27 protein-coding genes and 5 pseudogenes (1 of these 32 only partly in view) are annotated in these 57,671 nt (G+C 50.0%); 15 read left to right on the top strand and 17 right to left on the bottom strand.

What is annotated here, in order from left to right:
• Nucleotides 1–206: 206 nt before the first annotated feature.
• Nucleotides 207–1,160: a hypothetical protein gene (locus EV202_RS03760; RefSeq protein WP_131925549.1), complete on the bottom strand. Its 954-nt coding sequence runs from the start codon at nt 1,158–1,160 to the stop codon at nt 207–209.
• 155 nt (nt 1,161–1,315) lie between these two features.
• Between EV202_RS03760 and lpdA the strand changes: the two genes are divergently transcribed.
• From lpdA to EV202_RS03730, 6 genes and pseudogenes are all read left to right on the top strand, one after another.
• A complete protein-coding gene (gene lpdA / locus EV202_RS03755; RefSeq protein ID WP_131925547.1) occupies nt 1,316–2,674 on the top strand; it encodes a dihydrolipoyl dehydrogenase in 1,359 nt (452 codons plus the stop codon).
• A gap of 25 nt (nt 2,675–2,699) precedes the next feature.
• The gene (locus tag EV202_RS03750) at nt 2,700–3,905 is read left to right on the top strand and encodes a TlpA disulfide reductase family protein (protein WP_131925545.1); all 1,206 of its coding nucleotides are present in this window, start codon (nt 2,700–2,702) and stop codon (nt 3,903–3,905) included.
• Nucleotides 3,906–3,922: 17 nt separating this feature from the next.
• Nucleotides 3,923–4,060, top strand: a pseudogene (locus tag EV202_RS03745) (DUF2007 domain-containing protein); the annotation flags it as partial.
• Between the two features lie 56 nt (nt 4,061–4,116).
• Nucleotides 4,117–5,595: a D-alanyl-D-alanine carboxypeptidase/D-alanyl-D-alanine endopeptidase gene (gene dacB, locus EV202_RS03740; protein ID WP_131925541.1), complete on the top strand. Its 1,479-nt coding sequence runs from the start codon at nt 4,117–4,119 to the stop codon at nt 5,593–5,595.
• A gap of 175 nt (nt 5,596–5,770) precedes the next feature.
• The gene (locus EV202_RS03735; protein WP_131925539.1) at nt 5,771–6,460 is read left to right on the top strand and encodes a hypothetical protein; all 690 of its coding nucleotides are present in this window, start codon (nt 5,771–5,773) and stop codon (nt 6,458–6,460) included.
• Between the two features lie 60 nt (nt 6,461–6,520).
• Nucleotides 6,521–6,964 carry a hypothetical protein gene (locus EV202_RS03730; protein ID WP_106069502.1) on the top strand — a complete coding sequence of 148 codons (444 nt, stop codon included), beginning with the start codon at nt 6,521–6,523 and terminating at the stop codon, nt 6,962–6,964.
• Between the two features lie 52 nt (nt 6,965–7,016).
• Here the strand turns inward: EV202_RS03730 and EV202_RS03725 are convergent, their stop codons facing one another.
• The gene (locus EV202_RS03725; RefSeq protein WP_131925537.1) at nt 7,017–7,925 is read right to left on the bottom strand and encodes a helix-turn-helix domain-containing protein; all 909 of its coding nucleotides are present in this window, start codon (nt 7,923–7,925) and stop codon (nt 7,017–7,019) included.
• A 223-nt stretch (nt 7,926–8,148) separates the two neighbouring features.
• Between EV202_RS03725 and EV202_RS03720 the strand changes: the two genes are divergently transcribed.
• The 3 genes from EV202_RS03720 to EV202_RS03710 all read left to right on the top strand — a co-directional run bounded on the left by EV202_RS03720 (nt 8,149) and on the right by EV202_RS03710 (nt 13,974).
• Complete coding sequence (locus tag EV202_RS03720; protein ID WP_131925535.1) at nt 8,149–9,252, top strand: efflux RND transporter periplasmic adaptor subunit; 1,104 nt, start codon at nt 8,149–8,151, stop codon at nt 9,250–9,252.
• A gap of 15 nt (nt 9,253–9,267) precedes the next feature.
• Complete coding sequence (locus tag EV202_RS03715; protein WP_131925533.1) at nt 9,268–12,447, top strand: efflux RND transporter permease subunit; 3,180 nt, start codon at nt 9,268–9,270, stop codon at nt 12,445–12,447.
• A 156-nt stretch (nt 12,448–12,603) separates the two neighbouring features.
• Nucleotides 12,604–13,974 carry a TolC family protein gene (locus EV202_RS03710; protein ID WP_106069506.1) on the top strand — a complete coding sequence of 457 codons (1,371 nt, stop codon included), beginning with the start codon at nt 12,604–12,606 and terminating at the stop codon, nt 13,972–13,974.
• Between the two features lie 781 nt (nt 13,975–14,755).
• Here the strand turns inward: EV202_RS03710 and EV202_RS03705 are convergent.
• Complete coding sequence (locus EV202_RS03705) at nt 14,756–18,835, bottom strand: hybrid sensor histidine kinase/response regulator transcription factor (RefSeq protein ID WP_131925531.1); 4,080 nt, start codon at nt 18,833–18,835, stop codon at nt 14,756–14,758.
• Nucleotides 18,836–19,200: 365 nt separating this feature from the next.
• Between EV202_RS03705 and EV202_RS03700 the strand changes: the two genes are divergently transcribed.
• From EV202_RS03700 to EV202_RS03685, 4 genes are all read left to right on the top strand, one after another.
• Nucleotides 19,201–20,928, top strand: coding sequence for a sialate O-acetylesterase (locus tag EV202_RS03700; RefSeq protein WP_131925529.1), 1,728 nt, complete (start codon nt 19,201–19,203; stop codon nt 20,926–20,928).
• Nucleotides 20,929–20,949: 21 nt separating this feature from the next.
• A complete protein-coding gene (locus EV202_RS03695) occupies nt 20,950–22,446 on the top strand; it encodes an MFS transporter (RefSeq protein ID WP_131925527.1) in 1,497 nt (498 codons plus the stop codon).
• Nucleotides 22,447–22,512: 66 nt separating this feature from the next.
• Nucleotides 22,513–23,490, top strand: coding sequence for a glycoside hydrolase family 43 protein (locus EV202_RS03690; protein WP_106069510.1), 978 nt, complete (start codon nt 22,513–22,515; stop codon nt 23,488–23,490).
• Nucleotides 23,491–23,565: 75 nt separating this feature from the next.
• On the top strand, nt 23,566–25,518 hold the full coding sequence (locus EV202_RS03685) for an alpha-glucuronidase (RefSeq protein ID WP_394336171.1): 1,953 nt from the start codon (nt 23,566–23,568) through the stop codon (nt 25,516–25,518).
• 636 nt (nt 25,519–26,154) lie between these two features.
• Here the strand turns inward: EV202_RS03685 and EV202_RS03680 are convergent.
• Together EV202_RS03680 and EV202_RS03675 are read right to left on the bottom strand one after the other, a co-directional pair.
• Nucleotides 26,155–28,152, bottom strand: coding sequence for a RagB/SusD family nutrient uptake outer membrane protein (locus EV202_RS03680; RefSeq protein ID WP_131925525.1), 1,998 nt, complete (start codon nt 28,150–28,152; stop codon nt 26,155–26,157).
• A 33-nt stretch (nt 28,153–28,185) separates the two neighbouring features.
• Nucleotides 28,186–31,383 carry a SusC/RagA family TonB-linked outer membrane protein gene (locus EV202_RS03675; RefSeq protein ID WP_131925523.1) on the bottom strand — a complete coding sequence of 1,066 codons (3,198 nt, stop codon included), beginning with the start codon at nt 31,381–31,383 and terminating at the stop codon, nt 28,186–28,188.
• Nucleotides 31,384–32,421: 1,038 nt separating this feature from the next.
• On the opposite strand from EV202_RS03675, the pseudogene rhuM reads away from it, so the two are divergent.
• A pseudogene (gene rhuM / locus EV202_RS15240) lies at nt 32,422–32,721 on the top strand (RhuM family protein); the annotation flags it as partial.
• 154 nt (nt 32,722–32,875) lie between these two features.
• Complete coding sequence (locus tag EV202_RS03660; protein WP_131925520.1) at nt 32,876–36,949, top strand: hybrid sensor histidine kinase/response regulator transcription factor; 4,074 nt, start codon at nt 32,876–32,878, stop codon at nt 36,947–36,949.
• A 6-nt stretch (nt 36,950–36,955) separates the two neighbouring features.
• Here the strand turns inward: EV202_RS03660 and EV202_RS03655 are convergent, their stop codons facing one another.
• The 12 genes and pseudogenes from EV202_RS03655 to EV202_RS03600 all read right to left on the bottom strand — a co-directional run.
• Nucleotides 36,956–38,521, bottom strand: coding sequence for a glycoside hydrolase family 43 protein (locus EV202_RS03655; RefSeq protein WP_131925518.1), 1,566 nt, complete (start codon nt 38,519–38,521; stop codon nt 36,956–36,958).
• 18 nt (nt 38,522–38,539) lie between these two features.
• Nucleotides 38,540–40,474, bottom strand: coding sequence for a sialate O-acetylesterase (locus tag EV202_RS03650; protein ID WP_131925516.1), 1,935 nt, complete (start codon nt 40,472–40,474; stop codon nt 38,540–38,542).
• A gap of 256 nt (nt 40,475–40,730) precedes the next feature.
• Nucleotides 40,731–43,253 (bottom strand): glycosyl hydrolase family 8, encoded by a 2,523-nt coding sequence (locus EV202_RS03645; RefSeq protein WP_131925514.1) that lies wholly within the window; start codon nt 43,251–43,253, stop codon nt 40,731–40,733.
• Between the two features lie 30 nt (nt 43,254–43,283).
• Nucleotides 43,284–45,854 (bottom strand): xylan 1,4-beta-xylosidase, encoded by a 2,571-nt coding sequence (xyl3A, locus tag EV202_RS03640; protein WP_131925512.1) that lies wholly within the window; start codon nt 45,852–45,854, stop codon nt 43,284–43,286.
• A gap of 72 nt (nt 45,855–45,926) precedes the next feature.
• Nucleotides 45,927–46,700, bottom strand: a pseudogene (locus tag EV202_RS03635) (glycosyl hydrolase 115 family protein); the annotation flags it as partial.
• 256 nt (nt 46,701–46,956) lie between these two features.
• A pseudogene (locus EV202_RS03630) lies at nt 46,957–48,765 on the bottom strand (glycosyl hydrolase 115 family protein); the annotation flags it as partial.
• A gap of 544 nt (nt 48,766–49,309) precedes the next feature.
• Nucleotides 49,310–50,434, bottom strand: coding sequence for an endo-1,4-beta-xylanase (locus tag EV202_RS03625; RefSeq protein WP_131925506.1), 1,125 nt, complete (start codon nt 50,432–50,434; stop codon nt 49,310–49,312).
• 121 nt (nt 50,435–50,555) lie between these two features.
• Nucleotides 50,556–51,839, bottom strand: a pseudogene (locus EV202_RS03620) (cellulase family glycosylhydrolase); the annotation flags it as partial.
• 100 nt (nt 51,840–51,939) lie between these two features.
• Nucleotides 51,940–54,189, bottom strand: a complete 2,250-nt coding sequence (locus tag EV202_RS03615) for an endo-1,4-beta-xylanase (RefSeq protein WP_131925502.1) — start codon at nt 54,187–54,189, stop codon at nt 51,940–51,942.
• A 20-nt stretch (nt 54,190–54,209) separates the two neighbouring features.
• On the bottom strand, nt 54,210–55,235 hold the full coding sequence (locus EV202_RS03610; RefSeq protein WP_106041008.1) for a DUF5627 domain-containing protein: 1,026 nt from the start codon (nt 55,233–55,235) through the stop codon (nt 54,210–54,212).
• A 32-nt stretch (nt 55,236–55,267) separates the two neighbouring features.
• Entirely contained in the window at nt 55,268–57,061 is a 1,794-nt protein-coding gene (locus tag EV202_RS03605; RefSeq protein ID WP_131925500.1) for a RagB/SusD family nutrient uptake outer membrane protein, read from the bottom strand.
• A 20-nt stretch (nt 57,062–57,081) separates the two neighbouring features.
• Nucleotides 57,082–57,671 carry the 3' end of a SusC/RagA family TonB-linked outer membrane protein gene (locus EV202_RS03600; RefSeq protein WP_131925498.1) on the bottom strand. Its footprint extends 2,263 nt past the window's final position, so 590 of the gene's 2,853 nt are visible here — the last part of the coding sequence; its start codon lies beyond the right edge, outside the window; its stop codon occupies nt 57,082–57,084.

Genomic DNA, 57,671 nt, shown 5'->3' with positions numbered 1-57,671 from the left:
AAGCCTCGTTCCTCGGTGAGGAAGAGGGTGTTCCTCGGTGAGAAACGACCCGTTTCTCGGTGTCGGAAGAATACCCCCATCCAGAGCACCTTCTCGGCGGGGTACGACAATCCTCAAGGAGCTTCGGATAAATATTGACATTTGCACCATCCGCCTCTCATGCCGCGAAGGAACGGGCATGGAGCTTTGGCTGATTCTTCGTGCCGCTATTCCCCTTTATAATCTTGGGTAGTGTGCCTCACCGGTGAGCAGTCGTAAGAATATCTATACATCATCTTTCCTCTGAGCACCAGCTCCCCGTCTCTACCGGGACGGGCAAGGGTCAGGCGGAAAGTAAGCTGCAACCGCTTGCAATAGATGTCGGCCGTATACACGTTCCATTTAGAAGGTATCATCTCCACCTTAAAGCCTTTCTCTTTCAATGCTTTGTCCTTGATGTATCTGAATTCCTTATGGAGGAAAAAAGACTCTTCGTCTATGATGACCTTCCCGTCTTCTATGCGGACGGGCAGCTTTACAAAGCGCTTTTGAGGTTCTATCCAAGATAAATAGTCCTCGGTGCTATCATCAAAAACAAATTGGTAGGTGGCCAATTCGTTGAAGAAAGGATAAACGGTGAACGGCTCCACCTCATCGCCTCCTCCTTCTACCCGATACTTCAGACCGTAGGGCACGATTTCGCGTTCCGACATCCCGTCACCCTCTTCCAGACTGTACTTAAGGGATTCTATTTCGTAGAGGTTGCGGCAGTAGTTTTGTTTGATAACGACTTGCTCCTTGTAAAGGCCTTCTTTCATCTCGAGGTTGAGGATGAGACTACGCTGTGCCGCCACGTCGAAATTATCTTTCAACCGCAGGGTGATGCGAGTGTCGGTGTTCCGCTGCAAGTCCCACCAACGATGGTGCAGGCTTCCCATGCCCTCCAGTTGCAGGGGTCTGCCATACCCGTCTTTCATGGCCTCTCCCTCCGGAGTGGTGACGGAAGCGATGCGCCATCCGCCGCGTGTCATGTCTATTTGCAGGGTGCCGGCTTCACCTTCTACGGTGATTTCCCTAAAAGGGGCAAGGGCGGCTTCCTCATCCTTGTCGCAAGCAACCAACAAACAGGATAAAAAAACTAACTTCAAAGCAAACAACCGGAACAAACCATCTGTCTTCATCTGTATCTTCAGTTTTATCTTCGTCCGGACGGACGGAGCAGGTTAATGAATGTATCGGCAAAGGTATGCGTTTTCTGCAAAAAGAGTGCCGCAGAGCGAGTTTTTCTGAAATAGATGTCGTATCTTGCAGGCAGAAATCTATAATACGGAAAACCATGAAATATCAACTTGCCATTATCGGCGGAGGCCCTGCGGGATATACGGCCGCCGAAGCTGCCGGAAAAGCCGGCCTGAGTGTAGTCCTGTTCGAGAAACAAAACCTTGGCGGAGTATGCCTGAACGAGGGCTGCATCCCCACCAAAACCCTGCTCTACTCGGCAAAGACCTACGACGGGGCGCGCCATGCCTCCAAATATGCGGTCAACGTGGCGGAAGCGTCGTTCGACCTGCCCAAGATAATAGCCCGCAAACAGAAGGTGGTGCGCAAACTGGTATTGGGCGTAAAAGGCAAACTCACCGCCCACGGGGTGAACATCGTAAGCGGCGAGGCCGTGATTGTGGATAACCACCACGTGCAGTGCGGCGAAGAGACCTACGAATGCGACAACCTGCTGCTGTGCACCGGCTCGGAGACATTCATCCCTCCCATTCCCGGCGTAGACCGAGTGCCTTACTGGACACACCGCGACGCGCTGGACAACAAAGAGCTTCTCGACTCGCTCGTCGTCATCGGCGGCGGCGTCATCGGCATGGAGTTCGCCTCTTTCTTCAACAGCTTGGGCGTGCAGGTCACGGTCGTCGAGATGCTCGACGAAATCCTCGGCGGCATGGACAAGGAACTCTCCACCCTGCTCCGTGCGGAATATGCCAAGCGGGGCATCCGCTTCCTGACGAGCACGAAAGTGACCGCCCTGTCCGAAGCCTCATCGGCAGAAGGCCTCCCGCAAGTGCAGGTGAACTATGAGGACGCCCAAGGTGCAGGTTCCGTGGTGGCCCACAAGCTGCTGATGAGCGTAGGCCGCCGCCCCGTGACGAAAGGCTTCGGACTGGAGAACCTGAATCTTGAAAAGACCGAGCGCGGCAGCATCCGTGTGGACGGGCACATGCAGACCTCCATCCCCGGCGTCTACGTCTGCGGCGACCTCACCGGTTTCTCGCTGCTGGCACACACCGCCGTGCGCGAAGCCGAAGTAGCCGTACATCATATCATAGGCAAGGAAGACGTCATGAGCTATCGCGCCATCCCCGGCGTGGTATATACCAACCCCGAAATAGCCGGTGTGGGAGAAACCGAAGAATCCCTGCAAAAGAAAGGCATCGCCTATCGTGCCCTCAAACTCCCGATGGCTTATAGCGGCCGCTTCGTAGCCGAAAACGAGGGAGTGAACGGCGTATGCAAGCTACTGCTTGCCGACGACGACACCGTGCTGGGAGCACACGTGCTGGGCAACCCCGCCTCCGAAATCATCACGCTGGCAGGCATGGCCATCGAACTAAGACTCACCATCGGCCAATGGAAGAAGATTGTTTTCCCGCATCCCACGGTGGGGGAGATATTCAGGGAGATGGTGTAAAAGGCAATAATTCCAATCAGAAATAATGAAAAAGTTTTTATTCTTTTTTATTTTATTTGTGTGCCACACATACGATAGCCGGTCGCAAGATACCGCACCTGTTACCGCTAACCGTTTTTCCATTACCGGAAAAGTCCCCTCTCTTCCTGATGGAATAGTTATCGGCTTGTACCAATCGGATGGACAACTCCTTATACCGATGACTCTCGACACTGTTGCGGATGGAAAATTTGCTTTCAGCGACACCGTCTCTTGTACAAAGTCGCTGATGCTTATCTCTTCGGATGAGGGATTTCCCTCGCAGTGGCTGGACGTGTGGGTGGCTCCGGGCAAACAGATAACCGTCACCGGAGAAGACAGGCTGCTTCCCCTTTGGCGGGCAGAAAGCGATATTGCTGAACAGCATGAGCAAAATCTTTTTCAAGATGCTTCGCGTGAGTTGAACAGGAAGCATCTGATTTATAATGCGGCCGAGTGCGGTTGGCTTCGGAAAATGCAATTGGAGCATGCAGGTGATAAGGAATTTGCCCGGCTGGCATGGGCAAAGGTGGACTCTCTGCGCCAGTATTCGTTCCCCCTGATGCGTGCAGTCTACAAAAAAGAGCTGGATTATATGGCGACGTCTCCAATAGGCAAAGTCTTTATGACAAAGTTGCTGACTTATGCACAGATGAGTTCTTCAAAAGAGTTCATGCCCTACTCCGACGAGCTGAAAGCCCTGTACGCCCGGCTGCCCGATTCCGTGAAACATACGCCCGAAGCGGAGTTGGCGTATCAATACCTCTATCCTGCCGCTACGGTCGGGGTGGGCGATGAAATGGTTGATGGCGAATTGTACGATGTTCAGGGGGGAAGTCATCATCTTTCCCAATTTAAAGGACGCTACATTCTATTCGATTTTTGGAGCTCCGGGTGCGGCCCTTGCATCGAGTCTCTTCCCGAACTGGAAGAAATTGCAGAACTGTATAGGGATACATTGGCTATTGTCAGTATCAGCATCGACCCCCAAAAGAGCTGGAAAGCTTTTGTAGAGAAAAGACAGATGAAGGGTAATCAATGGAACGAACTTCGCAAAGCAGGCACAGGCCTTGCCATGTCTTATGGAGTGAAAGGATATCCTCACTATGTCTTGATTGCTCCCGATGGGAAGATACAGAGTATATGGGGAGGTTATGGCAAAGGCTCCTTGCTCAAAAAGTTGAAAGAAGAAATCAACATCGGGATAAATTAAAAAAACAATAACGACACATGAAAACCATCAAACTCATCACATGCAAAGATGCCTTTCAGGCATATGTCATTCAGGGGGCTTTGCAGAACGAAGGGATTGCTTCCATCCTGCATAATGAAAGCATGTCCGGCATAATGCAAAGGTATACGTGCGACACCCGTTTTGAAAATCCCGTAGCAAGGAAAGAGGAGGACAAGCAATAATCATGTGTATGGAGGTCAGTCAAAACAGAAAGGATATATTTACGAGGAGAAAGTGGCTGCCGGTGCTGCTCTGCTTCTATTTATTGCCTATTGCCGCTCAAAAGGGTATAGATAGGCCGAACAGCCTCTCTTCCCGCCTTGACACGCTCATCAAACAGATGCTTCCTGCCGGTTCCAACGTGGGCATCTCGGTGTATGACCTGACGGACGGCAGGCCGTTGTACGAGTATCAGGCCGATATGCTTTCCCGTCCCGCCTCTACCATGAAGCTGCTTACCACCATCACCGCCCTTGCCCGCCCCGAAGCCGACGAACCGTTTCGCACCGAAGTGTGGTACAAGGGAACGGTTGCACGCGACACCCTGCAAGGCGACCTATATATAATAGGTGGATATGACCCGGAATTTGACGACTCCGCATTGGACTCATTGGTAAACGCCGTGGCACGGTTGCCGTTCAGCGTGATTCACGGAAGAGTGTACGGCGACATCTCCATGAAAGACTCCTTGTATTGGGGAAACGGATGGGCATGGGACGACACCCCCGAAGCCTACCAACCCTACCTTTCGCCGTTGATGCTGAACAAAGGCACGGTCACGGTCACCGCCACGCCCGGCGGACGGGGAGAGGCCGCACGACTATCGTGCATCCCCGCCTCTTCATACTACACTCTGACCAACCAAACAAAGTCTCAAACCCCTTCTGCCAGCCGTTTCCATGTGTCGCGCAACTGGCTGGAAAACGGAAACCGCATCATCGTGACCGGAAACGTGGACAGGCGCCGGGAGGCAACCGTGAATATCTACTCTTCGCAAGACTTCTTCATGCACACCTTTATGGAACGCCTGCAAGCACGGGGCATCCGGTGCATTATGCCCGAAGAGCACATCCCCTCTTCCGGCTATGTCTTCGGCGAATTATCGAGAGACAGCCTTTCCGTGCAGGTAACAGTATATGAGACGCCCGTGCAGCATGTGGTGAATGAGATTATGAAAGAGAGCGACAACCTCAATGCCGAAGCCCTGCTTTGCCGCCTCGGAGCGCAATATACCGGCAAAAAGCATGTTTCGGCGGACGACGGACTTTCCGCCATCCGCATGCTGATAAAACAGCTGGGACACAACCCCGACGGCTACAAGCTGGCAGACGGTTGCGGATTGTCCAACTACAATTACATCTCTCCGGCATTGCTGGTAGGTTTCTTGAAGTACGCCTATTCACAAACCGACATCTTCGCGAAACTGTATAAGGCATTGCCCATTAGCGGAGTGGACGGCACATTGAAAAACCGGATGAAGAAGGGCACGCCGGCCTACAAGAAAGTCCATGCCAAGACCGGCTCTTTTACAGCCATCAATTGCCTTGCCGGATATGCGAAAGCGGCAAACGGACACGAAACAGCTTTCGCCATCATGAACCAGAATGTGCTTTCGGGCAGAGCAGCACGGGCATTTCAGGATGCCGTGTGCGAGGAAATAATTAAATAACAGAAGATATAGGCTCTGAAACAGACAAATTCAAAGATTTATACGATTTGTTAGTGTTTTCGTATGATTTGTTAGTCCCGCCAACGCATATATTCCATTAATTTGTAAGAAAGAAACAGCCCCGGCGGCTTGACGTTCAAAGAGAATATCATTTCTTATAAATAATCAGACGAATATGAAAAAAAGAAAATTCAAAATCAAGTGGTTGCTTCTTCTGCTATGTGGCATGTTGGCAATGGTTGCTTGCGAGAAAGAAGAAGAAGGCGGAAGCATTACCTTAAAAGGCGACACCAACCTTGAAGAAAACAAGGTGGGCACGGTGTTGAACAGTATGGTCAGGCTGATTATCGGTGACAAGCGTTTGATAGGGTCCGGTAAATCGAAAGTTACCGCCAATGACGACGGCGTTATCGAAGTAGAGCTTTCGATGCAGACAGAATCCGAACCGTTGAAGAACGTGCTAAGCCGCCTTGCCGGTTATGCGGAAGAGTTCAATATCGATGATTCTTTCAGCACTTCCGGCGGGAACATCAAAGCAAAAGGCAAACTGTTTAATTCCACGGATGGAGTGGCAATCGTCAACTCGTCCGGCAGGCAGGCGGTTGTCATGAAATACGATGTCAATGTGGGAGATACTTGGACGTATAAGACCAAAAAGGGAACCGTGGAGACTTTCAAAGTCACGAAGAAATCGACAGACAATGATTACAACATGGGGTTCACAAAGATTAAGGTGGTACAAGTGGAGCAGATTCCTGCCGAACCGGGAGTAACGAAAGTGGTCTACACCGGAAACCATAAATTCGGATTGGTGGAAGTGGCCGTTCATCTTGAGGACGGTTCTGTCATAAGCCTCTTTAAATAAACGGAAGGAGTATCCATTTCTCTCTCTTGTCGTGCCTTTGACGATGTTTGCAGCAGAAAGATGAGAAAAGACAATGAAACTACAAGAAACGGAGATATGCTCCTGACAGCCGGTGGAATAGTTTTTATCCTCTTGGGACTGTCGGGGGTATATTTCTTTGTGATGCAAGGCATAAAACCCGCTTGGCTGCAATGGAACGTATTTACGCTTTGTTCCTGCTACATAGATACGAAGACGTTTGCTTTTATTCCGAATAATCAGGGAGACGAGTTGGCCGTTGCGTTCTACTGCTTGGGATGGCTGTTGCTCATATACAGGTCGAAACGCTCGCTGCTAAACAAGCAAGCGTTGGTGGTCGGCATGTTCATGCTAGGCTATTTGCTACTGCATGGCTTGGCCGTGGTCTATTTCATAGGAGCATGCCTGATATCGACACCGCCTATTTTAGCCTTCGGAGATACATTCAAGAAACAATACATCAAGAACTGGCTGAGATTGAAATAAATTCGGTATCATTATCCTCGTTTGTGCCATTCTTTCTACCACCCTATACGCCTTATCCCTCCGGTTCTCTCCTGTACTGCGCAGGCGACATGCCCAAATGTGCCTTCACATACTTGCCGAAGAATGACTGGTTGGAGAAATTGAACTCATCGGCAATCTCTTTGATGGATTTGTCCGAGTGCTTCAGTCGCAGCTTTATCTGCTCGATGGCATATTCGTTGATCCATTCCATGGCGGTGCGTCCGCTCACCTGCTTGATGACGGCCGACACGTATTTGGGCGAGTAGCACAAGCGATCGGCAAAGTAATTCACCGTACGGTGCATACCGTTGGCTTTGGAAAGTTCCATCAGGAATTGCTTGAACACATAGCTTCCACGCTTGATGCCACCTCCCTGCTGTTGCTCCTCTTTACCCGCCTGCTCATAAAGTACCGACATCACCTCGCAGAAAAAGGCAGAGAAAAGATGTTGCAAGATATCCTTATGGAAACGCCCGGGCACACTGTTTATCTTCCCTTTGATGAGCTGTTCATAGTAATGAGCCAAAGGCGGCTTTCCGCTTTCGCAAGGACGCTGTATGGGGTGTTTGTTGAGGTAAAAGAACATGTTATCCATCCCCTCTTCTTTTTTGACTGCACGGTTCAGGAACTGAATAGAAAAGCCTGTCATTCTTATCCGGGTGCCGGGCGAGAACATGATGCGGCTCAACACCATGGTGGGCAGACAAATGAGAACGTCATACGCGTTCAATTGATAATTCTTCCAATTGACGTCCAGCTGTACATACCCTTCCTGGCACAGTACGATGAGGAGAAACTGCATCCTTACGGCTTCTTCGGGATGAAGAGAAGGTATCTGGAACTGATCGGTCATCATCACATAATCATCCATATACATGAACTGACTGCTGTAGGGCTTGAGGTCTTCAAAAGAGAGTTCTTTGATTGTTCTATTTTCCATTGTTCTATTATTCCTTATTGAATAGTGCAAAGATGGCCAATAATCCCTTAATTAAAATGTCCTATTTACTCTCAGCATTGTTCTATATTACTTATTTCCTGTACCATAGATTGAAAAAAGAAAAAGAATAGGAAAAAAAGAACATTACTGTGGAATAATATGTTACGTCAATGATATTCTATAATCCTATTTTTGCCGCAGTTTTTAATATAATATTAGGAATATGATAAAGGTAAATGGAAAATGGATACGGCTGATGATGTTCATCAGTGGTACAATGTGGTTGACATCGTGCAAACAAGCACCGGACGCTCAGGTAAAATCTTCGTATGCCACCATGAAGGTGACTACTACCGACAAGGAATTTTCAACTTCTTACTCTGCCACCATCCGCGGACGACAGGACATCGACATCTATCCGCAGGTATCGGGAACGATAGAACGGCTCTGTGTGACGGAAGGACAGAAAGTACGTCGCGGGCAATTGTTGTTCGTTATAGACCAAGTGCCCTATAGGGCGGCCCTCAAGACAGCGGCGGCCAATGTGGAGGCGGCACGCGCTTCGCTGGCCACCGCACAACTGGCTTATGACAGTAATAAGGAGTTGCATACACAAAAGGTGGTTTCACAATACACACTGCAAATGTCGGAGAACTCCTATCTTTCTGCCAAAGCACAACTCTCGCAGGCAGAGGCTCAGGAGGTAATTGCCCGCAACAACCTCTCTTACACCGAAGTGAAGAGTCCTTCCGACGGAGTGGTGGGAGCATTACCCTACCGGGTGGGCGCTTTGGTGAGTGCCGCCATACCGCAGCCGCTCACCACGGTAAGCGACAACAGCGACATGTACGTCTACTTCTCCATGACGGAGAATCAACTGCTGGCTCTCACTCGCGAACACGGCACGATGGATGAGGCGCTGAAAGCCATGCCCAAAGTTCAGCTTCAACTGAACGACGGCTCCATGTATGAGCAAAAGGGAAAGATAGAATCTATCAGCGGCGTGATAGACCGCAAGACGGGAACCGTGTCGGTGCGCGCCATATTTCCCAATGCCTCGCGTCTGTTGCATAGCGGTGCGTCGGGCAATGTAGTGATACCAAGTACATATAAACAATGTATCGTTATTCCGCAAGGTGCCACAGTGCAGCTTCAGGACAAGATCATAGTATATAAGGTAGTAGATGGCAAAGCTGCCTCCACCTTGATCAGTGTGGCATCGGTAAGCGACGGACGCGAGTATGTGGTGCTGGACGGATTGAAGCAGGATGATGAGATTATCTCCGATGGTGCCGGACTGGTGAGAGAAGGAACGCAAGTGAAGTAAGGAGGAAAAGATTTTATGAAAGGAAATATATTCATTAAGCGGCCGGTGATGGCTATTTCCATCTCGCTGCTGATATTGATAGTCGGGTTCATCTCGCTCCTCACCCTCCCGGTGGAGCAGTATCCTGACATAGCACCGCCTACGGTGCAGGTCAACGCCACCTATATAGGCGCCGATGCGGAAGCAGTGATGAACAGTGTCATCATGCCCCTGGAAGAGAGTATCAATGGTGTGGAGAACATGATGTATATCACTTCTACCGCCACCAACGCCGGTACGGCTACGATAAACGTTTACTTCAAACAAGGCACTGATCCCGACATGGCTGCGGTGAATGTGCAGAACCGTGTAGCGAAAGCACAAGGCTTGCTGCCTGCCGAAGTAACGAGAATCGGTGTCACCACGCAAAAACGGCAAACCAGCTTCTTGCAGGTCAACACGCTGGTCAGCACCGATGGAACCTACGACGCACGCTTTTTGGCCAATTACCTCGACATCAACATCATCCCTGCCGTGAAACGTGTGGAAGGCGTGGGCGACGTGATGGCACTGGGCGATACGTACAGTATGCGCATTTGGCTGAACCCCGAACGCATGGCACAATACGGACTGGTACCTTCGGACGTGACCGCCGTGCTGGGCGAGCAGAACATCGAAGCACCTACCGGTTCGCTGGGTGCCAACTCGAACAACGTGTTCCAGTTTACAATGAAATACAGCGGACGGTTGAAGAGTACGGAAGAGTTTCAGAATATCGTGATTCGTTCGTTGGAAGACGGCTCCGTACTGCGCCTGAAGGACGTGGCCGATGTGGAACTGGGTGCGCTTTCTTACAGTTTCCAAGCCGAAACCGACGGGCATCCGGGTGTCACTTTCATAGCCTTCCAAGTGGCGGGTGCCAATGCCACGGAGGTGAATGCCAACATCGCCGAACTGCTGAAAGATATGAGCAAGGATTTGCCCAAAGGCACGGAGTTTATCACTCTGATGAGTTCCAACAACTTCCTCTTCGCTTCTATCCACAATGTGGTAGAGACGCTGGTCATTGCCATCATTCTGGTGATTCTTGTGGTTTATTTCTTCCTTCAGGATTTAAAGAGTACGCTCATTCCTTCTATCTCCATCATCGTGTCATTGGTAGGAACGTTTGCCTGTATGACAGCAGCGGGATTCAGCATCAACATTCTGACGCTGTTTGCCCTCGTGCTTGCCATCGGTACGGTAGTGGACGATGCCATTGTGGTGGTGGAGGCGGTGCAGGCTAAGTTCGATGCCGGCTATACCTCGCCCTATAAAGCCACGAAAGACGCCATGGGCGATGTGACGATGGCTGTTATCTCTTGTACTTGTGTGTTCATGGCCGTGTTCATCCCTGTGACGTTCATGGGTGGAACATCCGGTATCTTCTATACACAGTTCGGTGTGACGATGGCTACCGCCGTAGGCATCTCCATGGTTTCCGCCTTGACGCTATGTCCGGCACTGTGTGCCATCATGATGCGCCCCTCGGACGGGAAAAAGAGCCCCAAAAGCATCAACGGACGGGTACGGGCCGCTTATAATGCTTCGTACAACGCCCTCTTAGGCAAATATAAGAAAGGAGTGATGTTCGCCATCCACCATCGCTGGATGACATGGACTTCACTGGGCATTGCCACCGTACTGCTCGTATGGCTTATGGCTACTACGAAGACAGGGCTTGTGCCGCAGGAAGACCAAGGATTCATCATGATTAACGTCAGCACGGCTCCGGGCAATACGCTCGAAGAGACTTCCAAGGTATTGAATAAGGCAGAAGCCTTGTTAAAGGATGTGCCCGAAGTGCAACACTACTCCAAAGTGGCCGGCTATGGATTGTTGTCCGGACAAGGCACTTCTTACGGTATGATTATGGTACGCCTTAAAGATTGGAGCGAGCGCAAAGGCAAGGAGCATTCGTCCGATGCCGTAATGGCACGCCTCAACGCACGGTTCCAAAGCATCAAGGAGGCACAGATATTCAGTTTCCAAATGGGTATGATACCGGGCTACGGTATGGGTAACTCGGTGGAACTGAACATGCAGGACAAGACGGGTGGAGAGAAATCTGTGTTTTATCAGAATGTGATGCAATTTCTCGGCGCATTGAACCAGCGTCCGGAAGTAGCGGTGGCCTATACCTCGTATGCCATGAATTTCCCGCAACTGTCGGTAGAGGTGGATGCCGCCAAATGCAAGCGTGCAGGTATATCGCCCGCCACGGTGCTCGATGTGCTGAACAGCTACTGCGGTGGCGGATATATATCGAACTACAACAAGTATGGCAAGGTTTATCGGGTGATGATGCAAGCTTCTCCGGAGTTCCGGCTCGACGAGCATGCACTGAACAATATGTTCGTGCGCAATGGGACGGAGATGGCTCCCGTAAGCCAGTTCGTCACGCTGAAGAAGGTGCTCGGCCCGGAAACGGCAGACCGATTCAACCTTTACAGTTCTATTTCGGTGAACGTCAATCCGGCTGCCGGATACTCTACCGGTGAGGTGCAAAAGGCCATCGAAGAAGTCGCCGCCCAAGCATTGCCCTCCGGATATGGTTACGAATACGGCGGCATGGCTCGCGAAGAAGCCGGCAGCGGCGGCATGCAAACAGTGCTGATTTACGGTATCTGCGTGGTGCTTATCTTCTTGATTCTGTCATGTCTTTATGAAAGTTTCCTCATACCGTTTGCCGTCATCTTCTCCGTACCCTTCGGACTGATGGGTTCATTCCTCTTTGCGAAGTTCTTCGGCTTAGAGAACAACATCTATTTGCAGACGGGTGTCATCATGCTCATCGGTTTGCTGGCCAAGACGGCCATCCTGATTACGGAGTATGCCGTGGAACGTCGCCGCAAGGGCATGGGCATTGTAGAGAGCGCTTATGCTGCCGCACAAGCTCGTTTACGCCCCATCCTGATGACGGTGCTCACGATGATATTCGGCATGCTTCCGTTGATGTTCTCCTCCGGCGCGGGTGCCAATGGCAACTCATCTCTCGGGACGGGTGTCGTGGGCGGCATGATGATAGGTACGTTGGCATTGCTTTTCGTGGTGCCCGTGTTCTACATTATCTTCGAGTTCCTGCAAGAGAAAGTACGCACGCCGAAACACGAGGATGCCGATGTGCAGGTGTTGCTGGAGAAACAACGGAGTGAGAAAGAGAAGGAAAACAAATAAGAAGAGGAGATATGGCAAATGTACGAAGAGTGTTATTCATTTCTGACGGAACAAGCAGTAGCATTTGTCATTGCGTTCCTCGTGGTGTACATCTTAGATAAGATAGATACCGGAAAGAACTTTTTCCATTCAAAACATAAATAAAAAAACGAAAGCATGAAGAAGAAAAATACATTTCTGTTAGTCGCCCTCGGTTCATTGTTGAGCAGTTGTGGCGTCTACACCAAATATAAGCCGGCCACCTCCGTACCCGACAATCTGTATGGCGAATATTCCGCAACGGAAGACGACTCTGCCAGTTTAAGAAACATGGAGTGGCGCGAACTTTTCACCGACCCACAGTTGCAGGCTCTCATCGAACAGGCTTTGGAGAACAACACCGACTATCAAACGGCACAGCTCCGTGTGGAAGAGGCCGAAGCTACTCTGCTGTCTGCAAAGCTCGCCTTTCTGCCCTCCTTTGCTTTGGCACGGCAAGGAACAGTGAGCAGCTTCGACGGAGGCAAGGCCACACAAACCTATTCCCTGCCGGTTACTGCCGGTTGGGAACTGGATGTGTTCGGCCGTATGCGCAATGCCAAAAAACAGTCTAAGGCGCTCTATGCACAAAGTCTGGACTATCGTCAGGCAGTACGTACGCGCCTCATATCCGGGGTTGCCAATACGTACTACACCTTGCTGATGCTGGACGAACAGCTTGTTATCTCCCAACAAATGGAAGAAGCATGGAAAGAAACTTTAGCTTCTACCCGTGCCCTGATGAAGGCGGGCATGAGAAACGAAGCGGCAGTTTCGCAAATAGAAGGCACTTACTATCAGGTACAGACTTCCGTCCTCGACTTGAAAAAGCAGATAAGCCAAGTAGAGAACAGCCTTGCCTTATTGCTGGCAGAAACACCTCGCCACTACGAGCGCGGTGTGCTGGCAGGGCAGCAATTCCCGACAGGCTTTTCCGTTGGTGTTCCCGTGCGGATGCTTTCCGCCCGGCCCGATGTCCGTTCGGCCGAACGGACACTGGAAGCGGCATTCTACGGAACCAACGCGGCCCGCTCTGCATTCTACCCCTCCATCACCTTGAGCGGAAGTGCAGGCTGGACCAATGCGGCGGGTTCGATGATTGTGAATCCCGGTAAGTTCCTTGCCTCGGCAGTGGGCTCGTTGACGCAACCCCTCTTTGCACGTGGGCAGGTCATCGCGCAGTATCGCATTGCCCGTGCCCGACAGGAAGAAGCAGCCCTTGCCTTCCGGCAGACATTGTTGAAAGCCGGCAGCGAGGTGAACGACGCTTTGACTGCATGGCAGACAAGCATAGCCAAAAGCGAATTGCTGGACAAGCAGGTGACTGCTCTGCAAACAGCCGCAAAAAGTACTTCCCTGTTGATGGAGCATGGCAACACCACTTATCTGGAGGTGCTCACCGCCCGGCAGACATTACTCAATGCGCAACTGTCGCAAACAGCCAACCGCTTTGCCGAGATACAAAGTCTGATAAACCTTTATCAGGCATTGGGAGGCGGCGAGGAATAGATGCCCCCGTAAGAAAGGCTCATTCCTCCGACCCCGCCCATCAACGGCATTGAAAATATTCACCCCGAAAGCCTTTAAAAAGGCCTTCGGGAACCAATCAAAAAAAACAAGGCAGATTGGGTTCTATACCGATCCTACATGAGTCGCAGACTGATGTAGGATCAGTCGTATACAGAGAGGACATCGGTGAAGTGCACCCCAAAAGTCGGACGGGTTAAATATTGCCTGAATTCGGCATAAGAAGCAAGTAGATAACCTCACCCGGCGGCTTGTGTCTTAAAGTCAAATCTCATTGCTTATCAGACGTTTACCACTGCCCCGTCAGGCACTTGCGTCTGACGGCTCAAACACCTGTGCCTGTCACGTCAGAGACTTGTGTCTATCGGCTTGGACACTTGCCTCTGTCAAGACAAAGGCTTGCAGCTGTCAAAACAGGGGGGAGGGCGGTGGGCGTACTCAGGTAAATATTATCCGTTTATTGAAAGAGTTTACGGTTTCATTCTCAAAATGTCTATCCGCACCGTACGGACATCTGTTCGCACGGTGCGAACAGAGTTTCATCCGAGGAGCAAACAACTTTATTTCATACCGCTTACAAGTTTGTTCCACGATTTTCAAGAGTTTTCTGTATAGAGAGAAGCCGCCTTGCATTCGGAGACGGAGAAACGTTTAATTGTTTTAGTGATAAACAGTTATTTATAACTCCGCTGTTCATTCCCCGGAAAACAGATTACTGAATTCTTATCATACGACGATTTCTTTTAAAACTTGATGCGAGAGTTTATTGAGGTTTATTCATATACTCTTTGGGCGACATGCCGTACTTCTCCTTGAAGGAGTTGGAGAAATGCGACAGATTGCTATATCCCACGGCATAGGCCACTTCGGATATGGTCATCTTCTTGTCTTGCGCCAACAACGAGGCAGCTTGCTGCAAACGGATGTTCTTGATGAAGTCGCGCGTGGACAGGTTGGTCAGTTCCTTCAGCTTGCGATGCACATGCACCCTGCTCAGCCCCACCTCCGAAGCAAGCATCTCCACATTCAGTTCAGGGTCGTCCAGATGTTTGTTCACCACCTTCATGATGCGTTCCATCAATACTTCGTCATTCGATTTCATTGAGAGTTTGTCCACCTTATCTTCCTGCTGCTGTGCACCGCTGAACTTATTGCGCAGCAGCCGCCGGTTCGTAAGCAGGTTGGCGATGGTGCTTTTCAGAAGTTCCGTATTGAAAGGTTTCACGATGTAGGCATCGGCACCGGTCTCCATGCCTTCCAAAGTATCTTCCATCCTCGATTTGGCAGTCAGCAATATCACAGGGATATGGTTGATGTTCGTATTTTGCTTCAGTTTGTGGCACAACATCAGACCGTCCATTTCCGGCATCATGATATCGCAGATCACCAAGTCTGGCATTTCCTTAAGGATGCTGTCGTATGCTTCCTTACCATTGCAACGAGTCCATACCCTGTATTCATCGGATAGTTCTTTTTGCAAATAGGTTCTGATTTCTTCTTCATCCTCGACCACCAGAACCTTCTGCCGACTCTTGGGCCTGGCAAGCTGCTTTTCATCTCCTTCATCCGCATACTCTCCGTCGGAAGCCGCCATTTGCAGAGGAAGGGCAAACGAAACGCCTTCTTCCATCTCGTCGGCCCTCAAGTGTTCGGCACCCAATGGAATGCGGATAACGAAACGGCTGCCCGGGGCGTCTGTCCTGCTTTCGGCATGAATCTCGCCATGATGCAGCTGCACCAGTAAGCGGGACAAGTGCAGGCCGATGCCCGTTCCGAAATTGGATTTCGTCACATCATTGTCTATCTGATAGAAACGCTCGAAGATTCGTTCTATCTTATCCTTATCAATACCGATGCCGCTATCCGTAATCACAATCTCGAAATAGTCTCGCAAGGCGTCGTTGCGAGAAGCATCTTGGCCGGTGGAGAGACTGACGCGTATTTCGCCGCCTTCGGGCGTGTACTTGAAGGCATTGGAAAGCACGTTCATCAGCACTTTATCGAAATTGTTCAAGTCCACCCACGCCTTCAACCCAGGCATATCATGCTGAAAAACAAAATCAATGTTCTTCTTATGCGCCATGTAATCAAACGGCTGCATCACATCGCCGATAAATCCCACCATATCCGTTTCGCGGAATTTCATGAACATCTGTCCCTTGTCCAGCTTTCGTATATCCATCAGTTGGTTAATCAGGCGGAGGATGCGCTGGGCATTGCGGTAAATCATCAGATACGTCTTATGCAGTTCCCCTTTGCTCTCTTCGGCCAACAGTTTCTCCAACGGATTGATGATAAGTGTCATCGGGGTGCGTATTTCATGAGAGATGTTGATGAAGAACTGCAACTTCGCTTCATTCAGCTGTTCGGCATGCTCGCGTTTCATGATTTCACGACGATGCTTCACGCGCGACATCACATTGCTCACGATTCCCCATACAAGCAATATCGCCAGTCCGAAATAAAGGCAGTATGCCCACCACGTCTGATACCAGGGGGCGGCAATCAGAATCTTCACGGTGCGTATCTCCGAGAAATTGCCATGATTAAGAGCACGCACCCGGAAAGTATATTTGCCCGGAAACAGATTGTTGTATGTCACACGGTTCATTCCCGGCTCCGTCACAGACCATTGGGTGCTCAATTCATCTATCCGGTATTGATAGACTATCTGTTCGGGATTATTATACTGCAAAGTGGAAAACGCTATGCTGAACGTATTATCCTGATGCGAGAGCTGAAAGATATTGGCATCCTGCACAGAGGAATACACCACAGGCTCACCCCCCGAAAACGTATTCTTATGTACCGGCTGATTATATATATAGAAATCCGTAATAAAAATGCCCAACTCCTTGGAACCTGCATTAATCTTCTTCGGATTGAAATGGGTGATGCCGTTCACACCGCCGAAATAAATTCTGCCATTGGCATCCTTGTAATATGCCCCATGCGTAAATTCATTCCCTTGCAGACCGTCGCCCGAATAATAGTTCACAAAAGTCTTCTTCTTCACATCATACCTGCTGACACCCTTATAGGTACTTACCCAGATATTTCCCGCCTCATCTTCACAAATACCACAAATCACATTGTTCGGCAATCCGTCGGCCGTGGTGTATTGTTTCAGTTCCGAAGTTTTCTTATTGAAGCAATAAAGACCGTTCGTTGTGCCTACCCAGATATTACCGTCGCCATCTTCTGCAAAGGCATAACCGATACAACCGGTTATCAAAGTGTTCGTCTGCCGGTAGTTGACGAAATTCTTGGTCTTCGGGTTGAAGCAGCTCACCCCTTTGTAATGTCCCAGCCACAACAGCCCCTCACTGTCACAAAAGATGTAGTTTATCCAGTCGTTCGCCAGTTCGTTACGCTTCAGGTCGCCTTTTTCATCTTTCGATGACACATAGTGCTCCATCTTTCCGGATAGCAGATTGTAGCGGTAAAAACCGGAGCCGAATACAGCGAAATAGAGATTCTTCTCTTTATCCTCGGTTATGGTATAGACCACAGAACCGTCTATCTGAGAGAAAGGTTCGCTTCTGCCCGTAGTCTTGTTCAGCTTCTCTACCCCTTGCCCATAAGAGCCTATCCATAAATTATGGTCGCTATCCTCATACATACATATTATGGTGTTTGGCACCGAATACGCCCCGCCATCGGGAGCAAAGTGACGCAACCGCCTGCCATCCACTCCCAACTCATAAAGTCCTTCATTATCCGCACCTGCCCACAGATGTCCATCACCGTCAGCAAACACAGACATCACACAGCCTTGTCCGATAGGATTATAATAAATAGACTTGCTTCCATAGTACTCGAATGGATTTTCTTGTCTCCTGACCAAGACAATACCCTTCTGAAACAACCCGATCCACAGATTTCCGTCTCTGTCTTGCATGATGGAATGCACCTTCCCCTTGGAGAAGTCCACAGGAGCGGAATTGATCTTATAATCTTCCAGCCGGTTCTTCCGGGGGTTATAGACTTTCACCCCTTGTCCGTCAGTTCCCACCCAAATTTGCCCGTTCACCATTGCCATGCAATACACAGAGACACTTTTGTCATCGCCCTCGTAGTGCACCGGCACCATTTGTCCTTTCACTTCATCATAGCGCGACACACCCTGCTTTTGTGTGCCGACAAAGATATTTCCCGACCGGTCTTCCAAGATAGACGTCACATTATTGTCGCCGAACGTGGGATACTTAAAGTATTGCAGCGTCTTCGTGCCGGAAACGTAGCGGGCCAGACCATTCCCATCCGTCCCTATCCAGATGTCCGAACGAGAATCGATACAGAATTTGGATTGATAGGTGCAATTCACTTGCTGAAACATGCTGTCGACAGACACCGCTTTGGTGAGCCGATCGTCCAACCGGAATAATCCTTGTCCACTGGTACTCAGCCAGATTTCTCCTTGGTTCACTTCCTGAAAGTGCGTGACGTGCGGAGTAACCTTCTTGCCTGCACGTATCATGGGGATTGTGCAAAAAGTGTCAGTCTCCCTGTCATATCTCATCAGACCGTTGATACAACCTATCAGCAGATTATGACGGCTATCCTCAAATATAGTACGCACGTAGTCACTCGTCAGCGAAGCAGCATCGTCGAGCACATGTCTATAAGTAAAGAAGTTGAGTCCGTCGAAACGGTTCAGTCCATATTCGGTAGCTACCCAAATGAAACCTTTGCTGTCTTGAAAGAGCTGATTTATCAGACTGCTGGACAATCCGTTTTCCGTAGAATAAAATTTTCCGGTCTGCGCCTTTGAGAAGTGACAAGGCATGGACATCGCAATCATTGCAAGCCACACATATATATACCGGAGCAGTGTCTTCATAGTCGCATTCGATATTTATTAAACTAAGCAAAGATAAAAAAACTTCTTCATTCTTTTCGAGAAGAACCTGCCCTAAAGAGGTTCTAAAGCCAAAATGTACGCTATACGAAAGTTTATGTAACGTAGACAAAAACGGATGTTACCTGAATAAAGTTTTGTGCAACATATTTGTGGTTTCCTTTATTTACAGGACATTATCTTTGCATCCGGAAGAAATTATTTCTTAAATCAATGCAATGAATTCATGCAGACTATACGAATGAGTTATTCTGCGATGAGCAACATTCAATATTCATTTAAATTTAAAAGCATAGCCTGCGGCAAACGGAATCAAAATCAATCCAGAATCAAAAAAAAATTAAGAGATGATGTTTAGTGGTTATAATAAAGTTAGGTTAGGAATGGCAGTGCTGCTTTATTTTTGTAGCGCCGTGATGGCGGAAGCAAAAGTGAAGCTGCCTGCCTTAATTTCAGACGGAATGGTGTTGCAACGCGAACAGCCCGTCAAGATATGGGGAAAAGCCGATGCCGGAGAGAGCGTCCGAGTAAACTTCGGCAAAACCGCACTTCCGCTCTCCATGAAAGGAAAGAAACTGAAAGACACCTACACCGCCACAACAAACACCGACGGACAATGGAGCATCGAACTCCCCCCCCTGAAAGCCGGAGGCCCCTACACCTTGCATATCAATGACACGGAAATAAAAGACATCCTGATAGGAGACGTATGGTTGTGCTCCGGACAATCGAATATGGAATTGCCTGTCAGAAGGGTTACGGACATGTTTGCTGACGAGATAGCAAGCTACGACAATGAAAAGATACGCCACCTCATTGTACCGAAAGTGTACGATTTCCATGCTCCGCAAGACGAGATGCCGCATGCCGCTTGGAAGAAGCTGAACCAAGAGAATGTGATGGAGTTCTCCGCATTGGCCTATTTCTTTGCCAAAGCCTTGTACGAAAAGACGGGCACTCCCATAGGACTTATCAATGCCAGTTGGGGCGGGACACCTGTGGAAGCTTGGGTCAGCGAAGAGGGCTTGAAAGAATTTCCTTTATACATCAATGATAAACGGCGTTATGAGGACGACAGCTACTGCGCGCACATCAAACAGCTGGAAAGTGAAAACTTCCGTCGCTGGAACGAGGCATTGTATCGCGGAGACGCCGGACTGCACGAAGCCACACCGTGGTATGCCAAAGACTACGACGACAGCGCATGGCGAGAAGTCGACATGTTCGCTTCCGATTGGGGAAACAACGGTTTGAATCCGATTGGCGGTTCGCACTGGTTCCGCCAGGAGGTCAGCTTCCCCGACATCATGCCAAACAGCGAAGCCACCCTGCGATTGGGCTGCATGGTAGATGCCGACTCGGTATATGTGAACGGAGTTTTTGTGGGCAATACCACCTATCAATATCCGCCGCGTATCTACAAAGTGCCGGCAGGCGTGCTCAAAGCCGGAAAAAACAACATCACGGTTCGCCTCATCAGCAATGGCGGACAACCAAGCTTTGTCAAAGAAAAACCCTATAAGATTATTTACCGGACCGCAAACGGCCAACCTGCCAAAGAGCTTAACCTCCAAACAACCTGGAAGTACCACCTCGGCGCTCCCATGACTAACGCTCCGGATATGATGTTCTTCTGTTACAAGCCCGTATGCTTGTACAACGCCATGATTGCACCGCTCAAGAACTACGGCATACGGGGCGTGGTGTGGTATCAGGGAGAATCCAATGTGTCACGACGCAACGAATATCAATCCCTGCTGACTGCCATGATAGCCGACTGGCGAAGCGCTTTCCAATCGGAGAAGCTACCTTTTTATATCGTGGAACTGGCAGACTTCCTTGCCAAAGAAAACATGAACGGACGCAAAGCATGGGCGGAAATGCGGCAGGTACAGGCCGAGACAGCCCGAACCAACTCGAATGCCTACTTGATAAAGAACAGTGACCTCGGAGAGTGGAACGACATCCATCCGTTAGACAAAAAGACACTGGGACAACGTGTGGCGGATGCCGTATCGCAATCGGCCGTGCCCAAATCACCAAGTAAAAGCAGAAATAAAAACAAGAACAATTAACCCCCAACAGATTAAGATACCATGAATAACATGAACCAAAAAGTATTGATGGCCGAGAAAATAGGTTACAGTCTCGGCGATTGCTCCGCGAACTTAGTGTTCCAGATGATGATGATTTATCAAACCAAGTTCTACACGGACGTATTCGGTCTGGAAGGTGCAGTTGCCGGCAGCGTCATGCTGATAGCCCGCATAGTAGATGCTTTTGTAGACCCTACCGTGGGACTTCTGTCCGATAGGACCCAAACCCGTTGGGGTAAATATCGCCCGTGGGTGTTATGGACAGCCTTGCCCTTCATGGTATTCTATGTACTGGCTTTCTACAATCCCGGCATTGAAGACAAAGGATTGGTCGCCGTGTACGCCACCATCTCATACACCCTGCTGATGACGCTTTATTCGTTCAACAACACACCTTACGCCTCATTGGGCGGTGTGATGACCAGCGACATCAAAGAGCGCAACAGCATCACCAGCATTCGTTTTGTGGCCGCCACCATCGCGCAGTTTGTGGTACAAGGACTTACGTTGCCTCTCGTCAGCAAGTTTGCCGGTCCGGAAGGCGACAAGGGTCATGGTTGGCTGTGCACCATTTCGCTGTTTGCCATCATAGGCTTCGTATTTTTTATCATCACCTTCTTCTCCGCACGCGAACGCATCACACCACCCTCCGGACAGAAGACAGATACCGTGAAAGATATCAAGGATGTATTCCGCAGCATTCCCTGGCGTGCCATGTTCATCCTCACTCTGTTCCTCTTCACCACGTTGGCCATGTGGGGAAGTGCCATGAACTACTATTTTGAGAATTATGTGGATGCCGATGCCCTGTACTCTTTCCTCGACAAACTGGGATTGGTCACCACACAGGCCGGCACAGGTCTTGGATATAGCCTGCTCAACGCATTCGGTCTGATAGTGAGCAGTCCGGACAAGGCATACGAAGTAGGCTTCGGTGTATTCAACATGCTGGGCGCATTGGTTCAGTTCTTCGGCGTGATCCTGCTCTCTGAATTCCTTGCCAACCGCTACGGAAAGAAGCGTGTATTCATCATCTGTCTGGCTTTGACGGCCGCCTTCACCGCCATGTTCTACTTCCCCAACGAAACGGATATAGAAACGATGTTCTTCCTGAACTTCCTGAAGAGCCTTGCCTACGCCCCGACAGTGCCATTGCTATGGGCCATGATTGCCGATGTGGCAGACCACTCGGAATACGTGAACTACCGTCGTGCCACGGGATTTGTCTTTGCCGGAGTGGTATTTGCCCTGAAAGCGGGCCTTGGCATCGGCGGGGCTATTCTGGGATTCCTGCTCTCCGGTTTCGGATATGTCAGCGGAGCCGGAACGGCACAGACAGAGTCGGCCATTCATGGCATCGTGCTTTCGTCAAGTCTGATACCGGCAGCCACATTTGCCGTCGGAGTCATTACCCTCTGCTTCTACCCCATCACCAAAACCTATAATGAGCGGATGCAGGCCGAACTGACGGAGCGAAGAATGAGAAACGATTATTAAAAAGAAAAGAACAGAGCACTGCAAACAATTCGTGCTTACCATAAAACAACGCTAAAAAATAACAATATGAAGAAAGAAATGAGATACTTAGTACCCGGAGACTACATGGCAGACCCGGCAGTGCATGTCTTCAACGGCAGAGTGTACATCTACCCCAGCCACGATTGGGAGAGCGGCATCCCCGAAAACGACAACGGCGACCACTTCAATATGAAGGACTACCACGTCTTTTCTACCGACGACGTGATGCACGGCGAAATCAAAGACCACGGAGTGGTGCTTGCCACTGAAGACATCCCTTGGGCAGGGCGTCAGCTATGGGACAGCGACGTGGCCTTTAAGAACGGTAAATACTACATGTACTTCCCGTTGAAAGACAAGAACGATATTTTCCGTATCGGTGTGGCCATCAGCGACTCGCCCGAAGGGCCTTTCATCCCGCAGCCCGATCCGATAAAAGGAAGTTACAGCATAGACCCCGCCATTCTGGACGACGGCGACGGTTGCTACTACATGTACTTTGGCGGATTGTGGGGCGGGCAACTGCAACGCTACCGCGACAACAAAGCACTGGAAAGTGCCGTACTGCCAACGGGCGATGAGCCTGCCCTGCCGGGACGGGTGGTGAAGCTGAGCGACGACATGTTGCAATTTGCCGAAGAGCCGAGACCCGTGGTGATTCTGGATGAGAACGGTACACCGCTGACAGCCGGCGACAACGAACGCCGCTTCTTCGAGGCCAGCTGGGTGCACAAATACAACGGCAAGTATTATTTCTCCTACTCCACCGGCGACACGCACCGCCTGTGCTATGCCATAGGCGACAATCCTTACGGGCCTTTCACCTACCAAGGAGTCATCCTCACCCCCGTGGTGGGCTGGACCACACACCACGCCATTGCCGAATACAAAGGGAAGTGGTACCTCTTCCACCACGACTGCGTGCCGTCCAACGGCCGGACATGGCTCCGCAGCCTGAAGGTATGCGAACTGGAATATGATTCGGAAGGAAAAATCATAACCATCGACGGAGGAGGAGAATAAACCACAAGTTATATATATCGTATGAAACATCGATTCTATCTGCTGATTTGTATCGCTCTGTTCTTCATTAACCAAATGGCTGCCGAGAATGGCAGCCGTTTGTGGTTACGGCAGAGCGGAAGAGCCGGTGCATCGGTCGAAGTATTGTCCCGGCATGCATCCGCCACACTGAACATAGCCGCCGAGGAGTTGCGGCAATCGTGGAGAGGGAACCCTGTCATCCTCGCCATCGAGAAAGACAAGGCACTGGCCGCCGATGGCTTCAAAATCGTGTGCAGCGAAGGCAATATACGGGTCATCTCGCCTACCGGAACCGGCCTGCTCTATGCCGCCTATCACCTGCTGCGCCTGCAAGAAAGCGGGCAAGCCATCGCCTCCACCACAGAGAACCCCGCCTACACGCTCCGCATCCTCAACCATTGGGACAACACAGACCGCACCGTAGAACGGGGATATGCCGGAGAATCGCTTTGGGATTGGGAAAAGCTTCCCCACACGCTTTCCGAGAGCTATAAGGACTACGCCCGTGCCAACGCCTCCATAGGCATCAACGGCACGGTGCTGAACAACGTAAACGCCTCGCCCGAAATTCTCTCTGCCGAATACCTGAGCAAGGTAAAGACGTTGGCCGATGTTTTTCGTCCTTACGGCATACGTGTTTATCTCTCGGTCAACTTCGCCAGCCCGATGGTTCTCGACAGCCTGCCTACTGCCGATCCGCTGGACAAGCGTGTGATTCGTTGGTGGAAAAAGAAAGCCGGCGAAATCTACGGCCTCATCCCCGACTTCGGAGGTTTTCTGGTGAAAGCCAACAGCGAAGGACAGCCCGGCCCATGCGACTTCGGACGCACGCATGCCGATGGCGCCAACATGCTGGCCGATGCGCTGAAGCCTCATAAAGGCATCGTCATGTGGCGCGCTTTCGTCTACAGCCCCTCGGATGCCGACCGTGCCAAGCAAGCCTATCTTGAATTCAAGCCTTTAGACGGACAGTTTCGCCCGAACGTCATCGTACAGGTAAAGAACGGCCCGGTGGACTTTCAGCCTCGCGAACCTTACAGCCCTCTGTTCGGCACCATGCGGCATACTCCGCTGATGGTAGAGTTCCAAATCACCCAAGAGTATCTGGGGCATTCCAACCACCTCGTCTATCTGGCACCCATGTGGAAAGAGTTCTTCGGCCTTGTGCCGCCCTCTACGCTGAAAGCCGTTGCCGGCGTTTCCAACATCGGCAGCGATGCCAACTGGTGCGGCCATCCCTTTGCGCAAGCCAACTGGTACGCCTTCGGGCGTCTTGCATGGAACCCGTCGCTCTCGTCCGAGGCCATAGCCGACGAGTGGCTGCGACAGACTTTCAGCAAGGAAAAAGAGTTCGTGGAACCCATCGGCCGGCTTATGCTCCGCAGCCATGAAGCGGCAGTGGACTATATGATGCCGCTGGGTCTGCACCACATTTTCGCTTGGGGACATCATTACGGCCCTGAACCGTGGTGCGACGTGCCCGGCGCACGCCCCGACTGGATGCCCTCTTATTATCACAGAGCCGACGGCAACGGCATTGGTTTCGACCGTAGCCGCACAGGCAGTGACGCCACCGCCCAATATCCCGACTCGCTTTGCCGACTGTACGACGACCCTGCCACCTGTCCCGAACCCTATCTGCTTTGGTTCCATCACCTCCCGTGGAACCACCGCATGAAGAGCGGTCGCACCCTGTGGGACGAGCTTTGCCACCGCTACGACAGCGGCGTGCAGCAAGTCAGGGAGTTCCAGAAGACGTGGGACAGAGTTGAGAGTTTGATAGATGCCGAACGTTTTCGGGACGTGCAGTCGCGACTGAAAACGCAGCTCCGCGATGCCGTTTGGTGGAAAGACGCCTGCCTGCTCTATTTTCAGGAATTCTCAAAGCTTCCCATTCCCTACGGCATAGAACGCCCCATACACGAGTTGGACGAGCTGAAGAAGGTTGCACTGCCCATCAGCAACTTCGAGTGCCCCGACAGCGAACTGCTGAATCGCAACCGATAAGGGCACAAGCACAGTCCGGCACAAGTCTGCCGTTTTTCACATTTTCTCCATCGGGCGGCTGTTCTCCCACAGCTGCCCGATGGAGAATTTATTTTTACATCAAACCGAAAGAACATTCTCAGCCTTTTCTTCCACACCGAGAAAGACCTCGTTCCTCGGTGAGGAAGAGGGTGTTCCTCGGTGAGGAACGCATCGTTTCTCGGTGAGGAACAAGCACCCATGCAGGAAGGTGTTCTGAGAGAGATAAAAAGGTAAAAAGGAATGATTAGAATAATCTTAACAAAGAAGGATTTATCCATACAGCAATCACACAGTCCCACAAACTTATATTGCTGCCCATGGTGCACCGGTTTGCACGAGCATTCCGGTATACTTTCACTGGCTTGGAGTCAATACTAAATGCCTCTTCTACCGTGACGAAAAATCCCACTACCTCCAAGTCGGAGAAAGTCGGAACAACATCGCAGTAAGGGATATTTCCCTTTCCGTTTACTTGATTTTCTGTATTCCATCTGCAGATTTCGATGATTCTTCAGAAACCTTGATACGTAGGTTGAGAAAATCAAACAATCTGCCCGCCGTTAAGGATTGAAATGTCAACGGCGGGCAAAAAAGATTTGATGGAATAATCCTTTTTTAATTCCATCCCGGGTTTTGTACCAATAGATTACTAATGCTTGTCTGATTGAAAGGAATAGGGTAAAGATACATGTTGGTACTAAACTTTCTCGGCAATATATTATAAGGAATAAGAGTGTAGAATGAGCCGTCTTGCTCGTTTCCATTCATATTCATGCCATGAAATTCACCTCCTTGTCTACCTTCATTTTTGTCGGCAATCATCCAGCGGCGCACATCGAAATAACGATACCCCTCAGCAAACAATTCTACCTGTCTTTCATCTCGGATAGCCTGACGCATAGCCTCCTGATTGCCGATAATACCGATTTTCTTCCCTTCCTCTTGCAATTTCTGATAGCCGGGAATGCCTGCCCGTTCGCGCACAAGATCAAGGTATTCCGCTATTTTCGGATGCTTGGGGTCTATTTCGTTCAACACTTCGGCATATAGTAGATAAAAATCGGCCAATCTGAAAATAATGGAGGGTCTATACACGAATCTTCTACCATTGGGTAAAGTGGGATGTACATTGCGGTTACAAAATTTATAGCACAGATATCCGGTAGAAGGATAGTTGCCGGCCTGATTATGGCAACCAGCTATCCCACCATATCCGGGAAGCGGATTGGAAGACGATTCAATGTCTTTAGAGAAATATACCCGTGTGGCTTTGGAACTTTCGGGGGTATTTCCTTGCAGTTTGGTGTTCGATACCACATCGTGCCAGCTCTTTCCCTGATAAGTTATTGCAGCATAAAAACGCGGTTCACGATGCGCGTACATATTAGAAATATCTTTATCGGTCAGTACGATAGTTTTGCCTTTTTTCTTAAAAGTGGTAGCTGGATTTTTCACCTCGGTTTTACCATCTGTTCTATAACCGGAGTCTTTATCGCTTATTTTCAGACCATTGTCCATAAAAAAGGCATCTACCATCTCTTGTGTCACTCCCATGTATCCCCCATTACTGTTACCACCGGTAACTTGTATATCCCTAGGTGTTTGCGCTATCTCCACATCTTTCCATGATTGGTTAGGATTGGCCCAAATAATCTCTTTGTTGTAGTGTTGAAAGAGTTCGTACACATTCAAATGCGGATCATTGTTCTCACTTTTGTATAATGTGTAATTCCCTTGTTCTGCATAATGCAGTAACTCCTCAAGAGCTTCCTTAGCCTTCTCCCATTTTTTTGCATCATATGCAGGGAATAATTTTTTGCCGTCTTTATTGGTAAGAGTCAATGCCTCAGTGTATTTCCCATTTAATAATGGAGAGGCGGCTAAAACCCGTACTTTGGCTTTCAGTGCCAACGCCACACCCTTGGTCGGGATAGCCAACCGATTCTCTTCGAATCCACTGGGATAGGCATCTGAAAGGCGAGTATCATCTAACCCCTCCATAGACAATTTGATATCTTCTTCGATGGCATCAACCACCTCATCAACTGTATTTCGGGCATAATCAGCATCAGGGTCTGACGGGTCAGCTTCCGTTTTCATTATTGGAATAGGGCCGTATTGTTCTAAAAGTAGATAATGTGAATAGGCACGAAAAAAGTAAGCCTCGGCTTTGAGTTGCTTCATTTCGGTTTCGCTGATAAAATCAGCTTCTCCCAACCGACCCACTACCCGTGCGGAGTCTATGTAAATAGTGGCTTGCCGGATTACTTGATACAATGCTTTCCAACGGTGGAAGTTACCGGATGCCGAGGTATATCCCGAAACGGGAGTCGTTTTTAGATTACCGTTCAGGTTGGTGCACATTTCATCAGATAATGCCACCCAAGGATTTTGCATACCATTGGGACTGGCAGAGGTATAGGCTGAATAGTCAGGCATGGCTTTATAAATATTACGCTGAAAGCGGCGTATCTGTCCGGGATTATCGGTCAATACAAAGGCTTTGGTGTCCGACGATGAGAAATCGTCTTGTATATCCAAGTAGCTGCATGATAGCAGGTTACAAATAAGTAGAATGGATAATATAAATGATAAATGAATATGCTTTTTCATCTTGTTTTTCTATTATTTATTAAACGTGAGCTTCTAAAAAGTGATGTCCACCCCGAGATTGAATGAACGTTGTATGGGATATCCCATTCCAGAAGAAGAATTACCCATTTCGGGATCCCAATATTTGATATGATCCCAAGTGCAGATATTTTGACACAAAAGATATATACGCAATGCCCTCATTCCAATACGCTCAAGAAAACTTCGGTTGAAACGATATCCCACTTCCAGATTCTTAAATCTTAGGAAACTACCATCTCTTAGCCACCAAGTGCTTCTTCGATTGTCGTTTTCACTCATATTGCCCAACATCAGGCGAGGTAATACGACTTGCTGGCTCGGATTGTCGCTTTGCCATCGGCTGAGCGCAAATTGTTTTACAGAGGTTGTGAGTGGCTCCTGCCCTAAGAACGGCAACATCTCAGATGGTTGCAGATACACACTTCTGTTTGCCATACCTTGGAAAAAGGTGCTTAAGTACACTCCGCCATAGCTGGCCGAAAATCCGAAACCATAAACAATTTCAGGTTTCTCAGGAAATGTGCCTTTGGGGGTTCTGACCCAGTCGAATTCGTCGATTATACCATCATTATTCATATCAACATACTTGATGTTACCGGGATATACAGCTCCATATTTGGATACGGGAATTCCATCCTTAAGGGTGTAGGTCTTTACGCCGGTAACAGGATTTTCGGTGATGTCAAAATCATTGTCGATATATAATCGTTCGGCAACCCATGCATCTATCTGACCAATTTTACTTCCTGTAGTCATCTGGTAGGCATATTTCCTTGGCACTTCATCCATCTCTATTATCTTGTTGCGTGCGAAAGTAAAAGTACCCATAGCCCCGATTTGCCATTTCTGCCATGTTTTCGAGAAGTTAAGACTGCTTTCAAATCCATAGTTTCTCACTTTTCCAAAATTCTGGAATGGATTATTTATTAACCCTGAAACCTGACTTACGGTATTGCGTTGCAGTAAAATGTCGTGTCTAAGATTATTAAAGTATTCAAGTGTCAAGCTGAATGCATCGTCTAAAAGTCCAATATCCAGACCAATATTTCGCTTCTCCTCTATTTCCCAACGAATCTGTGGATTGTAGGCCTGTTTCTCGTAAATCAGACGTTCGGACTGATTGAGACCACCAGCAGAAGACATACCCAGAAAAACTCTCTCATTAGACCACGTGAGGCTCTCTTTGTAAGGGAAACGACTGGATGCCACTTGATCATTACCCGTTAGACCATACGATAGTCTGAGTTTCAGGTTGCTGACTCCTTGTTTTCTGAGCCAAGGTCCGATCTTTCTTTCGTTAGTAAGTTGATAACCTAGCCCCATGGCGGGAAAGAAACCATACCGGTGATTAGGAGCAAAATTCTCGCTACCCGTAAAGCCGAAGCTCAGGTTAATATAGTACTTGTTGTCAAAAGCGTAGCCGGCACGTCCCACAAAACTTTGTTTCTTGTACGGATAAGGGTTACCTTGTATCTGGCTTTCTTTTTGCATATAAAGCAATAGAGCGTTCACGGCGTGGCGTTTGGCGAAAGTTCGATTATAGTTCAAAGAGGCCTCCAAATAAATGCGCTTGTTTCCTCCGTTAAAGCTACCGTCTTTAGCTTCTGTGGCTGTACTCTGTCCATTTACCACTTTTTTCAGCAGCAGATTACCATCATCGTCTCGACCGGATTGATAGAATTCGTTGGGCTTACGGGCACGGCTTATTCGGGCAATGAAGTCGGCATCAAAACTTACATTCCCCTTTATATAAAGTCCCGGCGTAATGAAATTAAGACGCTGTTCTATACCTACATTGGTTTGCAGTCCTACCCGATATTCGCGTGTATAGCCTTTGAAGTTCAGCAGTGTGTAAGGATTTTCAAAACCTCCCGTTGCGCTATATCTGGACGGATAACCATTGGAGTATAACATCGGAATAAGGTGAGGAGCACTACGCATCATGGCATTGAAAATGTCTTTTGTCGAGGTTCCGGGATAGTTGGTGGTAAGGTACTGTCCGCTCAAATCCACACGCAACTTAGTCCATTTGGCTATATCGAAGTCTATATTAGTACGCAGATTGTATCGCTGCAATCCGATATTCACGTTGTATTGGTCTTTTTTCTCAAACTCGGTTACGTCACTCGTAGGCTTCGATTTGAATAACCCTTCTTCGTTGAAGAAAGAAGCTGCTACGAAAAAACGTACTTTTTCGCCCCCTCCTCTGAAGTTCAGTGCCAACCGCTGATTCAGTGCCACAGGTTTCAACAAATCCATCCATCGTGTATTTGGGTAGATATCGGGATCGGCATTGGTGATGTAACGGTTGATTATCTCATCCGAGTAAGGAGGAGCATAATTACCTGCTATATTCCAAAATCTCTTATCGGGATTTCCGGCTGTGTTCCATGCCGCTTCGTTGTATAAAGTAAGCCAGTCTTTAGAGTCAACAAATTCCACTACACGAGTAGGCTGATTTACGAAACAATCGGCTCGAAGTTCGATATTTGTCTTTTGTATTTTTCCACGTTTAGAGGTTATCAGAATTACGCCATTAGCTCCTTCCGCACCATATACAGCAGTAGCCGAAGCATCTTTGAGAATAGTGAATGATTCTATTTCTTCAGGACTGATGTCCTGAATGTGGCGAGGTACACCGTCGACTAAAACTAAGGCTCCGGTACCTCCCGAAAATGAACTGATTCCACGAATCCATATTTCGGCATTGTCATACCCAGGCTCACCCGAACGTTGGATGGCCAATAGACCCGGAATACGTCCTGCTATATTGTTGGTCAGGTTTCGTGCTGGTAACTCTAATCTTTTTCCTTCAATGGCTGAGATAGAGCTTACCACTTGATCACGCTTTTGTTCTCCATAACCTATCACTACCACATTCTCAAGCATTTCACTATCTTCTTTCAAGATCACGTTAATCACGGAGTTACGATTTACCTCAACAGATTGCATCCGCATACCTACGTAAGAGAAATCCAAGATACTGTTTATCGGAACATTCTGTATAGTATAATGCCCATCGGCATTGGTTACAGTCCCATTTTGGGTACCTTGCACCAAGACGGTTACACCGATCAGTATTTCACCTTGTGCGTCGGTTACTGTTCCTTTTACGGTGATGAGGGTTTGTCCTAATAGGGAAGATGCTGTAAGCAGAAGAAAAACCCACAAACTCATTCTTTTAAAGCTACATTCTGTTGCATTTTTCATACTTCTTGTCTTTTGTGTTAAGATTAAAATGTTTGTAATATAGGTAAGAATCCTATTCGCTAATAGAATTGTATTATAGCTAAAATATGCAAGAAAATTTGCGAGTAGTTTAATATTGTTCGCACAAATAAAGAAAATATTTTTATATAAAGCAATATTTTAAATAAATATTTGGTTATATATGCTGAAAAACATATCTATTTTCTATATATATCCTATAAGTAATAAATATTACGGAATAAATAATAAAACCGAAAGGATTTTCCTACATTGTATAAAATATAAGGTTGTTCTGTCGTAAATAATCACCTTTAATAAATATCCTTCTATCAATCTAACAGTTTGATAAGTATCAGATACTTTATTTATTTTCTCTTCCAAATCTACTAAATACCTGAATTTGTGATAGGCTGTTCCTTTTGCTGAAGATGAGGGGTTGCGTCCTTTCGGACGGATATTTCCTGAATACACCGGTTTACGGCGGTCAGGCAAAAGAGAGCCTTTCAGGTCGGCCGCCCTCGCCCTGTTTGACAGTTGCAATCCTTTGTCGTGACAGAGGCAAGTGTCCAAGCCGACAGACATAAGTCTCCGACATGACAGACACAAGTGTTTGAGCCGTCAGACGCAAGTGTCCGACAAGGCAGGAGTAAACACCTGATAACCAATGCAGTTTGGCTTTAAAACACAAGTCTCCGTGCGAGGTTGTCGACCTGCTTCTTATCCCAAACTCAGGTACTAAATAGATATTATCTAACAGTTTCGATTAGCAGTCTCCTCCATAGAATAGGGAAAAACATCCTGCATCCGATAAGGTGAAATAAGAATAATGACCATATCCGAGAATGAAATTTCTATATCTGAATAAGTACCGAATTATCCACTTATATAAGATTTAGGCTGTGGAGGTTGTGCCAAAACTCTGCACAACCTCAAAGGTAAATATACACTTTGCCGATGAGGATGTGTGGCTCACACAGAGACAGTTGGCGGAGATTTACGATACTACCCAACAGAATACCTCATGGAAAAGAACAGTAACGGCTCAACCTTCTCGTATCGTAATTCCTCGACTTTGTTGAGTTCCAAGCTCTGGAGGAACGTCCGACGAAGATGACGGATGGATAGCCGCCTTCGACAATCAAATCATAGCTCTGCAACGCAAACTATTTGGAGGGGAAAGGCTGTGTATTCCACAAAGGAGCTATAGAGAAAACCGAATGAGAGTTCGCCATCTACCATCTCTACCGCTAAAGAAAAATGGCTCAACTTGAAAGCGACTTCGATAAAATGGTGAAACGACTTTCCAAGCGAGAGCAAAATCCGTTGAAGAAAGAATAAGTTTTTTCGATTTACTTTTTACTCCCAACCAAAACAGCACAGGATGTAACTTTCTTAATAATGAAGTCTTAATAGCCGCTTTAAGTGTTTTTTCACCAATACAAATACCAAAAAGCGGTTCTTTTTCTTATTTTTGCGACATATATAATGCGCCATGAGAAACAAAGTCACCATCCTATTTCTGCTTCTGTATATATCAACCTTGTGCCACGGACAAAAAGGGAAACTTTTCACCGTAGACCGGGAGCTGTCGAGCAGCATGATAAACAGCATCTACCAAGACCGGAAAGGCATTGTATGGATGGCCACTGAAGACGGACTGAACCGCTACGACGGAAGCAAGTTCACGGCATACAAGCATCAGGAAAAGAACCCTTTCTCTTTGCAGAACAACTATACCCGCGTGCTTTTTGAAGACAGAAAGCAGCACTTCTTCGTGGGAACATTGACGGGAGTGCAAACCTACGACCGCAGTACGGAACGTTTCACCAACGTACCCATGGACTTCAACAGCAGTCCCACCGTGAGTGCCAACATATCCAGCATCATCGAACGCAAGAACGGCGACGTACTTATCGGCACATCGGGGCACGGCGTTTTCTTGCTGAACCCCGAAGCAAAGAAGATAGAAGCCCGCCAAATGCCCGACCTGCTACCCACTTTCTTCGTCAACGGACTCTACGAAGACCGCACCGAAACCTTGTGGGTAATCACCGACGACAAGGGCGTGTTCCGCATAAAGAAAGGTGGGCAGACCGCGAACTATCCAAGCGGCAAGGACTTCATGTGGCCCTCGTGCATCTGCGAAGACAACCGGGGAAACATCTACATAGGATGCCTCAAAAGAGGCTTGTTCAGATACGATTCACAGGCGGACAAGTTCGTACACATCACCCACGGAGTACACTCTTCCCTTCCCGTCAAGACCCTCACGCGCATGGGCGACAATGAGATTTATATCGGTACGGACGGAAACGGCATGAAGGTTTACAACATAAGCAGGCAGGTCGTCGAAGACAGCCGCATCATTACCTCCGCCTTCGATTCGGACAAGGCCAAAGTGCACTCCATCCTGAAAGACAAGCAAGGGAACATCTGGTTAGGATTCTTCCAGAAAGGCGTGATGGTGCTGCCTACCATCACGAACGGCTTCAAGTATATAGGCTATAAATCGTCCACGCACAACTCCATCGGTTCGGGCTGCATCATGTCCATTTGCCAAAGCCGCGACGGGACAATTTGGGTGGGGACGGACAATGACGGCATATACGGCATTCATCCCGACGGAAACCCAAAAGTACACTTTGTGCAGACGGCAGATACCGCCTACTCCGTATCGCCCACCATCATGAGCGTATACGAAGACTCCAACCAGAATCTATGGATAGGTTCCTACCGCGACGGCCTCGCCCGCCTCAATCCGCTGACCGGCCGATGCGACTACATGCACCTGCCCGACAAGAACGGGCAAAATGCCCAAAGCATCTACTGCATGGTAGAAGACAACCGCAAACAGTTGTGGATAGGTTCCATGGGAGCCGGACTCTTCCGCATGCAACTCGACACGAAAAAGGTATTCTGCTATCCTACTCCCAAAAGCGGACTGGAATACCGCACCGATGCCAACATGCTGCACAATGCTTGGATAAACTGCCTGCTGCACACCCGGAATGACAAACTCTACATAGGCACATACGATGGCTTGGGTTGCCTCGACATCGCCACCGGACACTTTGCCTCTACCCACAAGACCAACCGTTTGCTGCCGGGAATTGTCGTTTCCGCCCTATTTGAAGACGCAGACGGAGGAATATGGATAGGCACCACGCAGGGACTGAAATTCCTCGACCCAAGACAGGGAAACATTCAAGAATTTACAATGGAAGACGGGCTTCCGAGCAACTCCATATCGGCCATCAAGGCAGACAGCAACGGCAACCTGTGGATAAGCACCAACTTCGGCATCTCGCGCTTCAACCCCAAAACCAAGGTCTTTGTCAACTTCTATGCGGGCGACGGATTGCAGGGGAACGAATTCAGCAAAGGTGCTGTCTGCACCAGCGCACGCAAGGAACTGTTCTTCGGAGGAACGAACGGCATCACCTACTTCACCCCCAATAAAATAAACGACATCAACAAGAAGCCCGAAATACGCATTGTCGACTTCTACATACACGACAAAGCCGTGAGAGCCGGCATGCAATCGGGCAACCGGGACATCGTGACCACCTCCGTAACCGATGCGGAAGAGTTCCGGCTTTCATACAAAGACAACTCGTTCAGTATCGAGTTTTCGGCCATGGAATTCTACAACCCCGAACGAATCAGCTATACCTACACGCTGAACAACGGCGCTTGGGTCAGTCTGCAACCGGGCATCAACCGGGTGTCTTTCAGCGACTTGGTGCCTGGCACATACCTCTTCCGTGTGAAGGCCAAAGACTATAACAACTATTCCGAGACAAAAGAAATCAAAATCACCATCTCGCCCCCTTGGTACGAGTCACGGTGGGCCAAGATGCTCTATTTCCTCATCACGGCGGGCATTATCGCACTGATTGCCCTGCAAATCCGCCAACGCTACCGCACACGCCAAGCCATGCAGAAACATCGGCACGCTGAGCAGCTGAATGAAGCCAAACTTCAGTTCTTCATCAACATTTCTCACGAGATACGTACGCCGATGTCGCTCATCATCAGTCCCCTGCAAAAGCTGATTGAAACAGACACGGACAAAGAGCGGCAGCGGAACTACGGACTGATATACCGTAACGCCAAACGGATTCTACGGCTTGTGAACCAACTGATGGACGTGCGGAAAATAGACAAGGGACAGATGCAGCTCCGCTTCAGAGAAACGGAGATTGTGAGTTTCGTGCAAGACCTTTATCACACGTTCGAGCACCTTGCCACGGCCAAACACATTAAACTGAACTTCCGCCCCGAAGTAGAGGAGCTGATGGCGTTCATCGACTCGAATAACTTCGACAAGGTCATCATGAACATCCTCTCCAACGCCTTTAAGTACACACCCGAAGGAGGGAACATAGACATTGACCTGCACACGGGCGAAGATCTCGAAGCACCCTCCGCCGCCATGCGCCACTACTTTGAGATCGTTGTAAAGGACAGCGGAATCGGCATCAAGGAGAATGAAGAGAAGCATATCTTCGATCGCTTCTACCAGATACAGAACAACCAGAATGAATCGAACATGGGCACGGGTATCGGCCTGCACCTGACACGCTCGTTAGTGGAACTGCATCACGGCACAATAGAGGTGCGGAACAACAGCGATACACCGGGATGTAGCTTCATCATACGCCTGCCACTGGGGAAAGCGCACCTTAGCGAGTCGGAAATAGAAGACACCATTGCCGAACCCACCCACCACGCAGATGCGCTGGCTGCCCCTCTCGCACCTGCCGAGCCGGAAGAGAACGACGGTAAACCGACCAAGACCAAACACCGCATATTAGTGGCAGAGGACGACGAGGAGATACGCCGTTACATCCGCCGTGAACTGGGTTCTGACTTCCACGTGCAGGAATGTACCAACGGGAAAGAGGCACTTGCCCTTGTGCACGACCGAATGCCCGACTTGATAATCAGCGATGTGATGATGCCCGAAATGGACGGCATGACGCTTTGCCGGAAAGTGAAGAGCAACATCCACCTCAACCACATCCCCGTCATCCTGCTTACCGCCAAGAATAGGGAAGAGGATAATATAGAAGGGCTCAGCATAGGGGCGGATGCTTATATCACAAAGCCATTCAACATTGAAATCGTGCGGCAAACCGCCTTTAACCTTATCAAGAACCGGGAAGTACTGAAGAATAACTTCCAAGGCAACCAAGAGCAGGAGAAGCACATCCGGACACCCGAATTGGAGTCGCCTGACGAACGTCTGCTGAACAGAATCATGAAAGTCATCAACGAGCAACTAAGCAACCCGGAGCTGAACGTGGAAATGATTGCCGAAACCGTCGGTATCAGCCGCGTGCATCTGCACAGAAAGCTGAAGGAGCTGACCAACCAGACTACCCGCGACCTGATACGGAACGTGCGACTGAAACAGGCGGCAACTCTGTTGGCCGGCAAGAAGCACAGCATCAACGAAGTTGCCACACTGACGGGATTTACGAATGTCGCCTACTTCTCTACGGTTTTCAAGGAGCTTTACGGTGTGTCGCCCAGCTCCTATATGGAAAAGACACGGGAGTGAGGCCCTTTAATCCGAAATCTCATCTTCTAACCTGAAATAATCGAAATCGACGTGTCCGCCTGCCTTTCGGGTGGCGTAATTGAATAGGGCGAAGCGATAGCCCATAAAGTGAGGCATGGTGTACGACATCTGCAAGGTGTTTCCTATCAGTGTCCATGTGCTGCCGTCCGTGCTATAATAGAAACGTCCTTTATCCGTCCGGTTTCTGAAGTCGCATTCGGCCTTGAGGTAAACCGCCTTTCCGTTTAAGGGCAGGCTTTCCACTTCCACCGGTTCGTCCGCCTCCCCGTTCACCATCACGATGCGTTTCTTGCCGCCTACCACCTTCACACCCACTTGTCCGTACTTGCGCTGGAAGAGTGAGAGTCCGGCAAAGTCGCCTTCCTTCATGCCGGTGACATCCATGCGCACGAAGCCGGAGCAAACCGGACCGATGGTGCGCTGCGTCAATGTGTTCTTGGCTTGCATGAAAGAAGTCTCCACACGTCCGGTGGTCAGGCGCAGGTAGCCTTTGCGGGCAGTGACCGACCACAGTGCATTGTCGGGATTATGATTCCACTGCCACACAAGCGGCAACGCAGCCTCGCCGGGTTTCCGTGCGAAGTCGTCGGAACAGACAATGCCCGGCATCAGGCCTTTGCTTGCCGGAAGTTCCAGTTCGTCGGGAGCTACGCCGTTGACGCCAAACACCGGCCAGCCGTCTTCCCACCTAACAGGCACCAAATAAGGAATGCGTCCCACGGCACCGCAGTCCTGAAACAGGTAGGCAAACCAGCGCCCGTCGGGCGTATCTATCAGTCCACCCTGCGCAATGCCGCGATCCCGAAAGGCGACCTTCCCCTCATACGGGCCGTTGATACTATCGGCACGATGCACCAACACAGTGCGCATGCCGCCGCGAGGCCAGACGATGTTGATCAGATAGTACTTGCCGTTCACCTTGAAGAGTTGCGAACCTTCGGCGCCCAGCATAATCCGGTCGCCTGCCGGAGCGCTGGCATTCTCCAGCAATACGCGTTCGGTGCCCGGCTTCAGACCCGATAGGTCTGCTTCCAACTCGGCAATGAACAGCTTGCCGTTGCCGTATATCAGGTAGATGCGCCCGTCATCGTCAAAGAAAAAGGTATGGTCGTGGCAGGAGGGCGAGAACTCGATGCGCTTCCACGGACCTTTCTCTATATCTGCGGTGACAAAGAAATAGGTCTTGCCGGTGGTCTGCGCAAAAGTGGATACGTAATACATTCCTTTATGGTGGCGGATGCAGCTTGCCCACGACCCGCGTCCGTAGGTGTTCTGTCCGCCGTCCAGATTCATGGTCGGCAATTCGCCGGTCAGGACGTCGCAGGCATAGTTCACCAACTCCCAGTTGGCAAGGTCTTTCGATTTCATGATAGGTACACCCGGCACCATGTGCATCGTAGTGCTGCTCATATAATAAGTGTCGCCCACACGCACCATCGACATGTCGGGCACATCGGCATAAATCAACGGGTTCGTTGCCCTTTGTTGTGCATGCAGCAGTGTGCCGCCCGATAGTACGCATAAGAGTAAAAGTATTCTGAATATGTTCATCGCAATAAAGGTAATGGTCTATTTAAACAGATTCGGCAGGAACTCATTCAGGCATCTGCGCCAAGTAAGCCATTCGTGCGCTGTGCCTTGCGACTCATACGAAGCTACGCGAATGCCCATGTCGCGGAGCGATTTCACCAATTGTGCGGTTCCCATGTTTTCTTCGGTTCCGCATCCGAGGAACAAGCAGTGCACCTTCTTGTTGAAAGCGGCGGCATCGGTAAATACCCCGTTAAAAGCGTCTTCTACATTCAAGCCGAAGATGGCGCCGCTGAAACCTCCGATATAGGAGAACTTATCCAGATTGGTCAGCGTGATGTCGAACGTCTGCTTACCTCCCCAAGACAATCCCGCCATGGCGCGATGCTCGCGGTCGGTATAGGTGCGGAACGTTTTGTCTATCATAGGGATGAGGTCGTTTATCATCAGCTTGGCAAAAGAAGCGCCATACAGGTTGCGTTCTTCGTTCACATCCTTGCCGGGACGGGGACGGAAGCCCACTTCCACATCGCCGCTCTCCATCACCACGATCATCGGCACGCACTTTCCTTCGGCAATCTGGTTGTCCATAATGTTGTACATCAGTCCTTGTGTGCTCCAGCCGGTCTCGTCTTCGCCCATGCCGTGTTGCAGGTAGAGCACCGGATAGCGCTTCTTGGGCTTCGTTTCGTATTCGGCAGGCGTATATACCACACAACGGCGGAAACGCTGCTGCGTCTCAGAGTAGTACGTGCATGTGCGCACCTGTCCGTGGGGCACGTGCTGCGTGCGATAGTAATTACCCTCTTCTCCTTCGGGCACTTCGATGCCACCTGCCATGCGGCTGCACCCAAAGAAAGTAGTGGTCATGGGGTCGATGACGGAAAAACCGTCCACCAACAGGAAGTAGTAGTGGAAACCTACCACCAACGGCTCGGTCTTGACTGTCCACCAGCCGTTTTCATCCTTGCTCATATCGTACTTCTTGCCGCATATATCCACCTGAAGACGCTTCACGTGAGGCGAATGAATGCGGAAATAAGCACGGTTTTCTTTATCTAACCGGGGAAAGTCGCACCCGTGCATGTTGGTAGAAGCAGGCGTCGTGCTCTTCATTATCTCTTCCGCCGTAATCAGCTCCTTGCCCATCAGCTTCAACATTTGCTCGGCATAGCGACGTCCCAACACCCGATAGCCGGCAGCATCGAAATGCAGGTGGTCGGCGGCACAGCTCAAGCCTTTGGAAGAGACAACGGCAGCATTCTTAATTACTTGCGGTAGGGTGGCGATAATCGGGTTCATGCTTGCACACACGCCTCCGTGGTCGGCATTGACCACTTCGCCTGCGAGCAAAGGCACCTCTTCGGCCTTCAGGTTCAAATCGGCCAACAAACTCTCATAAACGCTCTTTACTTTCTGCGGCCAATCCTGCTCACCGGTGTTCGATTCGCCTTGATGCAGCAGGATGCCCTTTATCACGCCGTCTTTCTGGGCAATCTTGGCCATCTCCACCAAGCGGCCGTACGGGTCGTTGTCATACGCCTTCAATATACCGGCCATCCAGTCGGGAGCTGTCTTGACGTACGCCTCACGCTTGTCTTTCTGGAAAAGTTCTATCCTGCAACCTCCAACGGCCACGTGCACCACACCTATCCGCACGTTTTCCGGAAGATTCTCCACCATTGTCCGCCCGAAGTAATCGGCAGGCGTCAACCCCGTATTAGGGCGGCACAGCGGGGCACGGGCGGGATACCAGTTGCCCTTCACTCTGCCCAATTCTTTGTTGTCTACCGCCGACAGTATCTGAAAACGCGGATTGACCAATGTGTCTTGTGCTTCATAATGTGCACTACCTTCCATGTTCGATTGTCCGAGACACAGATAAACGTAAAAATTCTCGTCTTGCGCAAAAGCCTCGGCTCCTGCCAAGAATAACCCCACCCACAAAAGGACGGAAAATAAAACCTTTTTCATGTCATATAGATTATTGATTCGCCATCACGACCTCTCCGTTGCCGGAAATCGTTTGTTGTATATCTCTGTATCATGCTCTTGTTCTGCGTTCTGCCTCTCAAGGAGGAGGTTCCTTTTTCAGGCAATCGCAGCCCTTTTGTCAAACACCGGTGTTTGAGCCGACAGGCACTTGTGTTTGAGCTGACAGACACAAGTGTTTTGAAGGCAGACACCGATGCCCTGCAAAACGGCCTCTTGCCGGCCTTTTTTCTGCACCTCATCTTTCGGGAAAGATAATCCGGTATTGCCCGCTCAGGTGCATGAAAGCAAACAGCCGGAGCAGTCCGTCGTAATAGGCATCGAAATAGCCGTCTTCATAAGGCACATGTCTTGCATTCCAAAGGCGGTCTACGAACTCACGGCTCTTGCAATGAGTGACGGTCAGCGACACGGCTGCGGCAGTGGCCACCAGCCCCAAGGAGTGGCGTAACTTTTTATATCCCCCGGCATCCAAAATCTCCTTTACCTGCGTGCCGTCCACATTATACTGATCTACAAAAGTGTCTATGCCCTCGTTGTAGAAGAAGTTCTGTATCTTGTTCCCGTACTGTTGCTGCCATTTGGCATCTTCGCATGCCCAAGAATAATCCAACGCAATGTTCATGGGTACACGCCAAGAGTCGAAACGGAAAGCATCGCCGATGATGCGGTTGCCGCCCAGCAATGTACCGTCGTAATTGTTATAGTCGGGGTTGAGTCCCGTCACGGGGTGAATGCTGCGGTGCAGATACTCCCTGCTCTGCCGGGCGCACTCGCGCCAGAAGCCTGCCCGTCCGTCGTCCGCCCATCTTGCCCATACCTCGTAGAAGGCAGGCAGGTGATAGGAGGGGTCGGTGAAGCTCCCGCCCCACGGATCGGGCGTAAAGGTTATCAGCTTACGCTCCGTATGGATGAAAGGCACCACACGATCCATTCCGGTCTTCTGCATGGAGCAGTCCAGTATGTGCCGGGCTTCAGCCAGATAGTCGATGCCTGTATCGTTTCCCCAACGGTTGGAGGCGAAGATGAGCGACGTGACGTAATAGAACTCGCCATCCGAGGCCGGACCTTGTGCGTTGCGCGTACCGTCGGTCTTGCAGCTCCATGCAAAGTATCCTTTCATCGGGCCTGACTGATGCTGCATGTATTTCTTTCCCCAACGCCAGAGGCGGTCGAAGATATCCTTGCGGTCGAACTGCACGGCAATCATCAGTCCGTAGGACATGCCCTCCGTGCGCACGTCGTGGTTCTTGACATCGCTGATGTAGGCCATCGAATCGCCCACTTCAAAATAGACTTTGTCAGGTCCGTAGAAGATGCCGTCGAATGCCTCTTTCAGTTTGGCGTCGATGTCGGCCTGCTTGTATCCCATCTCGGCGAACAGGTTGCGGTACTGCCTCGTCTCGAACGCGCCGGCTTCCCACGGAAGGGCATCGAAACCTATCCAATCCACTTCCACCTTTCCGCCTTTCTGAAGCGAGATGTGCAGATCATGTATTCCCTGCGGAGCCGAGGCCACAGCCACACAGCTCTCTGTCCACTCCTTGCTGCGCGGGATGGGCACAGACGCTATCAACTTTCCGTCCTTTCCGCCTGCCCGCACTTGCAGCACATTGGCAGAGAACGAACGGGCGCGTACCGTCAGCCTCTCCACCTTTTCATTGCCGAAGTCCACCCGGTCGTATTGCAGCCACGCATTCTTTCTGCTGAAGACCGCTTTCCACCCCCGGAATTTATCGGCCTCGTCCAAGAATGCGATGGAGACTCCGGCGGGAGCCGTACGGCTGTAACGGTCTATCTGGATTCTGGTACGGGCATCCGTGATTCCTACCCCACGCAGAGTGGGAATTACTTTGCGTATCGTTCCGTCCTCATTGAAAGAGAGCGAATCTACCCGCACCGAACGGTTTTTATCGAACTGCGGCGAATAGTCGTTATGATGATAAAATAGATACCATTGTCCCTGATACTCCACGATGGAGTGGTGGTTTGTCCAGCATCCGGTAGGGGATTGGTCCATGATGATTCCTTTAAACTCGAAAGGTCCCATCGGATGGTCGCCCATGGCATAGGCCAATGTTTCGGTCTTGTCCTGCACCCACGGGAAAGTGTAATAATACTTGCCGCCGCGCTCAAAGACGAAAGGGCCTTCCTTGAACCCATCGGGCAACTTCTGCACTTGCACGGGTTCGGAAGCCAGTTCCAGCATATTGTCTTTCAGCTTTGCCATCCACATGCCACCGCCTGCCCAATAGATGTAGCTCTGCCCGTCCTTGTCGGTCAGCACACAAGGGTCGATGCCCCTCACGCCTTCTATGGCACGCATCTGTGGAATAAAAGGACCGTATGGTTTATCGCTCACAGCCACTCCCACGGCAAAGCCCCTCTCTCCGCCACGTGGCGTGGATGGGAAATAGAAGTAGTACTTGCCATCCTTAAAGACGCAGTCGGGCGCCCACATGGAATACGATTCGGGCTGCACCCACGGGACACGCTCCTGACTGACGATGACGCCGTGGTCTTTCCAGTCGGTCAGGTTTTCGGAGGAAAACACATGATAGTCGGCCATGCAGAACCACTCCTTCAGCCGCTCTATGGGACTTGGTATGTCATGAGAAGGGTAGACGTACATCTTTCCCTCAAACACTCTGGCCGTGGGATCGGCCGAAAACTGGTCGCGGATAATGGGGTTCTGTGCCTGCGTCGCAACGAACGTCAGGCACAGAAAGGCAAATGCCGATATGATTGATTTGTTTTTCATTAGCAAAAGGGCAATGTTCGTTTTCTATTCTCAATCCATCACTATCATCTTCAGGTCTTCATCCTTGGAACTGTTGCCGTAGAACACCTCATACCGGGCACCCGGCGTCACGCGCATGGTGTTCGTGCTGTGGTCGAAGAATTCAAACGCCTCGTCCGAGAGTTGCAGCACCACGTCCTTGCTTTCGCCCGGCTTCAGGGAGACACGCTGATAAGCTTTCAGGCTCTTCAACGGTCCGTCGGTGTCGCCCACTTTACGCACGTACACCTGCACTACCTCCGTACCGGCACGCTTACCGGTGTTGCTCACGGGCACGATCAGTGTGCGTTTCGCCTTGTCCGCCCGTGCCTCGCCGAAGCTGAAGTCGGTGTAACTCAATCCGTAGCCGAAAGGAAACAACGCATCGGACATATAACGATAGGTACGCCCTTTCATTGAATAATCTTCGTAATCGGGCAGTTGGTCGCTCGATTTGTAGAATGTCACCGGCAGCTTGCCCGAAGGGTTATAGTCGCCAAACAGCACGTCGGCCACCGCTTCGCCGCCCAGTTCGCCACCATACCAAGCCTGAAGGATGGCATCGCAGCTCTCCGTTTCGGGCAGCAGGGCAATGGCCGAGCCCGAGCAGTTGACCAGAATCACTTTTTTACCCGCCTCTTTCAAAGCCTTCAGAAAATTGCGCTGCACGGCAGGCAGTTCGATGTCGGTGCGGTCACCGCCCTTGAATCCGGGCAGTTCCACGGGCATCTCCTCACCCTCCAGTTGCGGAGAGATTCCTCCTACGAACACCACCGTCTCAATGCCTTTCAGCTTGACTATGCTCTGCCCGTAGTCGATATCAATCTCTTTTCCCAGATTGAACTTGAGGTTGGCCGCCCAATTCTCTACCTGTGCATACAATATCTCTATCTTATATTCTTTTCCTTTTTCCACTTGCAGCAGGGTGCGTGTATCGGTGGTACGCCACGTGCGTTCCTTGCGCATGGACTCGCCGTTGACGAACAGTTCGAAATAGCTGCATCCTTCCATGCTGAGAAGTACCTCGCCCGATTCTTTCGGTCTGAACACCGTCTCATATTTGGCAGAGAACTTTTCGAGGTTGACGCCCGGACCGAACGTATGTTGTCCGTAGGTGGTCACGTTGATGGGGCGGGTGGTGCGAAGCGAGGAAACCGGTTCGCCTGCGCGGTCGGGGTTATTCCAAAAAGTGGCCTTGATGCCGGGTCTACCGTCTATCTCGCATTGGTCGAGATAGGATTCCAGAATGCGGTTGTTCACCAAGTCGCAACCTCTCAGGTAGGTCACTTTGTTCTTGCTGAGTTTACCGCGTATGCCATCCAGAATGGTGACGGTTCGATTGGGCGTCCCGTTGTAGTTTCCCCAAAGCATGGCCTTCTCGTCGGCATTCGGACCGATAACGGCAATCTTGCCGGCAGACTTGCTCAGCGGCAGCACATTATTCTTATTCTGCAACAAAGTCATGGTTTGTCTTGACATCTCAAGAGCAAGTTTTTTGTGCGCGTCGCAATTGATGACCGATGCCGGAATCTTAGACCACGACACCAACGAGGGGTCGTCCATCTCGCCCAGCTCAAAACGGCCTTCGAGCAGGCGGAGCACATGCTTGTCTATCTCCTCTTCCGAAATCAGTCCCTGCTTCACGGCTTTGGGCAGTTCGGTGTAAGCATAGCCGAAGCCGCACTCCACATCCGTACCGGCCAACACACCTTTGGCGGCGGCATGCATGGCGGTGGACGAAGACTTGTGCGAAGTCCAGAAATCGGAGATGGCACCGCAATCCGAAACCACCATGTACTTGAAGCCCCATTCGTCGCGCAGGATTTGTTGGAGCAGACGGCTGTTGCCACAGCATGGGTCATCGTCCAGACGCTGGTAGGCACACATCACCTCGCGCACATCGGCTTTCTGCACCAATGCCTTGAAAGCAGGCAGGTAGGTCTCCCACAAGTCGCGTGGGTCTACGTTGTTCAAGTTGGCCGAGTGGCGGCTCCACTCCGGGCCGCTGTGTACGGCATAGTGCTTGGCGCAGGCCAGCAGCTTGCGGTATTTCTCGTTTTCAGGGCCTTGCAATCCCTTCACCACGGCTATTCCCATCTGCGATGTCAGGTAAGGGTCTTCGCCGTAGGTTTCCTGTCCGCGTCCCCAGCGCGGGTCGCGGAAGATGTTTACGTTGGGTGTCCATACCGAGAGGCTGTGGAAGCGTTCATCTTCCTGCCCGTTGCGCATACGCTCGTTGTACTTGGCACGCATCTCGTCGGATGTGGCGGTGAAGATGCGGAACAACAGGTCTTCGTTGAACGAGGCCGCCATTCCTATCGGTTCGGGAAACACGGTGACGTTTCTCTGATTGGCCACGCCGTGCAGCGCCTCGCTCCACCAGTTGAACTTCTTGATTCCCAGCCGGGGAATGGCTTCGGACACGTCGCACATCAGCTGCGCTTTTTCTTCCAATGTAAGACGCGAGAGCAAGTCCTTCGCTCTTTCCGTCGAACTTAAATCAGGATTCCGGTAAGGCTCTTTTTCTGCTTTCACCAGCAGGGCGCAGAGGACGCAGACAACAAATAAAAGAACTTTTTTCATGATATTTCAATTAAAGATTTTAAAACAAGGTATATCCGACCGGGGATTCCCCCGATGTTTTTCGTTCCAACGCTACGGCTCGCGCCTGCAAGGAGACTCGTTCATGAACAGATAGCTTTCTTTATAGCCTCCGTAGTCCACAACGATTTTCTCGAAGACGATGCCGGGCTCCAGAGGTTTCAGCACCAGCATATGCAATCCGGAGTCTGTTTCCGGAAGGCGCATCCGTATCTTCTTCTCCACCACCCGGCGTGCCACCGTGGGATAGAACTTGGTGTAGATGTTGGCAGGCTCTTCGTTCAGGTCGCCATTGAAGTTCACTACCTCTTCGGCGCCTCCCTCGAAAGCCACGGAATAGCGGTGCCCCTGCACATTGCTGAAAGCCAAGGTGGACTTCACCACAACGTGTACGTCGACCCATTCCTGTTCTGCCGGAAGCTGCATCCGGTAGCTCAACGACGCATTGTCCACCGCAGCGGTATAAGGCATCAAGGCTACGCCGCTCAACGTGCGCCCCATGTGCGGAATCACTTTCCATGCGGCATCGGCGGCATCTACGGCACGGTGGAAGTGCTCGGCTTCGATAGACACCACCCCGTTCTCTCCGGTGAAGGTGTATCCACCCGTAAGGCGTCCGGCGTCTGCCACACGGAACACTTCCGGCTGCACGTCGGCCGGGAAGTCATCGTTCCACGAGGTGTATCCGATGTGCTTCTGCGTCATGATGCCCTTCCACTTGCCGCCCGACATCACCTCATTGTAGTCGCGGCACAGTTCGGCGTCGCGTTTAAAAGCACGCTCCACCCGCTCCGCCCACTCGTTGGCCTGCGGATTGTTCTCCTTATAACCTGAGTTCGATGTAAAAAGAGACTCCGCCTATACAAAAAACGCTCCCGGAGGGGTCAATCAGTGGTGCCAAGTCTCGTATATGCGACGTGTGTGGTCTCGTATATGCGACGTGTGTAGTCTCGTATATGCGACGTGCATGGTCTCGTATATGCGACGTTCAGCACCTCATATATGCGAGGAAAACGGCAAGATATATACAAGTATTTAACAGGCATATAACATCTTGTTTTATACCGAATTCAGGTTCCTTATAGAGTTTATGGTTCATGGCTTGGGCATAGTACATCTCATAAAGGTTTGCCATGGCCTGCACGGGGAAGAGGATGAGCTGTTTGTAAGCATCCTTGTAGGCCGGTTTCAGCGAGATGTATTGCCTCAAGGCTTCGGCTTCCAGCTTCAGGAACTCGTCCGACACTTGTTTCCATTCGCCCGTTTCAAGGTTGTAGGTGTTGCGGTCCAGCATCTCGGGCGTGACACGTCCGCTGTATTTGCAGTAAAGGTTGAGGATGCGCGCTGCCTCTTCGGCCTGCTCTTGGCCGAACTGGGCGGCGCAGAACCGCTCGGTATGCTCCAGCAGGTTGTCGGCGTTGTAGCTTCGTGGGTTCCATGCCATATCCAAGAACAATGTGATGGGATATTCCATCGGCTTGATGTCGCCCACGTTCAGCACCCAGAGTTTGTCCACGCCATAGTCGTAGGTCAGGCGCATCTGTTCCCACAGGTTCTGAATGGGGGTCACGTTGAGCCACTTGGTGTTGCGGGGCGCACCCACATAGTCCACGTGGTAGTACATGCCCCATCCTCCCGGATGCTTCCGCCCTTCGGCATCAGGCAGACGGCGCACATTCCCCCAGTTGTCGTCGCACACCAGCATGATGACATCTTTGGGCGGACGCAGACCCATGTCGTAGTATTTCTGCACCTCCTTATAGATGGCCCATACCTGCGGACGCTTCTCGGCCGGCTTTCCCGTCACCTCCTTGATGATGCGGCGCTGGTTCTTGAATATCTGCTCCATGAGGCGCATGTTCTCCTTGTAGCGTGCCACGTATTCGTGGTCTTTACCCTCTTCGCCACCCATCGGGGCATCGCCGTCGCCACGCATCCCTATGGTGATGAGGTCTTCGGTAGAGGCTGCTCTTTCCATCCCCTCACGGAAGAAGCGGTCTATCACCTCCCGGTTGGAGGCGTAATCCCATGCCCCGTATTCCTTGCGTTTCCTTACCCACTCCTGATGGTTGCGTGCCATCGGTTCGTGGTGAGAGGTGCCTACGATGATTCCCATTTCATCGGCCAGCACGCTGTTCATCGGGTCGTCGGCATAGAAGGCCGATGCCCACATGGCAGGCCACAGGAAATTGGCTTTGAGCCGTAGCAGCAGCTCGTAGACATGTTCGTACATCTTGCTGTTGAACCCGCCGAACTTCCCGGTGGCCCAGCTGCCCAGACAGGGCCATTCGTCGTTGATGAACAGGCCCCGGTACTTCACGGCCGGTTCGCCATCGGTGTACACACCTCTTTTTATATGGATTGCATCGTGTTGTTCTGCAGGGACATCCATCCACCAATACCAAGGCGAAACTCCTATACGGGCAGAGAGTTCGTAGATGCCGTAGATGGTGCCGCGCTTGTCGCTTCCGGCAATGAGCAGTATTTCTTCCTCCGATTCAGGAAGCGGCGCACGAAGGGTGGTGATGAGAAATTTCTCGTTTTTGCCTTCCAACACGCCGGCTTCTATCCCGGCGGCTTTCATCAGCCGACGAACGAGCGGACTCTTGTCCCACGAGCCCACTACAATGCGTACGTCTTTTCCGGCCTCTGTCACCAAACGGGGCTTTGCCGCCGTCACCCTCTCGAAGTCGGCCTGCAAATTGCCCACTGCCCTCAACACGCCCTTATGTTCCGCCCCGTCGCACCAAATGGCGAACGATTTGCTTTGCGGAGTGACCAGCGCGAAACTTCCGCCATCGGGTTGGAAAGAGACCCATCTATCGGTTGCCCTCAAAAAAGTGGCCTGCGCGGAAAGCATCCACAGCAGCATCAGCGTAATCATTTTCTTCATACTCAATATCTTGTTCTTTCAGACGGAGGCAAAGAAAAGCATTCTTTGCCAATCTGCCCCATAAACATGTTTCAAAAACTTTTGCTGATGTTACATATCGCACTTAATGACCTGTGAAGCAAGCTGTAGGCTGTTTTTTTTCGGCAGACAGGCCTGCTTCAATAAGCCAATCCGCACCGCCGCACCGAACGGGGAAAACGAGTATGCTTTCGGAGCGCATTTTTGGGGGGAAAATGACGTTTTGCAAACTTCTGTATCTCAAGCCCTTGCAAACTCCATTTTTCTTGTTCGGTGCGCATATATCCGCAGCGTGGTGCGGATATATCTCCAGCACGGTGCGGATATATGCGCACCGAACGGGATAAATATAGGTAGTTTTCCGTCCCCATAGAACACCGCTGCGCAAGACCTCCAAAAACCCGGACGGAGAGAAACAGAAAGGCGCAGACCGCACAGCCCTTCAAGGTTTCCTCCTCTGCTCGGAGGGTCTTGAAGCCGAAGCGCTCTGCGCCTCTAAAAAAAGTATGAGGGTGGCGAGGCTGTTTTATTTCGCTGCGCCGTCGATGAGTTTCCGCACGAAAGGTTTCGGACGATATTCGCGGTCGAAGAACAGCGGATAGTCCGTACGTCCACGCATCGGGAAGTTGTTCTTCCATGAGTCGCGGTCGCTCACGCCCCATGCCGTCACACGGGTCACGTAGTCGGCGTGCTTGATGAAGAGGTTCATGAACGTCTCCATGCGTGCGTTCCATTCCACCGAAACGCTGTCGGGCAAGCCATTGGGATAGGGATTCAACGTCTTCTTCTCAAAATCCACCCTGTCTGCCACGTTGGCCGAGCGGCTGATGGTGGGCAGTGCGCTCATGTCGAACTCCGTAATCATCACCTTCGCACCGGTTGCCGTATAAGCTTCCATGCTTGCCTCAAACTCCGACAGGTCGGGATAGTCCATGCCTACGTGCCCCTGCATGCCCACGGCATCGATGCGCAGGCCGCGCTTCTTCAGGTCGTTCACCAATTTCACCACCGTGGCGCGCTTGCCGGGTTCGTGCATGTTGTAGTCGTTGTAGTAGAGCTCCGCATCGGGGTCGGCCTCGTGGGCATATTGGAAAGCAAGCGGAATGAACTCCTCGCCCAATATCTCGTAGAACTTGCTCTTGCGGTACGAACCGTCTTCCATAATTGCCTCGTTCACCACGTCCCAACCGAAGATGCGGCCTTTGTAGCGGCTCACAACGGTTGTGATGTGTTCTTTCATGCGTTGCTTCAGCACTTCGGCCGAAACGTTCTTCCCGTCTTTGTCCACCAAGAACCAACGGGGGCACTGCGAGTGCCAGATAAGGCAATGTCCCGTCACCGTCATGCCGTTGTCTTCGCCGAACTTCACGAACTCGTCGGCCTGACGGAAGTCATAACGCCCCTCTTCGGGCTGAAGCACTTCGCTCTTCATGCAGTTTTCGGCCACAATGGCATTGAAATGTTTTTTCACCACCTTCACGGCATTCGTGTCTTGTCCGGACGACTGCCGCGTGTTCAACGCCGTGCCGATAAGGAACTTATCGCCTAACGCATCTTTCAACGTCGCCTCTTTCTTTACGGCTGTCTGCGCACCGCAAGCCGTCACCACGATGGCAAGCAGGCCGGCCAATACTGTTTTCTTGTTTCTCATTTTTCGTTCTTTTTTGCTTGTCGATTATTTAACCCAAACCGGTCATCAGACCGCTAAGTATTATTTATTCTTATTCTTTATATGCTCCCCGGCTGCTTTGGGGCTAATTGTTGTTCTTTGCCTCGGCATATTCCTTAAACCAATGGTATATGGGCCATGCGCATGCTTCGGGGTCGTTGAGGAAAGTGTAGTTGCCCGGCGTACCTTCCACGTCCTTGAAAGCCGCCAACTCGTGCGACTTCGTGGTGAAGAACAGCCAAGACACGTTCCCCTCGTCGTCGGCAATGCGCTTGAAGTTAGCCCCGAAGCCCTTTCCTCCCGCCACGCCGGTAATGCTCTTTCCCCAAGTGGCGTTGTACTTCTTCGGCGCCCAGTCTATCTCCGTCACCATGATGGGGGCGAAAGCCGATACCGGCCCTACCTGTGCCTTCCATCCGCGCAGGAAGCTCTCGTAACCTCCACCCACAGATGCTCCTATGCCCTCGGCACTGTCTTCTTCGGCGTCGCTGCCATACCATCCGGGATAGCAATGCACTGCAAAGCCGATGTTCTCTCCTTCGATGCGATGCTTGGCATAGCCGGCATACAAAGACTGGTAGCCCAATCCCGGCACCCAGATGACGTTGCGGCAATGCTTGCGAACCTTATTCACTATCTCCTGAAAGTACAGCTTGAGGTTCTTGAAGTACCCATCGCCCCAACTGCCGTAAGTGCCGTCAGTCCCTTTGATGTTGACAGGCTCGTTGGCCAGCTCGAACATCACGCCCGTGTTGTTCTTCAGCTTGGTATGCTGCGCCACGATGTCCCACACTTTGAGGAGGAAGAACTGATAACTGTCGCCCAACTCGATGCCCTTGTAAGGATCAGCATGCGGACATACGCCCGGCGGACGCATCACCACATACAGGCCTTTGGAGATGAAATACTCCGCCATCGGCACAAACAGCGCATCAAGGTATTTCCTGAAACGGGCTTCGGAGAAGCGTTCGTGTCCTTCGTAGCGCACGGACTTCATATCGGGGTCGTCGCTCCAGTAAGGGTCGAGGTGCATCCGCACGAAGTCGAACTTCCAGCCTACCGCCAGTATCTCGTCCACCATGCGTTTGTTGTATGCAAGGCAGGCTTGCACATCATAGTTGTTCCATGCGTTGTTGTTGAAGAAAGGGCTGTAAGTCTGCGTAAATCCATGCAGGTTGACGATTTCTCCCTTTTCGTTCTTCAAGTAACGCCCCACCACATTCAAGGCAGGCAACACGTTGGTCACTACCTCTTCCGGTTCAGGCTTCGGCTGCGGCTCTTCCACTTCCGGCTGTGGCTTGGGTTTCGGCTCAGGTGGCAGAGACTCCTCGGAACAAGCAGAAAAAAACAGGCAGAAAAAGAGGAAAAAAAAGGGAATATGCTTCATGTCTCTAAAGATAATACTTCGGTTTTCTTTGTTTAATTGATGAGGTATAGATGGTAGAAAGCGTAATGCCTTCTACCATCAAGGTTATTGATTTAAATGGTTATTTTCCAGCCAAGCCATCGGCAAAGCCTGCGTAAGTGTGTTTACGGTTGTAGTTGGCATCCCACAAACCTACGGGTTCGCCACCGCGCCAACCCGAATCGGCAGGACTGTCGGTGGCACACCACTGGGTGATGCCATATCGCTGTGCAGCAGGAATAATCTCGAAGTACTTCTTCACGATGAACTTATAGTACTCGGCCATCGCTTTGTGCTGCGCTTCGGTCATGTCTGCCGTCTTCACGCTCTTGCCGTCTTCGTTCACATAGCCCATGTCGAGTTCGGAAATCTTCACTAACTTGCCGCTTTTGGCCAGAATCTCGAACATCTTCACCACGTGCTCTTCCTTGCTCTTCTGCATGGCAGCATTGGCATGGCAGCTTACGTGCATCTGTGTGCCGATACCGTCAATCTTCGTCACGCCGTCGGATTCCCACTTCTCAATCCAGTGTACCAAACTCTTGGCTTTCTTATTGTCGTCCCAGTCGGATTCCAGATTGTAGTCGTTGATGAAGAGCTTCAACGGAGCCGTACCACCGTTTTCGGCATAATACTTGCGGGCAGCAGCTATCACGATACGTACATAGTCTTCGCTTCCCAAGTAGTCTTGCCAATAGAAGTTGTTCTTGGCATCTTCTGCCGATACGTTCTTGGCGGATTGCAAAGGATAGAAGCCTTCGCCGTCATCGCCACCGCCTGCGATGGCTTCGTTCACCACATCCCAAGTAGTGACATAACCACCCGTTGCTTTCATCATACCTTCCACCCAGTTGTTCATAGCCCATGTAAGGGTGTCTTTCTTCTCGGCAGGAGTGAGGGGGATAGTATTTCCCTTTTCCTCCGATTCCCAAACAATATTGGCAAAATAATATGTTACGGCATTTTTGTCTACGTTGAGATTAAAGGCGATAGATTTCATACCGGCACCCTCTGCCGGAATACTTCCCGTCGCTTCATAGTACTGCCACTCTTGTGTGAAATGAGGATTTTGAGGAAGCATAGCCCAATGCTTATAAGCTCCCGGTTCGCCATGACATTGTGTTGAACAATCTGCTTCAGCAGAAGCTTTATACCAAAAAGAAATTTTATATTTCTGCCCACTTGCCCATTCTTTATTAGGGGTATAAATAAAGAATTGAGTATCCCAATCTTGACTAGGATTTGCAACAGAAGTTATCTTCGTGCAATTCATACCTTCCGGACCTTGTCCTTCAATAATAGTACCGGGAACATCACTTTTCCCTTTTTCACGAACAACAAAGTTAGCCATACTTCCTCCAACCTCCATTTTACTATTCTCTACCTGATTAAGGTAATAAATGGCAGAAGCTGTACCTTCCTTACCAATTTCAAAGGAAGGCCCTTGCCAGTTATTTCCCCAACCGGTTGTAGCAGCCTCTGCAAAATCACCGTTTTTAATGAGGTTGGCGTCCGTACCATCTTTTACAAGCACAAGGTTATCAAAACAGATTGTACCGCCATGCTTTCCAAACACAAACTGCAATTTATCGTGAGTAAATGCAGCATTGAACTTCCATGTATAAGTAGCCCATTGGGTACCGATAGTATTTTCATTCAAGTATTGCACATCATTACTTCCACCCCATTGGTTCTTATTAGGACTCGCATCCCAGATGGGCCAAAGGCCGCATTGGCAAGCATCAGAAGCTTTAATGTCAACAGTCAGTGTATAGTCAGCACCGGCTTCCAATGCCACCGGAAGCGAGTAAATTGCTTGCTTATCCCAAGGATTTGCACCGGCAGTACCCGTATTGTAGACAATAAAATTATTCGCCGCATTTGGATCTACCTTAAGTTCCTTATCCTTGATCAGCGAATTCAGATACTTATTGTTCTGTTGCGAATGCCAAGCCAACGTATGCCCGTAGATAGTGAGATTTGCAGCTTTTGCCAGATTCACAAAATTGGTGACAGTAGAAAAATCCATTGCACCATTATCTCTAACCACAGAGCTATACTTCATGGCATTGCCCGCTGTCAGCTCATCGAAATTGGAACATGCCAGGGCATAAACTCCACCTTTCTCCAGAAACTGATTGACAGAAATGGCCAATCCCAGCTTAAAGTTCGGATTGCTTGCGCGGTCTACATAATTTTTCAATGCCTCGTAAGCGTTGAGGTATTCGTACTGTTCCAAAGATGCCGGTTTGTCTATTTTGTAGTCCATAATCACATCATCGGCGCAAGAGAACAATGTAGCCACAAATAATAATGATAGTAACTTTCTCATAATTCCATGTTTTTCATAACTTAATTAGCTTTATATGTAGGAGTAAACCACTCTGCCACCACGCCACGTGTTTGTACCACCAGTGTATCCTTTGTAGCATACTTCTGTGCTCCAAAATCAATGTTATACTCCAAATACATCACATCTCTGTCTTTGTTTCCAAAGCTCTTTTTCTCGCCTGCTTCCACAAACTTTCCGGAACCGGATGCTGTGTATCCGGCAGTGGCAGAGGTAATCACACATTCATTCTTATCATTGAAGGTAAGCAATAAGTCGCAAGCCAGTTTTGCCTGAGTAGATGCCACGGTGGTGGTAACGGGATAAAGCGTTTGCTTCAGACCCGACGTGGTCATTTTACATACCTCATTTTTCTCTACATCGCCGGTATGTCTTACTACCGTTGTTGTTTTTCCATTCTCGGTAATAACATCCACTCCCCTACGCAAATAAGTAGCATGCCAAGGGTTGATGAACTTTACGCAATAGAGCACATAATCTTTGGGTTGTACACTCCAATACTCCGAATTTGTGTGTGCAGGCTTATCGCCTTCAATCAGGGGAGTGCCGGCCAGTATTCTATCAGCCCCTTTTACCCCCGTCATCATCAGAGGAATTACATACGTGTTCTTCAAGGCCTTGGGATCGGCAAAGAAAGCATCAGTGAACTGTACTTCCACACCTCCCATATAGTCTCCACCATAAATAAGTTTATCACTTCCTAAGGTATAATATTCGGCAGGCATGGGCTGCACAACCGAACCATCGGGAAAATAAAGATTATCCGTCAAGGTGTTGTCCACTTTAATGTCTACCGTGATATCCTTTCCCTTATAAGCTCCACCCATTGCACCATAGATGATGCACTTACGGTCATTATCCACAGGGGTGGTTGTACTGTTTCCCAAGATCAGTGTGCGTACCGGATATTGATAGGCGAAATACACGGAAGTACCTCCCTCATAATCAGGAAACGTAACTGTTAGATTTTCGCAAGAAGCCATCAATGCCCCCACTGCCAATACTGATAATATATTAATTAGTTTCATTTCGTTCTACTTTTTTTATTACACACAATAGATTACCAACCTGCATTTTGTTCCAGGTTTCCCCATTTCATCGTTTCGTCATAAGGTATAGGACCATAGTACATATAATCCTTATATACTCTGTCTTCTACTTTAATCTCCGTATAGGTCAGTTCATCGCCTGCTTTGCTCACCTGCATGCCTTGAGCCGGCTCGGTCAAAGGAGCTTTCCAACGACGCAAGTCCCAGAAACGCTTATTCTCGAAACAAAGCTCTATGCGACGTTCATTGCGAATAAGCTGACGCATCTTGTCTTTGTCGTTCTTAATGCTCTCCAAGTAGGCATCCCCGTTATCCGCACCTACCCCTGCGCGAGCACGGATGGCTTTGATAACATCATACGCACTGTATGCGTGATTTCCTTTACCGGTAGGTCCCCATACTTCGTTGGCAGACTCAGCATAAGCCAGAAAAATCTCTGTGTAACGGATTCGTGCCGTATAGTGCTTCTGCGCATTCAGTGCACTGGGATTGGCACTACAATCTTCACGCAAGAGCTTACGCATGTAATATCCGGTACGAGTAGAAGTAGCTTGCTTGTTCAGCCCATCATTGTCGGAAGTATAGGTACCTGTAGTAATTGTTTTTCCTTTGAAGTTTGCACCATCATAGATGATGTACTGTGCCAAACGCGGGTCACGACCAACATAAGGAGATTTTTTTGAATAACCGCTCAACGCATCATCAATGGGATATCCATTGGCCATAGGGAAAGCATCTACCAAATTCTGAGTAGGATTGATACGTCCGTTGCCATAGAGCGAAGGAGGGAAATTGTCTTTTTCGGTCTGAAGCCCGATATCCCAATCAGCATCTCCATTGGATATATTTCCGCGCCAGATAATTTCGGCCGGCACAGCTCCCGAACCTAAATTATCAATCTCTGCCGTATTCATAAACCACGTATGTCCCTTAAGAGCAATACCTGAAACACCGCCTATGCGATCCAACACTATTGCAGCATAATCGGCAGCTGTTGCTTGATTGATCGTGGTACCCTCTATGAAAGCGGGACTGGTGGCCAACAAAGCTACTTGTGCCCGAATGGCTTCTGCAATGCGCGCACTCATACGGCCACGCATGTAAGTACCAAACACCCGGTTGTAATCACCGGCATTTGTTACACCATTTGCTTTATACTTTGCAGGGATATCAGCATCTTTCACATTCACATAATCCAAAGGAAGCAATTGCAAAGCAGCATCAATATCTTCAAAGATCATGTCCAAGCACTCTTGAAACGTGTTTCTTGGCAGATTGAAATCCGAAGAAGCTCCTTCAGAGCTTGTCAATTTAGGAACACCCAACATCCGCCCATCCGATGTTTTTCCTGCATGAGCCATCAGCAAATAATACATGTTCAAGGCACGAAGCGCATAAGCTTCACCTTTCAAGTGGTCGCAATACATCGCATTGACTTTCTCGTCTTTGGCCCACACCACCTTATCTACATTTTCAAGAAAAATATTGAGATATTGAATGGTGGCCTTACGAGCCTGCCATTGAGACACCGGATTGTTAGCAGAGTTCCAAGCCCCTTGAGCCATTTTCTGCAGATTATTCGACCGGTCGTTCGTTACGGCATCATCTGTGGCCACATCGCTCACACTTCGGGTGTCATAAGGGAGCATGGCATAGGCATATCCCAGAAGTCCTTGGGCATAGGCCGGTTCGTTATACATCTCCTGTATACCTCTATTGTTTTCGATAGCAGGCGAAAACATATCATCACATGCCGTAAATGTGGCGAGCAACGCCACGCATCCTATGATGTTTTTTATTTTCATATTGTTCATTGTTATATTTTTTAGAATACCGCTTTCACGCCAATATTATAGAATCGGGTTTGTGGCGCACTTCCCACGCTCATCTCCATATGCTTGCGCTCCTTGGCTATGGTAAGCAGATTTCCTCCGCTCACATAAGCAGAAACTTCGTGCAGGAACGAGTTGCGGAGCCACTGTTTGGGCAAGTCATAAGTAACCTGCACTTTGACCAGATTAAAACGGTTGTTTTTATACATCCAGAAATCCGAAGAGACGAAATTGTTGCTTCCACTCTCCGTGGTAAGACGAGGATAAGTGGCAGTTTCGGCCGTTTCAGGTGTCCAACGGTTGCGTACTATTGCTGAATATTTGTTTTCTCCCGAAATCCAATAGTAAGAACTGTTCTTCATGCCATAAGCTCCGAAACCTCCCGTACCCAAAGCAAAGAACGTAAACCCGTTCCATTTTGCCGTCAGGTTCACACCGAGGGTAAAAGGCGCTCCATACCATCCGCCTTTGCCTAAGTAGGTCTGGTCTTTCTCGTCAATCACGTTATCGTTATTCAAATCAATGTACTTGATGTCACCGGGTTTTACCGTACCTCCCAATTTCTGCTCCGGAGAAGCGGCAA

The organism is Prevotella heparinolytica (assembly GCF_004342845.1).
Taxonomy (GTDB): Bacteria; Bacteroidota; Bacteroidia; order Bacteroidales; family Bacteroidaceae; genus Bacteroides; species Bacteroides heparinolyticus.
Note: the sequence above shows the minus strand (reverse complement) of the source record. Positions and strands in the feature narration are given on the sequence as shown.

What these genes read in the sequence shown, in the direction of transcription:
- EV202_RS03735 (WP_131925539.1), top strand. Translation starts at nt 5,771, where the DNA reads ATGAAAAAAAGAAAATTCAAAATCAAGTGGTTGCTTCTTCTGCTATGT.
- EV202_RS03650 (WP_131925516.1), bottom strand. Translation starts at nt 40,474, where the DNA reads ATGAAAAAGGTTTTATTTTCCGTCCTTTTGTGGGTGGGGTTATTCTTG.
- lpdA (WP_131925547.1), top strand. Translation starts at nt 1,316, where the DNA reads ATGAAATATCAACTTGCCATTATCGGCGGAGGCCCTGCGGGATATACG.
- EV202_RS03730 (WP_106069502.1), top strand. Translation starts at nt 6,521, where the DNA reads ATGAGAAAAGACAATGAAACTACAAGAAACGGAGATATGCTCCTGACA.
- EV202_RS03645 (WP_131925514.1), bottom strand. Translation starts at nt 43,253, where the DNA reads ATGAAAAACAAATCAATCATATCGGCATTTGCCTTTCTGTGCCTGACG.
- EV202_RS03660 (WP_131925520.1), top strand. Translation starts at nt 32,876, where the DNA reads ATGAGAAACAAAGTCACCATCCTATTTCTGCTTCTGTATATATCAACC.
- EV202_RS03715 (WP_131925533.1), top strand. Translation starts at nt 9,268, where the DNA reads ATGAAAGGAAATATATTCATTAAGCGGCCGGTGATGGCTATTTCCATC.
- EV202_RS03700 (WP_131925529.1), top strand. Translation starts at nt 19,201, where the DNA reads ATGATGTTTAGTGGTTATAATAAAGTTAGGTTAGGAATGGCAGTGCTG.
- EV202_RS03625 (WP_131925506.1), bottom strand. Translation starts at nt 50,434, where the DNA reads ATGAGAAACAAGAAAACAGTATTGGCCGGCCTGCTTGCCATCGTGGTG.
- EV202_RS03690 (WP_106069510.1), top strand. Translation starts at nt 22,513, where the DNA reads ATGAAGAAAGAAATGAGATACTTAGTACCCGGAGACTACATGGCAGAC.
- EV202_RS03720 (WP_131925535.1), top strand. Translation starts at nt 8,149, where the DNA reads ATGATAAAGGTAAATGGAAAATGGATACGGCTGATGATGTTCATCAGT.
- dacB (WP_131925541.1), top strand. Translation starts at nt 4,117, where the DNA reads ATGGAGGTCAGTCAAAACAGAAAGGATATATTTACGAGGAGAAAGTGG.
- EV202_RS03750 (WP_131925545.1), top strand. Translation starts at nt 2,700, where the DNA reads ATGAAAAAGTTTTTATTCTTTTTTATTTTATTTGTGTGCCACACATAC.
- EV202_RS03695 (WP_131925527.1), top strand. Translation starts at nt 20,950, where the DNA reads ATGAATAACATGAACCAAAAAGTATTGATGGCCGAGAAAATAGGTTAC.
- EV202_RS03705 (WP_131925531.1), bottom strand. Translation starts at nt 18,835, where the DNA reads ATGAAGACACTGCTCCGGTATATATATGTGTGGCTTGCAATGATTGCG.
- EV202_RS03655 (WP_131925518.1), bottom strand. Translation starts at nt 38,521, where the DNA reads ATGAACATATTCAGAATACTTTTACTCTTATGCGTACTATCGGGCGGC.
- EV202_RS03675 (WP_131925523.1), bottom strand. Translation starts at nt 31,383, where the DNA reads ATGAAAAATGCAACAGAATGTAGCTTTAAAAGAATGAGTTTGTGGGTT.
- EV202_RS03610 (WP_106041008.1), bottom strand. Translation starts at nt 55,235, where the DNA reads ATGAAACTAATTAATATATTATCAGTATTGGCAGTGGGGGCATTGATG.
- EV202_RS03725 (WP_131925537.1), bottom strand. Translation starts at nt 7,925, where the DNA reads ATGGAAAATAGAACAATCAAAGAACTCTCTTTTGAAGACCTCAAGCCC.
- EV202_RS03605 (WP_131925500.1), bottom strand. Translation starts at nt 57,061, where the DNA reads ATGAAAATAAAAAACATCATAGGATGCGTGGCGTTGCTCGCCACATTT.
- EV202_RS03685 (WP_394336171.1), top strand. Translation starts at nt 23,566, where the DNA reads ATGGCTGCCGAGAATGGCAGCCGTTTGTGGTTACGGCAGAGCGGAAGA.
- EV202_RS03710 (WP_106069506.1), top strand. Translation starts at nt 12,604, where the DNA reads ATGAAGAAGAAAAATACATTTCTGTTAGTCGCCCTCGGTTCATTGTTG.
- EV202_RS03615 (WP_131925502.1), bottom strand. Translation starts at nt 54,189, where the DNA reads ATGAGAAAGTTACTATCATTATTATTTGTGGCTACATTGTTCTCTTGC.
- xyl3A (WP_131925512.1), bottom strand. Translation starts at nt 45,854, where the DNA reads ATGAAAAAAGTTCTTTTATTTGTTGTCTGCGTCCTCTGCGCCCTGCTG.
- EV202_RS03680 (WP_131925525.1), bottom strand. Translation starts at nt 28,152, where the DNA reads ATGAAAAAGCATATTCATTTATCATTTATATTATCCATTCTACTTATT.
- EV202_RS03760 (WP_131925549.1), bottom strand. Translation starts at nt 1,160, where the DNA reads ATGAAGACAGATGGTTTGTTCCGGTTGTTTGCTTTGAAGTTAGTTTTT.